The organism is Nocardioides panacisoli (assembly GCF_039537325.1).
GTDB classification, from domain to species: domain Bacteria; phylum Actinomycetota; class Actinomycetes; order Propionibacteriales; family Nocardioidaceae; genus Nocardioides; species Nocardioides panacisoli.
Genome location: NZ_BAABAH010000002.1, coordinates 1 through 56,385, shown reverse-complemented (window position 1 = coordinate 56,385; position 56,385 = coordinate 1). Strand labels below are relative to the sequence as shown.

Below are 56,385 nucleotides of genomic sequence, written 5' to 3'. Positions count from 1 at the left end.
CTCACCAGCGTGCTCACGAACCTGCTGGGCGTGATCCTCCCCAACAAGATCGACATCGACGTCGGCGTCCACTTCAGGTTCGGGACCACCGCTCAGCCCACGACCAGCACCGCCAACCTGCAGCTCCCGCCCAACGACGTGACACCGGTGTCCACCGGCACGTCGGTCTACCTCGATCCCAACTCCCTCGTCCCCTCGGTGACCTCGGCGACGATCGGCGGCAAGACGGCGGTGCTGTCGAGCGTGACCGCGCTGACCAGCCCGATCCTCAGCGCGCTCACCACCGGCAACAACAACTTCGTGGACAAGACCCTCCTGCCACTGCTGGACAACCTCAACAACGGCTACATCGGCCCGGTCGCGCGGATGGTCGGCCTGCGTTTCGGCGGTGCCGATGTGTACGCCGTGGGCGCGACCTGCGCGTCGCCGTCACTGCGCGAATGAGCTCGTCCACCGTGTCCGGCGCCGGTAGTCCCTAGTGACTAGACCAGCGGCACGAACGACCGTAATCGGCCGCTTTCCGTTCCGTGGCGCCGATGCTGCGTTCTACAGTGATCGGGCGTCGCTCGGGGGCGACATGGGAGTTCTGAGCCAGGGGAGGGCCGGCCGATGAGGCGCATGCTGCTGCGCGCACGAGCGCGCCGCCGCACCGATCGCGGTGCCGCCGCGGTCGAGTTCGCGCTGGTCCTGCTGCCGCTGATCGTCATCGTCTTCGGGATCATCGACTACGGGTTCATGCTGAGCTTCCGGCAGCAGGTGAGCCAGGCCGCCGACGAGGGCGCGCGCGCCGGCGCCGTCGAGATCGACTCCACCAAGCAGCTCACGGATGCCTCCGCCGCAGTGAACTCCGCGATGTCGGCGCTCAAGGTGAGCGGCTCGACCGTGCAGTGCGGTGACGGCCGGCTCACGTGCACGGTGACCAAGGGGGCCTGCGCCAACGACAGCTCCCACCAGTGCATCACCGTCAAGCTCGACTACGCCTACTCCGCGAACCCGGTGATCCCGACGATGCCGCTCGTGCCCATGCCCGGCCACCTGATCTACACGGCAGTCGCGAGGGTGAACTGATGCACCGGCCTCGACGAGGCCGGCGGCAGCGCGTCGAGGACGAGCGGGGCGCGTCGGTCGTCATCGTCGCCGTCGTGATGTCGGTCCTGCTGGTCGCCGCGGCGTTCGCCGTCGACATCGGCATGCAGCGGGTCGGCCGCTCCGACATGCAGGCACTGGCCGACGTCGTCGCGCTCGACCTCGCCCGCCACCTCGACGGCCGCAGCACCAGCGCGCTGACCACCGAGCTGAACACCGAGCGCGACCGCAGCGTCGCCCGCCACGACGCCGACTACGGCAGCACCACGCCGAACGTCACCTACCAGCTCGGGTCACTGAGCCCGGGTGGGACCTTCGTGCCCGGGACCGACCCGCCGTCCGCGGTGCAGGTGACCGCGAGCACGACGGTCGGATTCGTCTTCGGTGGCCTGACCGGGACCCACGGCGGCGGTGCCCAGCGGCAAGCGACGGCGATCGCGAACGGCGGTGCCTGCTTCGCGATCGGCTCCTACGCCGCGCGCCTCGACACCGGTGCGTCACCGCTCCTCGGTCCGCTGCTCGGCGCGCTCGGCAGCAACGTCACGCTCAGCGCGATCGACTACAACGGCCTCGCCAACACCAACGTCGAGCTGCTCGACCTGCTCGGCGCCAGCATCGGCGCCGGGACGATCGAGAGCGTCCTGAACAGCTCGGTGTCCCTCGGCTCGTTCTACGTCGCGATCGCGCACGCGCTGGACGGACAGAGCACCGCCCAGGCTCAGCTGCTGCAGACGATCGCCGCGTCCGTCGGCGCCGCCCAGGTCAACCTCGGCGACATCCTCGGCGTGACCACGGGCGCCGGTAGCGGGCTCACCTCGGACCTCAATGTGCTCGACCTGGTGACGGCCGCCGCGGCCGCTGCCAACGGCACCAACGCGATCTCGGTGCCGAACCTCGGGCTGTCGCTCCCCCCGCTGGCGAACCTCCAGGCGAGCCTGTCCGCCATCGAGGCGCCGAGGATCGGCTGCGGGCGCAAGAACGACGCCGCCGCCACGGCGAAGTCGACGCAGGTGACGCTGAACGTCAGCACCACCGCGGCCGACGTCTCCGTCCCGAACCTGCTGAAGACCAACGTGTCCCTGAGCGGCACGGTGAACGTGGCCCAGGCGATCGGCCGGCTGACCGACGTGCGGTGCAACCCCGCCGGCATCACCGTCGCCGTCAGCGACGGTCTGCTCGGGATCGACCTCACCCTCAACGTGACGGTCTCGGCGAAGGTCCTCGGCATCACCATCCCCGTCGTGACCGGGCCGATCCACATCAGCGGCACCTCGCACTCGGCGGGCGACGCGGTCGTCAACATCACCCAGGACTCCGACTACGACCACCCGGTCACCGTCGGCTACGACAACCCGGGGCTGCCCAACCTCACCGTCGACACGAGCGGACTGCACCTGATCGGCCTGCCCGTCGGCATCGTGCTCGGGCCGATCGTCAACGCGCTGACCACCGGGCTCGTGAACCCACTGATCGACAACCTGTCGTCCTCGCTGGTGGAGCCGTTGCTGCACACGCTGGGCGCGGACCTCAGCGGCGCGGACGTCTACGCGCGGCGTACGCCGCAGTGCGCGGTGCCCCGGCTCGTGCAGTAGCGGCCCACCTTCCGTCCACAGCCACCTGTTGCACGCACCTTCTCCACAGGCCCCGGGCCGGAGCCTCCGCCGTGTCGCCCCTCGCCGCCACGCTGCTGGCGAGGAGGTCGGACATGACGGAGACGACGGAGACGACGGCGACGGCGCACCAGCCCGCGACGGCTGAGGCGCGGATCGCGCTGGGCCGCTACGGCGAGGACGTGGCGGCCCGCTACCTGACGGGACAGGGGCTGGTGCTCCTCGAGCGCAACTGGCGCTGTGCCGAGGGCGAGCTCGACCTGGTGCTGCGCGAGGGCGAGGTGCTGGTCGCGTGCGAGGTGAAGACCCGGACCAGCCTGGTGGCCGGGACGCCGCACGAGGCGATCACCGACGCCAAGCTCGACCGCCTCAAGCGGCTGGCCGAGCGCTGGGCCCAGGAGAGGGGGCTGCGGCCGCCGGAGACCCGGATCGACCTGGTCGCCGTGCTCCGGCCGAGGCGTGGCGCGGCGGTCGTCGACCACGTGCGGGGGCTGGCCTGATGCCGTTCGCGACGGCGCACACGGTGGCGCTCAACGGGGCGCTCGGCCACCTGATCGACGTCCAAGCCGACGTGTCACCCGGGCAGGCGGGCGTGACGATGGTCGGTCGTGCCGACACGGCGCTGCGGGAGGGACAGGAGCGGATCCGGATGGCGGTCCACAACAGCGGCCTGCACTGGCCGGTGACCAAGCGCAGCACGATCCTGCTCGCGCCCGCCGACCTGCGGAAGTCGGGCACCCACTTCGACGTGGCCATGGCGGTCGCGGTCCTCGGCGCCGACGCCCAGCTGCCCGCGAGCGCGCTCCACGGCGCCGCCTTCATCGGCGAGCTCACGCTCTCCGGAGGGCTCCGGCCCGCGGTCGGCGTGCTGCCGATGGTCCTGGCCGTCGCCGAGCGCGGCGTCCGACGGGTGTTCGTGCCCGAGCCCCAGTCGGAGGAGGCGGCGATGGTCCCCGGCGTCGAGGTGCTCGGTGTCCGCTCGCTCGCGCAGGTCGTGGCACTGCTCAGGGGCGAGGAGGTGCCCACGGCGCCGCCGGTCGCGGCATCGTCCGGCACCCAGCTGCTCACCTGGCGTGGCGAGGAGCGGCTCGACGAGCTCGACATGGCCGACCTGCACGGGCTGCTCGACGTGAAGTACGCCGTCGAGGTCGCCGCCGCCGGTGGCCACGCGGTCCTGCTGAGCGGCCCCAAGGGAGCCGGGAAGACCAGCATCGCGGAGCGGATCCCGACGATCCTCCCCGACCTGATTCCGGAGGAGTCGCTCGAGCTGACCGCCGTCCATTCGCTCGCCGGGATCCTCGACCCCGCCGACGGGATGCTCGTGCGGCCGCCCTTCTCGGCGCCGCACCACGACGCCAGCAAGGCCAGCGTGATCGGAGGCGGTCATGGGCAGGTGCGACCCGGCGAGCTCAGCAGAGCCCACTGCGGCGTGCTGTTCCTGGACGAGTTCCCCCTGTTCCGCTCCGACGTCATCGACGCGCTCCGGCAACCGCTCGAGAACGGCGACATCACCATCGCCCGGCAGGAGGAGTCGGTGCGGCTGCCGGCGCGCGGCCTCCTGGTGCTCGCAGCCAACCCGTGCCCCTGCGGCAACTACAGCAACGACCCGCAGCTCGACCGGTGCAAGTGCCTCGAGGCCGTGCGCCGGGCCTACCGGGCGCGGGTATCGGGACCGGTCATCGACCGGATCGACATCACCCGGCACCTCCGGCCGGCCAAGGGGTCGAGCCGCGACATGTTCCGCCCGCCGGAGTCGTCGGCCGAGATCCGGGCGCGGGTCACCGCGGCCCGTGAGCGCCAGCACGAGCGCTTCGCGGGCTGCAGCTGGCGGTTGAACAGCCAGATCCCCAGCCCGCGGCTCAAGGACGCCTGGCCGCTGCGGCAGGACGCCCAGGCCCTGGTCGACCTGGAGACCTACCGGGGGCGGCTCAGCGCGCGGGGCGCCGTGCGCGTGATGCGGATGGCGTGGACCGTCGCCGATCTCGCGTCGGTACGGCTCGGTGTCGACGTCCACCCCGGCGTCGACGAGGTCGGCGTCGCGCTGCGACTGCGGGCGGGGCAGCCGCTGGACCTGCGGGTCGCGTTCGAGGAGGCCGCGGGATGACGGCCGTCACCGAGATCGAGGACGAGCGGCTGGCGCTGAAGGTGCTCAGCCTGGTCGTCGAGCCGGGGGACTGGCGCTACCTGGCGCTGGCCCGCCAGCTCGGGGGCGTCGGGCTGCTGCGCGCCCTGCACGAGGACCCGAGCCGGCACGAGCTGCTCGAGGCGGTCGCCGTACGGCTCGACGCGCTCGACGTGGACGCGGAGCTCCGCCGGGCCGAGCACACGGGACAGCGGTTCGTCACCCCGCTCGACGAGGAGTGGCCCACCCAGCTCGACGCCCTCGAGGGTCAGCGCGACCCGCTCATCGACCGTGGGGGTGTGCCGCTGGGGCTGTGGGTCCGCGGTCCCGGCCGTCTCGACCGGCTCGCCGACTCGGTCGCCGTCGTCGGGTCCCGCTCGTCGACGACCTACGGCGAGGAGCTCGCGGGGGACATCGCCGCCGAGCTCGGGCACGCCGCGGTGCCGGTGGTGTCCGGCGCCGCCGTGGGCATCGACTACGCCGCGCACCGCGGCGCGGTCAGTGCGCCCGGCGGGGTCACGGTGGCGGTGCTGGCCGGTGGCGCCGACCGGCCCTACCCGCCGGCGCACCGCCGGATGATCGAGCACCTCGCCGCCGAGCACCTCGTGGTGTCCGAGGCGCCGCCGGGCGCGGCGCACACCAGGATCCGGTTCCTCGTGCGCAACCGGTTGATCGCCGCGCTCGCCCGGGGGACGGTGATCGTGGAGGCCGCGGCGCGCAGCGGTGCGCTCTGCACCGTGAGCTGGGCGACCCGCCTCAACCGGGTGGTGATGGCGGTTCCCGGCCCGGTCACCATGGCCACCTCGATCGGCACCCATCAGGCGATCCGTAACGGGGTCGCGACACTGGTGACCTGCGGTCGTGACGTGCTCGAGCTGGTCGGCCCGGCTGGCGAGCATCTCACCGTCGAGCCGCGCGGACCGGAGAACCCCCGCGACGCGCTCACCCCGAACCAGCGCCGGGTGCTCGACGGCGTACCCGTCGCGGAGGGGGCCGGTGCCGACTCGATCGCCTACGCCACCGGTCTCGCGATCGGTTCCGTGCAGCGCGCCCTCACGCACCTGGAGAGCGTCGGGCTCGCGGTCCGGGAGGGGAGGGGCTGGCACCTCACGGACGCGGCGCGGGCCTGAGTCCGCGCCGCCGGCAGACGTGGCGCGCGGCGTCCGCCGGACGGCGTCGGATCCTCCCTACGATCGGGTCGTGACCGACGCCGAGCCCACGGACCGGACAGCCGAGCTGCCCGAGCCGATGGCGCGCGTCCTGGGCGACTACGAGCGGCACCTGCGGTCCGAGCGGGACGTGGCCCCGCTGACCGTCAAGGCCTACCTCGGCGACGTGACGGGGTTGCTCGACCACGCCCACCGGCTCGGGTTGACCGAGGTGGCCGGGCTCGACCTGCGCACGCTCCGCAGCTGGCTCGCCCGTCAGCAGAGCATGGGACGGTCGCGCACCACCCTGTCCCGCAGGGCGACGTCCGCACGGGTGTTCACCGCATGGCTCGCCCGCACGGGGCGGGTCGCCGCCGATCCCGGCTCCGCCCTGGGATCCCCGAAGCCGCACCAGACGCTGCCCGACGTGCTCCGCGCCGACGAGGCCCGCGCCCTGATCGAGGCCGCGATCGAGCAGGCGGCGGACGGGGGCCCGATCGGACTCCGCGACGTCGCGATGCTGGAGCTGCTCTATGCGACCGGCATGCGGGTCGGGGAGCTGGTCGGGATCGACGTCGACGACGTCGACCGCGACCGCAACGTGGTCCGGGTCTTCGGCAAGGGCCGGAAGGAGCGCACGGTCCCGTTCGGGCACCCTGCCGCTGCCGCGCTCGACCGGTGGCGGTCGACCGGCCGGCCGCTGCTGGCGGTGGAAGGATCCGGCGCGGCGCTGTTCCTGGGCGCGCGCGGCAAGCGGGTCGACCAGCGCACCGTGCGCACCGTCGTGCACCGGTTGCTCGCGGCGGTGCCGGGCGCGCCCGACCTCGGTCCGCACGGGCTGCGGCACACGGCGGCGACGCACCTGCTCGAGGGTGGCGCCGACCTGCGCTCGGTGCAGGAGCTCCTCGGTCACGCCTCCCTGGCGACGACCCAGCGCTACACCCACGTCACCACCGACCGGCTGCGCCGGGCCTACCAGCAGGCCCACCCGCGGGCCTGAGCGCGGAGCCGGGCTGCGTCACCAGTCGGCGAGCAGCGGTTGCCAGCCGGCGTACGGCGACCGGGACCGGTCGGTCGACAGCCCGAACGGGTCGTCCCGCCACAGCGGCAGCAGGCGCACCGGTCCGGCGCCCACCAGCAGCAGCGGGTCGAGGTAGACGTCGTCGCTGTTCCGGATCCAGCCCCAGTGCAGGCACGCGCGCGGGAAGCAGTGCGAGCCCACGAGCTCCAGCGACCCGATCGGTGCGCCCATCGGCACCCGCTCGCCGACGTGCACCGACGGCGCCACCGGCTCGTAGGTCGTCCGGGTCGCGCCGTGGTCGACGACCACGACGCCGCGGCCCGCCAGCATCCCGGCCCAGGTCACGGTGCCGGCCATCGACGCGAACACCCGCTGGCCGACGGATCCCAGCAGGTCGACCCCCCGGTGCCCGGCGCCGTAGGTCGAGTCCGGGGGGTCGAAGCCCGCCACCACCTCCGGCTGCGGCCGGAGCGGCCAGACGCCGGCGGGGTCGTCCTCGGCGTACGCGCTCGGCACCGCCGCGCAGAGCAGGACCGGAGCCAGCAGCAGGACCAGGGTGACGGGCGCTCGGAGGTTCATGCCTCCAGGCTGCGTCCGGGCGGCGACCCCGCCGACCCGGTGCGACGGGGCCTGTGGAGGAACCGCGCCCGGCGCCACCCCTGTGCACGGTTCCTGGCCCGCCCGGTGAATTAACGGGGGAGGACGGTCAGGCACTACTCTGGAGGACAACCGGTCGTGGGCGTGCCCGCGACCGGAAATTCGCTCGCTTGCAGACCGCGACGGATCCCGTGGGAACTCCTGGGGATCCGGCCACCCGTGGGCGACGGCTCTCAGTCCGGAACGAGGCGCAGACCTCGGCCCGGTCGGGCCGCGCGCAGGCGACAGGACCAACTGAGAACACAACAACAGGAGACCCATCATGGCTGTCGTGACCATGCGCCAGCTCCTCGAGAGCGGCGTCCACTTCGGACACCAGACCCGACGCTGGAACCCGAAGATGAAGCGCTTCATCATGACCGAGCGCAACGGCATCTACATCATCGACCTGCAGCAGTCGCTGGCCTACATCGACCGCAGCTACGCCTTCATCAAGGAGACCGTGGCCAAGGGCGGGACGATCATGTTCGTCGGCACCAAGAAGCAGGCCCAGGAGGCGATCGCCGAGCAGGCGACCCGCGTCGGCATGCCCTACGTCAACCAGCGCTGGCTGGGCGGCATGCTCACCAACTTCTCGACCGTGCACCAGCGGATCAACCGCCTCAAGGAGCTCGACGACGTCGACTTCGAGGACGTGGCCGCCAGCGGCCGCACCAAGAAGGAGCTGCTCCAGATGCGCCGCGAGCGCGACAAGCTGGACAAGTCGCTCGGCGGTATCCGCGAGATGGGCCGTACGCCGTCCGCGGTCTGGATCGTCGACACCAACAAGGAGCACCTGGCGGTCGAGGAGGCTCGCAAGCTGCGGATCCCGATCATCGCGATCCTCGACTCCAACTGCGACCCGGACCTGGTCGACTTCCCGATCCCGGGCAACGACGACGCGATCCGCGCCGTCGGCCTGCTGACCCGCGTCGTCGCCGACGCGGTCGCCGAGGGCCTGATCGCCCGCTCGGGCGGCAAGGGCGCCGGCGAGGCGCCGACGGCCGAGGAGCCGCTGGCCGAGTGGGAGCGCGAGCTGCTGAGCGGCGACGCCGAGGCCGCAGCCACCGAGGCCACCGGCGGCGACCCCGCCGTCGACGAGCCGGCGTCCGAGGCCACCGGTGCCTCGAGCGAGGGTGAGGAGGCCGCTGCGGTGGCCGCCGAGGTCGCCGAGACCGAGCAGCCCGCCGAGACCGAGGCTCCGGCCGAGGCCCCCGCCGAGGCCCCCGCCGACGACGCCGAGGCGCCCGCCGCCGACGCCGACGCCACCGCCGACGCCGAGGCCCCCGCCGAGGCCTGAGCCGCGGCGACGTACTCACGACCCACCTAGATCGAGGGAGATCCATGGCTTTCACCGCGGCCGACGTCAAGAAGCTCCGTGAGCTGACCGGCGCCGGGATGATGGACTGCAAGAAGGCGCTCGACGAGACCGACGGCGACTTCGACAAGGCCGTCGAGCTGCTCCGTGTGAAGGGCGCCGCCAAGGCGGCCAAGCGCGGTGCGGAGCGCGAGACCTCGGCCGGTCTGGTCGCGCACGCCCCCGGCGTGCTCGTCGAGCTGAAGTCCGAGACCGACTTCGTCGCCAAGAACGACGACTTCATCGCGACCGCCCAGAAGATCGCCGACGCGGCGGCGGAGGCCAAGCCGGCCGACGTCGAGGCACTCAAGTCCGTTGCGGTCGGCGACGAGACCGTCGCCGACATCGTCGAGGGACTAGCGGTGTCGATCGGCGAGAAGATCGAGCTCGGCCAGTACGTCTACTTCGACGGCCCGGTCGTCGCCTACCTGCACAAGCGGGCGGCCGACCTGCCGCCGGCCGTGGGTGTGCTCGTCGAGTACGACGGTGACGCCGACGCCGCGCGCAGCGCCGCGATGCAGGTCGCCGCGATGCGCCCGCAGTACCTCACCCGCGAGGAGGTGCCCGCCGACGTCGTGGCCAAGGAGCGCGAGATCGGCGCCGCCACCGCGCGCGAGGAGGGCAAGCCGGAGCAGATCGTCGACAAGATCGCCGAGGGTCGCCTCAACGGCTTCTTCAAGGAGGTCGTCCTCCTCGAGCAGGCCTCGGTGACCGAGAACAAGAAGACGGTGAAGGCCGTCCTCGACGAGTCCGGTACGACGCTCAAGCGGTTCGCCCGCTTCGAGGTCGGCGCCTGACGGCAGCGTGACACCGGCGGTGGCCGGGGCGGTGATCGATCACCGCCCCGGCCGCCGTCTTTTTCGCTCCGAAGGACGACGCGCGGCCCCCTCCGGCGAGGTAGGTTTGGGCGTCCGGCCGTCACCTGAAGGAGATCGTCACCGTGGGACTCATCCAAGCCGCGATCGGCTCGATCGGCGGAACCCTCGCCGACCAGTGGGTCGACTTCTACACCGTCCCCGACGGGCTGTCCCCGACGGCCGCGATCTTCCCGGCCGTGCGCAGGGGCGAGAACAGGGGGCGCGGCAGCAACGACAAGGGCTCCGACGGCGTCATCACGAACGGGTCGAAGTTCGTGGTGCCCGAGGGCTACGGCCTCGTGCTGCTCGAGGACGGCGCCTTCACCGGCTTCGCCGCCGAGCCAGGTGCCTACGAGTGGAAGTCCGAGGAGCCGGCCTCGCAGTCGGTGTTCACCGGCGGCGGCCTGGTCGACGCCGTGATCAAGCAGAGCTGGGAGCGCTTCAAGTTCGGCGGCCGTCCCTCCGCTCAGCAGAACGCGGTGTTCGTGGCGCTCAAGGAGCTGCCCAACAACAAGTTCGGCACCCAGTCGGAGATCTACTGGGACGACGCCTTCCTCAACACCCAGGTCGGCGCGATCACGCGCGGCACCTACACCCTGAAGATCACCGATCCGCTGACCTTCATCCGGAACTTCGTCCCGGCCGGCGTGATCGGCGGCAAGGGTGTCTTCGACTTCACCGACATCGACAACCCCGCCGGCGAGCAGCTCTTCAACGAGGTGGTGGGCTCGCTGGCCCCCGCGTTCTCGATGTACACCAACGACCCCGCCAAGGGGAACCGGATCGCCCGCCTGCAGCAGGACTCGATCGGCTTCGCCCAGTCGCTGTCGGCCGCCGTCGAGCAGAACTACCAGTGGAAGACCGGCCGCGGGATCGAGATCGTCAAGACCGCGATCATCTCCATCGAGTACGACGCGAACACCCGCGAGCTGCTGAAGAACGTCCAGCGCGCCGACGCGCTGTCGGGCGCCCGTGGCAACGCCAACCTGCAGGCCTCCGTCGCTGCCGGCTTCGAGTCGGCCGGCGAGAACGCCGGTCCCGGCGGGCTGATCGGAATGGGGATGGCCGCAGGCGGTGCCGGGCTGGGCGGTCTCCAGCAGCCGGTCCAGCAGGCGCCGGCCGCTCCCGCTGCGCCGGCCGCGCCCGCGGCCCCCGCTGCGCCCGCGGCCCCGGCGGCCGACGACCCGATGGCGGTGCTGACCAAGGCGAAGCAGATGCTCGACGCGGGTCTGATCACCCAGGAGGACTACGACGCGGCCAAGGCGAAGGCGCTCGGTCTCTGAGATGACCCAGGAACCTCCCGCCGCCGCGCCCCCGCCGCCCCCGCCGCCTCCTCCTCCGACCGCCGGCCAGCAGCAGCCGCCGCAGCAGCCCACGTTCGACGGACCGCCCCTCTCCCTGGAGGAGGAGCTCGCCGCCGCCAAGGCAGAGCCGGAACCCGGCCCGAGCATCGAGACGATCAACGAGTCGCTCAAGGACGGGCTGAACAAGTGCCCGAAGTGCGGCTCGACCGACGTGAGCCTGCGCGGCTCCACCGGGATGCTCGTGTGCCACTTCTGCCGCAACGAGTGGCAGGAGGCCCGGGTCGAGGAGGAGTTCGGCCTCGGCGTCGGCATCGACCAGCTCGAGGGCACCATCGTTGCCAGCGGCGCGAAGGACATCCAGGCCGACGCGGCCGACATGCTCACCTTCAAGTGCGAGGCCTGCGGCGCCGAGGTGGTCGTCGACACGGCCCACTCGCTCAACGCCCGGTGCCACTGGTGCCGGCACACGCTCAACGTCAACCAGCAGATCCCCAACGGGGCCGTCCCCGACGCGGTGCTGCCCTTCAAGCTCACCAAGGACGAGGCGGTCGAGAGGATCCGCGAGTTCGCGGGCAAGAGGCGGCTCTTCGCCCACCGCCGGTTCAAGGCGGAGTTCGTGCCGGAGAACGTGCTCGGCGTCTACCTGCCCTACCTGGTGATCGACGCCCGCGCGGAGGGGCAGTACTGGGGCAAGGGCGAGGTGCAGACCCGGCGCTGGACGGAGAAGTCGGGCGACAACACGGTCACCTACTACGCCGCCGACGTCTACCAGGTCGCGCGGCAGGTGGACTTCACCGTCGACGACCTCACCGTCGAGGGCTCGGCGGAGCGGGCGCAGTTCGGTCCCACCAACACCAACAACATCATCAACACGATCCTGCCGTTCGACACCAAGAACGCGGTCCAGTGGAACGCCAGCTACCTGGTCGGCTTCACCAGCGAGAAGCGCGACGTCAACGTGGAGGGGATGAAGCCCGTCCTCGAGGACCAGCTCCTCTCGATCGGCAGGTCGCAGGTGCGTGGGTCGCTCGGGCGCTTCGACCGGGGTGTGCGCTGGGAGCAGGAGAAGATCGACGTCGGCGGGTCCCGCTGGGTGTCGATGTACCTCCCGGTGTGGCTCTACTCCTACCAGCAGCAGAGCAACGGCCTGCTCCACTACATCGCGGTCAACGCCCGGACGGGGGAGACGATGGGCAGCATCCCGGTCTCGCAGCCCAAGCTGCTCCTCGCGGCGTTCACCATCGGCACCCTCCTCGAGGGTGTCGCAGGCGCGTTCCTGGTGGCGACGTCGTGATCGGCGAGGTGGTCCTCGGCCTGGCGCACGTCGTGCCGGCGCTGGTGCAGTCCTCGAGCGGCGACAGCAACCCGGTGTGGCTGCTCGCCGCGGGGCCCGCCGGCGGCGCGGCGACGTACTGGCTGATCTACCGCTACTACCGCAACACCGACAAGTCGCACCAGTTCGAGCGGGACACGATCATCGACGCCCAGCCGGTCCGGGGGAGCGAGGAGAAGGTCGACCACATCTCCAAGACGCGCGACTCCGACATCGACAAGGACAACAAGGACAAGCACCGGCAGCGGGTCCAGCGGATCCCGTGACCGCGGCCGCGCGGGTGCGACAGCCGCGGAGGCGGCCCGGTAGGGTCGCAGCGTGACGGGTTACAGGCGGGTGCTGCTGAAGCTCTCGGGCGAGGTGTTCGGCGGCGGCAACCTCGGGGTGGACCCCGATGTCGTCCAAGGAGTCGCCAAGGAGATCGCCTCGGTCGTCGAAGCGGGCACCCAGATCGCGGTGGTCATCGGCGGCGGCAACTTCTTCCGTGGCGCGGAGCTCCAGCAGCGCGGCATGGACCGCGCCCGCGCCGACTACATGGGCATGCTCGGCATCGTCATGAACTGCCTCGCACTGCAGGACTTCCTCGAGAAGCTCGACATCGACACCCGCGTGCAGACGGCGATCACGATGGGCCAGGTCGCCGAGCCCTACATCCCACGCCGGGCGATCCGCCACATGGAGAAGGGCCGGGTCGTCATCTTCGGCGCCGGCATGGGCATGCCGTACTTCTCGACCGACACCGTCGCGGTGCAGCGGGCGCTCGAGAGCAAGTGCGACGTGGTCCTGGTCGCCAAGAGCGGCGTCGACGGCGTCTACAGCGCCGACCCGCACCTGGACCCCACCGCGACGAAGTACGACGAGCTGACCTACGCGCAGGCCATCGCAGAGGGCCTTCGGATCATGGACCAGACCGCGTTCGCCCTGTGCGGGGAGAACAAGCTGCCGATGGTCGTGTTCGGGATGGAGCCCGAGGGCAACATCCTGCGGGTGGTCAAGGGTGAGAAGATCGGCACGCTGGTCAGCGCCGGCTGACGCCTGCTCGCCAGGCCGACCAGTGGAACAGGAGAAGGAGAACCGGTGATCAACGACATCCTCAACGAGGCCGACCAGAAGATGGCGAAGTCGGTCGAGGCGACCCGCGAGGAGTTCGCGACCATCCGGGCCGGCCGAGCGCACCCGAGCATGTTCAGCAAGATCATGGTCGACTACTACGGCAGCCCGACTCCGATCCAGCAGCTCGCCTCGTTCACGGCGCCGGAGCCCCGGATCATCCTGGTGCAGCCGTTCGACGTCGGCGCCAAGGCCAACATCGAGAAGGCGATCCGCGAGTCCGACCTCGGCGTGAACCCGTCCGACGACGGCCAGGTCCTGCGCTGCGTGTTCCCCGAGCTCACCGAGGAGCGCCGCAAGGAGTTCATCAAGCTCGCCAAGGAGAAGGCCGAGGGCGGCCGGATCGCGGTGCGCCAGGTGCGCCAGAAGGCCAAGCAGCAGCTCGAGAGGCTCGAGAAGGACGGGGATGTCGGCAAGGACGACGTCACCGGCGCGGAGAAGCGGCTCGACGGCATGACCAAGAAGCAGACCGACGCCATCGACGACCTGCTCAAGCACAAGGAAGCCGAGCTGCTCGAGGTCTGAGCACAACTCGGTGGACGACATCTCGATGAGCGGCGCGACGCCCGCGGACGCCGTACCCGCACCCGAGCCCGCCAAGAAGGACCACGGCCGCGCCGGTCGCGACCTCAAGGCCGCCGTCGGCTCTGCCGTCGTGCTGCTCGGCGCCATCGCCGCGTCCCTCTTCTTCTGGAAGCCGGCGTTCATGCTCATCGTCGCGGCCGCCGTCGTCGTCGCGGTGTGGGAGATGCGCAAGGGGCTGCTCGCCAAGGACATCGACCTGCCCGAGCAGCCGCTGATGGTCGGCGGCGTCGTGATGGTCGTCGTCGCGTACGTCTCCGGCGCCGCCGCGCTCGTCACCGCGACCGCGGTCAGCGCCCTGGTGATCATGTTGTGGCTGCTGCGCCGCGGCGTCGACGGCTACGTCAAGAACGCCACGGCCGCGGTCTTCACCCTCGTCTACGTGCCGTTCGTCGGCTCGTTCGTCGCGCTGCTCCTCGCCGAGGGCGGCAAGACCTGGACCGGAGGCGGGCTCGACGACGACGGCGTCGCCGGCATCATCACCTTCATCCTGGTGACGATCGCCTCGGACATCGGCGGCTACGTCGCCGGTGTGCTGTTCGGCAAGCACCCGATGGCGCCGGTGATCTCCCCCAAGAAGTCGTGGGAGGGCTTCGCGGGCTCGGCGATCTCGTGCGTGGCGGCCGGGTGGGCGCTCGTCGTGTTCCTGCTCGACGGTCCGTGGTGGGCCGGCATCTGCCTCGGCCTGATCGCGGTGGTGATGGCGACGCTGGGCGACCTGTGCGAGTCGGTCATCAAGCGCGACCTCGGCATCAAGGACATGAGCCAGATCATCCCGGGCCACGGCGGGCTGATGGACCGGCTCGACTCACTCCTCGCGACGATCGCGCCGGTCTGGCTCCTCCTCCACTACGCCGTCTTCAGCTGAGCTGGCCGATCGCGTCGCAGGTCGAAGGGGTCAAGCCGCGAGGACCTCGCCGAGGATCGCGACGGCGTCGACGAGCTGGTCGTCGGTGAGGTACGGCGCCGGCCCGAGCCGCAGGTGCTCGCCGCGGCTGTCCGTGCGGACGCCGCGCGCGGCGAGCGCCGCCTGCAGCTCCGCGGCGCGGGGGCTGGTCAGCGAGACGAAGCCGGCGAAGGCCTCGGGCGGCGTCTCGCGGTCGCGGGTGATCAGGCCGTCGGCGACCGCGAGCTCGTCGAAGGCGGCGGTCAGCACGCCGCGCTGGTGCTGGGACACCGCGCGCAGCAGCCGCGGCGTCAGACCCTGCTCCGCGAAGAAGTCGAGCACCCGGGCGGCGCGGTAGTGGCTCGTGCTGTCGTACGTCGACCCCGCGAACCGGTCCCCGCCCCCGGCGTAGGCGACCCGGTCCGGGTCCGCGGGCGTCGCCAGGGCGCCGAACTCGGCGTACCAGCCGGTCAGCACGGGCCGCAGCTCCTGGGCGTGGGCGGGCAGCCGCAGGAAGCAGCTGCCCTCGCCGAGCTGGAGGTACTTGTAGCCGCCGCCGACCACCCACGCGTCGCCGAGCCCGTCGGCGGCGAGGTCGCAGGGCACGACCCCGAGCTGGTGGTAGGCGTCGACGAGAAGCTGGGCGTCCCGGTCCCGGCACGCCTCCGCCACCTGCGCGAGTCCGGGCACGATCCGGGCCGTCTCGAAGAGCACCGACGACACGAGCACCGCGGCGGTGCGGCCGTCGACGGTCTCGGCCAGCCGCTCCGCGAGCGTGCCGACCGGGTCCGCCGGCACCCGCACCACCTCGAGGCCCGCTTCGACGAGCCGGGTGAGCTGGCGGCGGACCGTGTGGAACTCGCCGTCGGTCGTGACCAGCCGCGGCCGGGCGCGCAGGTCCAGGGCGGACAGGAACCGCACGACGAGCTCGTGGGTGTTGGACCCGAGCGCGATGTCGGCGTCGGCGTCGCCCAGCAACGCGCGGAAGCCGGCGCGGACCCGGTCGGCCTGCTCGAAGGCACGGTCCCACTTGTCGTCCACCAGCTCCGCGGCCGCGTCGTAGGCCGCCAGCTGTGCCTCGCGGGCGACGTCGGGCCAGGCCTGGTGGGAGTGCCCGGTCAGCAACAGCCTCTCGGCGACGCGGAACCGGGAGTAGTGCGGGGCGAGCGCGTTGTCCGTCCCGGTGAGGTCGGCGAGCGTCAGCGGCCCGGTCACATCCGGCTCCGGATGGCCCACAGGTCGGGGAAGACAGGGCGCGCGACCGTGGTCCACAGGTAGGCCGCGCCGTCGGAGCCCCCGGTGCCCGGCTTCGCCCCGATGGTCCGCTCGACCATCTTCACGTGCCGGTAGCGCCACTCCTGGAGTCCCTCGTCGAGGTCGACCAGGCGCTCGGCGACCTGGGCCGCGCCGCCGTCGTCGCCGTAGACGGCCAGCAGGACCTCCTGCACCTCGGGGGAGGCCTCCCACGGCGACCGCACGTCGCGGTCCAGCGCGGCCGGCGGGACGGCGTACCCCTCGTGCGCGAGGTAGTGCAGGTAGGAGTCGAACAGGGCGGGCCGGGCCATCGCCTCCTCGATCCGGCGTCGCGCAGGGGTGTCCTCGGGGTAGTGCTCGAAGACCTTCGGCTCGCGTCGCCCGAGGACGGCCTCGAGCTCGCGGAACTGCTCGGACTGGAACCCGCTGGAGGCGTCGAGGCGCCCGCGGAACGTCGTGAACTCGCGGGGCGTCATCGTCTCCAGGATGTCGACCTGGGCGACGATCACCTTGAGGATGGTCAGCGCCCGGCGCAGGGTGTGCAGGGCGTGGGGTGTGCCGCCTGCCACCAGGTGCGCCTGGAGCGCCGCGAGCTCGTGCAGCAGCTGCTTGAACCACAGCTCGTAGACCTGGTGGATGACGATGAACAGCATCTCGTCGTGCTCGTCGGAGCGGGGCCGCTGCGCCGCCAGCACCTCGTCGAGGGCGAGGTAGCTGCGGTAGGTGAGCGAGGGATGGGGGTCGGTCACGTCCACATCCTGGCGCAGCGTCCCAGGGGGTGTCGCCAGGTCGGAATTCCCGGCGAGTTCGACCTACGCTCTACCCTGGAGGGGTGGGCCAGACTGTAGAGGTGCATCCGGAGGACGTCGGGGACGACCCGACGGCAGCCGACGCCTCCCGGTCTCCGGAGGAGGCCGCGGCCGAGTCGCGGATCCGGCCGGACTGGTTCCACCGTGAGCACCCGGTGTTCCTCCCGCTCGCGGGGTTCTTCACCGGGATGCTCTACATCATCCTGATCCCGGGCAGCTACGCCGCGGTGCTCAAGGCCCTGGTGGGCTACCAGCGTGCCGAGCAGCTCTTCCCCTTCGTCCTGCTGACCCTCATCGTGCCGATCGGGCTGGTCGTGCCGCACCGCACGCGGAAGTTCGGCAAGTTCATGCTGCTGGGTGTCGTCTCGACCGTCGTGGTCGTCGCGGGCGTCGGCCTCGGCGTCCTGTGGTTCCTGCTCAACCGCGATGGCTGAGCCCGACGGTCGCTCGCCGCTGCCGCTCGTCTTCGACGAGCCGCGCGGCCGCAAGAAGCCGCCCCGGCACCTGGCCGACCTCACCCCGGCCGAGCGCAAGGACCTCGCGGTCGAGCTCGGCCTGCCGGGCTTCCGGGCCAAGCAGCTGTCGACGCACTACTTCGGCCGCCTGGTCGACGACCCGGCGCAGATGACCGACCTCCCCGCCGCCCAGCGCGACGAGCTGGTCGCGAACCTGCTGCCCGAGCTGATGACGCCCCTGCGCACGCTCGAGGCGGACAAGGGCACCACCCGCAAGACGCTGTGGAAGCTGTTCGACGGGGCCCTGGTCGAGTCGGTGCTGATGCGCTACCCCGGCCGGGCGACGATGTGCGTCTCGAGCCAGGCCGGCTGCGGCATGGCATGTCCGTTCTGCGCGACCGGCCAGGGTGGGTTGCAGCGCAACATGTCGACCGCCGAGATCGTCGAGCAGGTCCTCGCCGGCGCTCGCGCCCTCGCGCGCGGCGAGGTGCCGGGCGGGCCGGGCCGCGTCTCCAACGTCGTGTTCATGGGCATGGGGGAGCCGCTGGCGAACTACAAGGCCGTCCTGGGCGCCGTACGCCGGCTCACCGACTCCTCGCCCGACGGGCTGGGGATGTCCGCGCGTGGCGTGACCGTCTCGACCGTCGGCCTGGTGCCCCGGATCAAGCAGCTGGCCGAGGAGGGCCTCCCGGTGACGCTCGCGCTGAGCCTGCACGCGCCGGACGACGAGCTGCGCAACGAGCTGGTCCCGATCAACACCCGCTTCTCCGTGGCGGAGACCGTCGAGGCCGCCTGGCAGTACGCCGAGAAGACCAAGCGCCGGGTCTCGATCGAGTACGCCATGATGCGCGGCATCAACGACCAGGCGCAGCGGGCGGACCTGCTCGCCGACGTGCTGACGTCGTACGGCGACTGGGGCTGGGTGCACGTGAACCTGATCCCGCTCAACCCGACGCCCGGGTCGAAGTGGACGGCGTCCGACCCCGCCGACGAGCGCGAGTTCGTCCGCCGGCTCGAGGCGCGCGGCATCCCCACGACGGTCCGCGACACCCGGGGGCGCGAGATCGACGGTGCCTGCGGGCAGCTCGCGGCGGCTCCCTAGGACCGTGCTCGACCTCTCTCGGGAGCGCGTCCACACGGCCAGCGCCGCGTGGCTCTGGATCCCGCCGACGGCGGGCCGGATCGACACCGAGGAGTACCTCGCACTCCGCTTCCCGGCCTGGTACGAGCACCCGCTGCAGCTGGTCGGCATCCGCCCCCGGCGGCCGCTGGCGGAGGTCCTGGACGAGGTGATCGACCGCTGCCGCGCCGCCGTCGGCACCGCGGCCCCGCAGCTGCTCGCGTGGGTCCGCCTGGACGCTCCGGAGGGCCTCGCGGAAGCGCTGGTCGAGCGCGGCGGCGTGCTCGACGAGACCCTCGACGTGCTGGCGCGGCCGCTCGGCGAGCTGCCCGGCCTCGATCTTCGGGTCGACGTCGAGGTGCGCTGGGCCGCGGACTTCGACACCTTCGTCGACGCGGTGCACCTCAACTCCGACGTGTTCGGGGGCTCGAAGCCGGACCGGGCCGGCCTCGAGCCGGTCTGGCCGGAGGAGCTCACCAAGCTGCGCACCGGCGGCGGCGGCGCCGTCGTCGCCTACCTCGACGGCCGGCCGGTCGGCACGGCCGGTCTCACCGTCGCGGGCCCGGACGCCCGCCTCTGGGGCGGCGGTGTGCTGCCCGACGCGCGCGGCCGCGGGGTCTACCGCGCCCTGCTCGCCGCGCGGCTCGCGTACGCCGTCGAGCGGCGCTGCGAGCTCGCGATCGTCAAGGGCAGGGTCGAGACCTCGGCCCCGATCCTGCGCCGGGCCGGCTTCTCGGCGTACGGCCAGGAGCGGTCCTACCTGCTGGACCTCTCGACGCGGCCTGCCTAGAAGTCGGCCGGCGTCCCGACCAGCAGCTCGGTGTTCCTGGCGCTGAGCGTCCCGGACGCGGCGGCGAGGTTGGCCTGCGGGTCGTTGACCGACAGCTCCCGCGACAGGCTGGCCAGGGCCAGCGTGTTGCTGAGGTCGCCGGCGTAGTCGGCGGGGCCTGCGTGGTTGAGGATCGTGGTGAAGATCGAGAGCGTCCCGTCGTGGTTGTCGGTGATCTCGATGATCCGCGCCTGCTGGGGGTAGTCGCAGTGCGACGCGGTGTTGATCTCCCAGAAGCCGCCGCTCCCGTCACCGCGGCTGTGCACGAAGATCTGGTTCTTGTGGGTGTGGCCGTTGACCCACGCGATCACCCGCGGCTGGGTGAGGAGGTACGACGCCACGTCGCCGCCGAGCACCCGCGGCGAGAGGTCGCCGCCCGTGCCGACGAGCGGGTTGGTCATCGTGTCGACCGTGTGGTGGCTGTACACGATCACGGCCTTGCCCGTGGCCGCCTCGACCGTCTTCTTGAGCCAGGTGAACTGCCCGGAGTCGAGCGAGCCGTCGTCGTACCCGTTGGGGTTGACGGTGTCCATCACGACGTGGCGGAACTTGCCCTGGTCGAAGTAGTAGTAAGCGGTGCCCTTCTTGCGGTTCTCGCTGGTGAAGCCGTGCCCGACGGGTGCGCCGGTCGTGTGGAAGTGCTCGTCGACGATCTGCTTGCGGGTGACCGTGCGGCGCTTGTAGTCGGCGCGGACCAGCCGGACGCTCGGCGAGACGGTCAGGTGCCCGATCAGCTTGTTGACGTCCTGGCTCGCCAGGGCGTCCTTGATGTCGGTGTCGCTCAGCCCGGTCGGCGGCGAGATCACCTTGAGCGAGCCGACGCCGAGCAGTGACGTCGGCACGGTGTGGGGGAAGTTGCCCTGCATCAGGCCGTCGTGGTTGCCGAAGCAGGTGTACCAGGGCACGTCGAGGCCCGGAGCCGTGAACGGGCGCCGGGCGGCGTCGAGCAGTCCCGGGACGGTCGGGAAGCCGTGGTCGGCCTTGTAGATGTCGGGCTGCTTGCCGGCCGGGACCGCATCGGGGTGCCAGTAGTGGACGTCGTAGTAGGTCTTGTTGTTGTCGGCGACGCCCTCGTACTTCGCGAGCGCGCCGCTGTCGGAGCGGATCGTGCCGCCGTCGAGGATGCCGATGTTCCAGCGGATCTCGTTGTATTGGCAGTTGTCGGAGTTGTCGCCGGTCTCGATCACGAACGTGAACGGAAGCCCGGTCACCGGTCCCGACGCCTGGGCGTTGACCGCCTGCACCATCGCGTCGGCCACCTGCGCGGTGAGCATCTCCTGGGGCCGGTAGGACGAGGAGAACAGGCCGGTCGTCTCGATCCGGTCGACCCACTCCAGGCGGCCGGGGGACTGGTGGTCCACGACGTGCACGTCGGAGAGCTGCACGAACGAGAGCAGCGCCTCGCGGGTGCTCGCCCGGCCCGCGCCGGCGGCGACGCCGAGGTCGGTCCGCACGATGCGGGGCTCGCCCGGAAGTCCCACGATCTTGCGGTAGCCCTGGGGGTTGGCCGGGCCCGGGCCGTAGGTCGTCGTCAGCGTGGTGCTGGCGCTGACGGCCGCCTGGGCGAGGCTGGGAGCGACGATGCGGGAGACGGCTGCTGCGGCGGCCAGGGCGGCGCCGGCGCGGATGGTGTCACGACGGGAGAGGTCCACGCGGCCCCAACGAACGAGACGTGATCTGGGTCACGCGACCTGGGGACCCCGGTTGCCGTTCACCCTCCGGTCACGTGCCACACCAGCCGAGGTGACCGGCCGTTCCGCCGAGCTCCCTAGCTTTCGGGTCATGGTCGAGACGATGGTCGACTACCGCACGGCCCCGGCGGCGCCCCCACGGCTGCGCGTCCTCGTGGTCGCCGAGTCGTTCCTGCCGCAGATCAACGGGGTGACCAACTCGGTCCGCCGGGTGCTCGAGCACCTCGCCGCCGAGGGGCACCGCGCGGAGCTGGTCGCGCCCACCGGGCCCGACTCCTACGCCGGGTTCCCGATCACCCGCGCCCGCGGCGCGAACCTGCCGTTCTACCCCGACTTCCGACTCGGCCTGGAGACCCGTCGCCGGCTCCGCGCGGTGATCCGCCGGTTCCGGCCCGACGTCGTCCACATCGCCTCGCCCGCCACCCTCGGCTACCAGGCGGCGCGGGCCGCCGAGGAGCTCGGGATCCCGACGGTGGCGATCTACCAGACCGACCTCGTCGGCTTCGCCGACCGGTACGACGTCCCCGGCGGCGCCCGCGCCGCGGCGGCGCTGACCCGCAAGATCCACAGCCGCGTCGACCGGACGCTCGCGCCGTCGACGGCCAGCCTCGCGCAGCTGGGCGGGCTCGGCGTACCGGGCCTGCACCGGTGGCCGCGCGGGGTCGACCTGGCGTCGTTCCATCCGCGGTTCCGCGACGAGGAGCTGCGCCGCCGGATCGCACCGGACGGCCGTACCGTCGTGGGCTACGTCGGCCGGCTCGCTGCGGAGAAGGAGCTCGACCTCCTCGCGCACGTCGCCGCCGACCCGCGCCACGCGCTGGTGCTGGTCGGCGGCGGCCCCGAGGAGCAGCGGCTCCGCGCGCTCCTCCCGAACGCCCACTTCCTCGGCCTCCTGCACGGCGAGGAGCTGAGCCGCGCCTACGCCTCGCTCGACGTCTTCGTGCACACCGGGCGGTTCGAGACGTTCTGCCAGTCCGCGCAGGAGGCGCTCGCCTCCGGCGTACCCGTCGTCGCCCCCCGTGCCGGCGGACCGATCGACGTCGTCGCCGACGGTGTGACCGGGTTCCTCTACGACCCCGGCGACGGCCCGGCTCTCAAGTGGTACGTCGACCGGCTCGGCGCCGACCCCGCCCTCCGCCGCGCGATGGGCACCGCCGCCCTGCGTTGCGTCCAGGAGCGCTCCTGGGCCGCCGTCAACGAGCGCCTCGTCCAGCACTACCGCGACGCCATCTCGGCCCGGGTCCTCCCGATCGCCGCCTGACCCCGAGGTCGAACCCTCACTTGGAGCACGTCGAACCGTCACTTCGGGCCGCTCGAACTGACGGTTCGACGTGCTCCAAGTGAGGGTTCGCCGGAGGTCAGAAGAGGGTGGCGGCCTCGTCGACGGTGTCCACGAGGTGGATGCGGGACTCCATGGGGCGACCGCGGGCCAGCGACTCCAGGAGCGGCCAGGCGGGAAGCTGCTCGGTCCAGTAGCGCCGGCCGACGAGCACCATCCGGGCCACGTCCGCCTCGTCGGCGTAGTAGTTCTCGCAGGCGTCCTGGAAGATCTCCTGGACCGTGCCGCCGGCGCCCGGCAGGAAGACGATGCCCGCGTCGCAGACGAGCAGCAGGATCGCCTCGCGGAGCGCGTTGCGGAAGTACTTCGCGATCGCGGTCGCGAACGGGTTGGGCGGCTCGTGGCCGTAGTGCCAGGTCGGCACGCCGAGCGACTCGACCGCACCCGGGTACGACGACAGCACGTCCCGCGCCGCCGCGAGCCAGGCGTCGATCGACGGACGGAACGACGGGGCGGCCGCCAACCGGGCCAGGGCCTCCTCGAGCGTCTCGTCCGGGTCACCGCTCAGCCGGGCCCCGAGGTTCGTCGCCTCCATCGCACCGGGCCCGCCGCCGGTCGCCACGGTCGCGCGCCCGGCCAGCAGCCGGCCGAGCCGCGCGGCGTCGGTGTACGCCGGCTGGCCCCGCTCCACGGCGTGACCACCCATCACCCCGACCATGCTGCGTCCCTTGATCCAGGCGCCGAGGGCGTCGTCGACACCCTCGTCGTGCAGCGCGCGCGCCAGCATCGCGTCGGACGTCTGGGTCTCGCGCGACCAGACGTAGGCGCGGTGGTCGAGGGAGTCGGCGTACGACGCGGTGTCGTAGAGGTCCGCGGCCGTGTAGAGGCTGTCGCGGCGCGGGTCGACCGGTGCGTCCGCCGCGGCGAGCCGGTCGTCGAGCTCGTCGGGTCCGTGGACGACGACGAACCGCTGGCGATGGATCCTCACGCGACCAGACGGTAGCCGCAGCGGGTCAGAAGGCGTGGGCCATCAGCTCCCCGAACAGGTCCTGCGGGTCGACGTCGAGGCCGCGCCGCTGGAACCACGAGCACACGTTCGTGCAGTCGCGGAGCAGGAAGTCGAAGCCCTGCGCGTTGCCGACCAGGTCGACGATCTGTGGCAGGTCGATGATCACCAGGCGCTCGCCCGCAGCCAGGATGTTGTACGGCGACAGGTCGCCGTGCACCACCCCGGCCTGCACCATCGTCGCAAGCACGTCGCGGAGCTGGTCGAGGTAGCTGCGGAGCAGGGCCGGCTCCGGCCGCGTCTGCGCGAGCCGCGGCGCCGTCTCCGGCCCCTCCTCGGTGTCGACGGTGATCCACTCCATCAGGATCTCCGTCCCCTCGATCTGCACGGGGTAGGGGACCGGCAGGCCGAGCTCCCAGCACCGGACCAGCGCGCCCCACTCGGAGACCGCCCACTCGCCGGCGGCGACGAGTCGCCCGAACGTGCTCTTCCGCTTGAGCGCGCGCTCGTCGCGGGACCGCTTCATGCTGCGGCCCTCGGTGTAGGTCGACGCCCGGTGGAAGGTGCGGTGGTCGGCGGACCGGTAGCGCTTCGCGGCCATCACCACGGACTGCGTCGGGTCGTGCGGGTCGGCGCGCTCCAGCAGGAAGACGTCGGCCTCCTTGCCGGTCTTGAGGATGCCGAGGTCGGTGTCGATCGCGCCCTGGGAGGTCACGAGCCAGTCGGGCCGGGGCTCCGGGCCGCGGCTGAGCGGCTCGACGTCGAGCCAGGTGGACCAGCGCTGGCCCTCGCCGAGGTCGTCGTACGCGACGAAGTCGAAGACGAACCGCGGGTCGGGGGAGTCGTCGGCGCCGCGAGGGGTGCTGGGGGTGCTGCTAAGGGCGGAGGTGTGCTCCATCGGTGGTGGTGCTCCAGTTCGAGAGGGGACGGTCTGCGGGCAGGCCGGGAACAGTGATCGTCACGACACGCCTCCTCTCGTCGGGCACCCGCACCGCGCGGGTCGCTCGCGGAACATCCTCCGGCCCTTCCCGGGCCGCCGCAAACGATTTTCCGGCGTACGTCGGCTACGGTGGCGCGGTGCCGGTCAGCCGCCCTCTTGCCTCGATCGCCCTCGTCACCGCCGTCGCCCTCACCGGCACTCTTCCCGGCGCACCGGCGGAGGCCGGCGCCGCGCAACCCGGCGCGCCCGGCATCGGCGACCCGTACTACCCCGAGGACGGCAACGGCGGCATCGACGTCCGCCACTACGCCATCGACCTGACCTACGCGTTCGACCCGGCCGAGCTGTCCGGCTCGACGACGCTGGAGATCGAGGCGACGAGCGACCTGTCGAGCTTCGACCTCGACTTCCTGCTGCCCGTCGATGCGGTGACGGTCGACGGCGTCGACGCCGCGTTCTCCAAGCCGAGCGAGCACGAGCTGCAGATCACGCCCGCCACGGCCCTGGCGAAGGGCGACGTGGCCTCGGTCAGGGTGGAGTACGACGCCGACCCGTCCGCGGTCTCCTGGGAGAACCCCGGCGACCCCGGCGGGGAGCGGAGCTGGATGGCCGACGAGCAGGAAGTCGTCACCGCGAACGAGCCGCACATGGCGCCGTGGTGGTTCCCGAGCAACGACCACCCGCGCGACAAGGCGACCTTCGACATCTCGATCACCACCGACGCCGGCAAGAACGTGATCGCCAACGGCGAGCAGGTGGGCGACCCCGTCGTCGTCGGCGACCAGGCCACCACGCACTGGCGGATGAAGGAGCCGATGGCGACCTACCTCGCGTTCTTCGCCGCCGGCCACTTCGCGGTCCGGCAGGGCACCACCGACGGCATCCCGTGGGTCGCGGCGGTCTCGAAGCAGTTCGGGACCGCGACGCGACGCGGCTACCTGAGGCTGGTGCGCCGCAGCGGCCCGATCACCGCCTGGCTGAGGAGCGAGCTGGGCCCGTACCCGTTCGACAGCACGGGCGGCCTCGTCACGCCCCTGAACGCGATCCCCTACGCGTTCGCTCTCGAGAACCAGTCGCGGCCCACCTACCAGGGCGGTATCGACGAGATCACCGAGGTGCACGAGCTGGCGCACCAGTGGTTCGGCGACGCCGTGTCGGTGCGCCGGTGGAAGGACATCTGGCTCAACGAGGGGTTCGCGAGCTACATGGAGCACCGTTGGACCGAGGACCACGGCGGTGAGACGACGCGGCAGTGGCTCGATCACGACTTCAGGGACCTGGCCGGCTCCGCAGGCTTCTGGCGGGTGAACGTCACCGACCCGGGGGCCAACGTCAACACCGAGCTGTTCGACACCCCGGTCTACGAGCGCGGCGCGCTGGCCCTGGCCGCGCTGCGGAACCGGATCGGGAAGCACGCGTTCGACGGGCTGCTGCGCGACTGGGCGGCCCAGCACCGCGACGGGAGCGCGACGGTCGGCATGTTCGAGCACGCCGCCGCACAGGCCGCGGGGCACCCCATGGACCGGTTCTTCCACGCCTGGCTCGTGGCCGACCGCCCGCCACGGCGTACGGCGGCCAACGGCTTCTGAGCCTGGATCCACGCCGAGCCGCCGGGGGCACGAGCGCGCCTCCCCCGGTGGGCCCGCGCCGGCTGGTACCAATGGCGGGTGGACACCAAGAAGCTCTTCGGTCTTGTGGTCGTCGTCTTCCTCGGGTTCTGGATGTTCACCGACCCCAACGGCCTCGCCGCGACCGCGAAGACCGCCGGCGGCAACGGCTGGGACCTGGCCACCCAGGCCTTCACCGGGTTGATCGACTTCATCGGCGCGCTCGACAAGAAGTAGCCCCGCCGGATGAGTCTCGTCGCCTGGATCAGCGACCCGCAGATCGGCAAGCACCTCCTCCGCGAGGAGGGCGAGGTCGTCGTCGACGAGGTCAAGCACCACTGGTTCGCCTACGTCCGGCCGGCCGTCGAGGCGACCGTGGCGCTCCTGCTGCTGGTCTGGAGCCCCTTCGTCCTGGTCCAGCTCGCCTGGATCCTGCTGCTGGTGGCCTTCGCCCTGCTGCTGCACGCCGGCTGGTGCACGGTCCGCGAGCACCGCGACCGGTTCGTGATCACGAACATGCGGGTGTTCCGGGTCAACGGCGTGCTGTCCCAGAGCCTGGCCACCATGCCGCTCAGCAGGATCCTGGACATCTCGGTCAAGAAGCCGCTGCACGGCCGGCTGCTGGGCTTCGGGCACTTCTGCTTCGAGTCCGCGGCGCAGGAGCAGGGGCTGCGCGACATCCGGTACGTCGGTCGCCCCGACGAGCGCGACCTCGCGATCCAGCGGGTCGTGCAGCGAGCCGGTCTGCGCGGGCCGCGGGTGCCGAATTGAGGCCGATCCGTCCTCTCTAGGATGGCGGCATGACGCAGCAGCCTCCTCTGCGCGGCGGGGCGATCGACCTCTCCGCACTGAAGCGCCCCGCGACCCAGCAGCCCGCTCCCGGCGGCTCCGCCCCCGGGGGGCCGAGCGGGCCGGCGGCCGGCGGATCGGCGTACGCCGTCGACGTCACCGAGCAGAACTTCGAGTCGGTGCTCCAGGCGTCGATGACCGCGCCGGTGGTGCTGGTCTTCCACTCGCCGTCGCAGTCGCCGGAGAGCACGCAGATGGCCGACGACGTCGCGACCGTGGCGGGGGAGTACGAGGGCCGGTTCCTCGCCGCGGCGGTGGACGTCGACGCGATGCCGCAGATCGCGCAGGCCATGCAGATCCCGCAGGTCCCGCTGATGCTCGTGATCCTCGACGGCCGCCCGGCGACGCAGCCGATCCCCGGGCCGCTGCGCCTCGACGACCTCCGGGCGATGTTCAACCAGCTCGCCCAGCAGCTGACGACCCAGGGCATCACCGGGCGCCACCAGCCGCTGTCGGGTGCTGCGCCCGACGAAGCGGGCGGCGAGGACGAGCCGGCGGTGGACCCGCGCTACGCCCCGGCCCAGGACGCGCTCGAGGCCGGTGACATCGACGGCGCCGTCGCGGAGTACCAGAAGCTCGTCGACGCCAACCCCGCCGACGCCGAGGCGGCCGCCGGGCTCGCGATGGCGAAGGTGCTCCAGCGCACCCAAGGGGTCGACCTCAACGCGGCCCGTGCGGCCGCCGCGGCGAGCCCCGACGACGTCGACGCCCAGATCATGGTGGCCGACCTCGACCTGCTCGGCGGACACGTCGAGGACGCGTTCGCGCGACTGGTGGAGCTGGTCCGCCGTACGTCCGACAAGGAGCGGGACCGCGCCCGCGAGCACCTGGTCGGCCTGTTCGCGGCCGTCGGCAACGACGACCCGCGGGTGCTCAAGGGACGCCAGGCACTCGCGTCGGCCCTGTTCTAGGTGATGCTCACCGGCGTCGCCCACGGGGCGGGGTACCTCTTCGCCGGCATGAGGATGTGGCGCCGGCGCCCGGGACTGATGGTGCTGGGACTGATCCCGGCGATCATCACCCTCGTCCTGCTGGCGGCCGCGGTGGTCCTGCTCGTGCTGTTCGCCGACGACCTGATCGCGTGGGCGACGCCGTTCGCTGACCACTGGCCGGCGGTCTGGCGCGGCGTCCTGCGGATCGGGCTCTACCTCGCGGTGGTCCTCGGGTCGCTGTTCCTCTCGGTGGTCACCTTCACCGCCCTCACCCTCGCCATCGGCGACCCCTTCTACGAGCGGATCTGGAAGGAGACCGAGCTCATGCTCGGCGGCGTCGTGCCGGACCGCGGCGTGAGCTGGTGGCGCAGCGCGGCCGACGCCGGCGGACTGGCGGTCCTCGGGCTGCTCGCCGCCGTCGTCGTCTTCGTGATCGGGCTGGTGCCCGTCGTCGGGGCGATCGCGGGCCCGGTGCTGGGCATCGTCGTCTCCGGCCGGCTGCTGGCCGGAGAGCTGGTGTCACGCGCCCTCGAGGCCCGCGGCATGGACCGCGCCGCCCGCAAGCGGGTGCTGGCACCGCACGGCCCGGCGCTGCTCGGCTTCGGCCTCGCCGTCCAGGTGTGCTTCCTCGTCCCGTTCGGCGCCGTCCTGATGATGCCCGCCGCCGTCGTGGGATCCACCATGCTCGCCCGCGAGGCCCTGGACGCCGAGTCGTCTCCTCTGCACGCGTGATCCGCGCCGAGTCGGCGGGCGCGCACCAGCCGACCCGGGGATCACCCGGTGGAGCGGAGGGCTTCGAGGACGGCAGCGACGGCGGGGGAGTCCGTCATCGTCCGGCGGTGGAGGGCGTCGACGATGCGCACCGGCTCGGGGTCGCGGACGGCGACCGCGGCCAGGTCCGGGCCGAGCGGGGCGCGGCCCAGGCGCGGGACCAGGGCCACGCCGAGACCGGAGGCCACGAGCGCGAGGTGCGACTCGAACTCCATCGACACGTGCGCGATCCGGGGCGGACGGCCGGTGCCGTCGAACATCCGGTGCAGCCACTGCCGGCAGATCGTGTTCTCGGGCGTGGCGATCCAGTCGACGTCGACCAGGTCGTGCGGCGTGACCGACCGGCGCTGCGCCAGCGGGTGGTCGTGCGGGACGATCAGGTCCGCGACGTCCTCGGCGACCCGGGTGGTCACCACGTGCTCCGGTACGGCGAACGCGACCCCGCCCCACCGGTGGACGATGCCGACGTCGCAGTGACCGCCGGCGACCATGTCGACGGTGTCCCACGGCTCCCGCTCCTGCAGCGCGAGCCGCAGGTCGGCGTACTTGTCCAGCAGCTCGCGCGCCACCGGCGCCACCAGGCCGCGCATCGCCGTGGAGAACGCCACCAGCCGGACCTCGCCGGCCACCACGCCGGACCGGTGGCGGATGCCGGCCTCCAGCTCCTCGAGGTCCGCGAGGACCTGCGTGCCGCCGTCGACGAGGTGCCGGCCCTGGCCGGTCAGCATCACGCCGCGGCCGACCCGCTCGAGCAGCGGCACGCCGAGCTGGCGCTCGAGGCGCTTGACCTGCTGGGAGACGGCGCTCGGCGTGAAGCCCGTGGCCTCGGCGGCGGCACCGACCGAGCCGTGCTCGGCGACCGCCCGAAGCCCGGCGAGGGCGGCGAGATCGATCATGAAGCGATGCTACACGGATCAGGGCAGACATATTCGCTGGTGCTTCATGATCAACAAGGGGATCATCGGGAGCGTGTCCCGTCGTGACTGCCTCCTCGCCGCGCTCGTCGCCTGCGTCTGGGGCTTCAACTTCGTCGCCATCGACTGGGGCATGGGCGAGGTACCGCCGCTGCTGTTCCTCGCCGTCCGGTTCGTCGTCGTGCTGCTGCCTGCGATCTTCCTGGTGCCGCGGCCGCCGGTGGGCTGGCGGGTGGTGGTCGCCGTCGGGGCGTTCATGTCACTGGGGCAGTTCGCGTTCCTCTACACCTCGATGGCTGCCGGGATGCCGGCCGGGCTCGCCGGCCTGGTGCTGCAGGCCCAGGTGGTGCTGACGATCCTGCTCGCCTCGGTGGCGCTGCGGGAGCGGCCGACGCCGGCGCAGGTCGCGGGCGTCGCGCTCGGCACGGCCGGCCTGGTGGTGGTCGGCCTCGGACGCGGCGGCCACGTGCCGCTGCTGGCGCTCGCCCTCTGCCTGCTGGCCGCGCTGTCTTGGGCGGTCGGCAACGTCGTGTCCCGGGCGTCGGGTGCGACGGGCGGGCTCTCCCTGACGGTCTGGTCCGCCCTCGTCGTACCCCTGCCGCTGGCGGGCCTCTCCGTCCTCGTCGACGGCCCGGACACCTTCGCCCGCGCGGCGGACGCATTCGGGTGGCACGCGGTGCTGTCGACGCTCTACACGGCCGGGCTCGCCTCGCTGCTGGGCTACGGCATCTTCAACGGGCTGCTGTCGCGCAACCCGTCGGCGGCCGTCGTCCCGTGGATCCTGCTGGTGCCGCCGGTCGCGATCGGCTCGGCCTGGCTGCTCCTCGACGAGCAGCCGACCGGCTGGGAGCTCGTCGGCGGAGCGGTGCTCGTGCTCGGCGTGCTGGTGACGCTGCGGCGCTCAGCGCCCCGACTCGGTGTACGCCGGTCCGCCGCCCAGGTTCGCGAGCGCGGCGCGGACCCGGCGGAAGGTGAAGTCGGCGGCCCGGGCCTCGACCTCGTCGATGCTGCAGAACTCGGCTGACCTGATCTCGCGCGCCTGCGGGACGATCTTGTCCACCAGCGCCGGCGGATGCACGCCGCCGTCGAAGACCAGGCACAGCGCGTCGTCCCAGCCTCCCCACGGCGGCAGCCAGTCGGTCAGCAGCAGCGGCCCGGGCTCGATCTCCAGCCCGAGCTCCTCCTCGACCTCGCGCGCGACCGCGAGCCGGGGCGACTCGCCCACCTCGACCACGCCGCCGGGCAGGTCCCAGTCGGCCTTGTAGGTCAGCTGGCACAGCAGCACCCGCGGCCCCGCGTCGTCCGCGCTGTCGTCGCGGATGAGCATCTGGCCGATCCCGCGCTTGCGGGGCAGGAACGAGTTGAGCAGCGCCCGGAAGCCGCCGGGCTCGTGCACCGGCGTGTCGTGGGCGAGGCGTGCGTAGACGACCAGGTCGCCGTCGACGCCGCGCTGCACGCCCTCGCGGCGGAGACCGGACCACGTGGCGATCCGCTGCGCGTCCGCGTCGTCGGCCGGCACCTTGGCCTCGACCCGCTCGTGCTCGAGCAGGGCCGCGGCCACCTCGCGGCGTACGACGTCCACCGCGGCCTGCCAGCCACGCTCGGTGAGGTCGGGTGTCCACACGATGCGGGCGACGCCGTTCTCCACGGTGGAGTGGCGGATGTCCGGCTCGGGCACAGGATCAGCCTAGTGGGGGCCCCGCCTTCGAGCGCTTCGCGGCCCGTGGCGCCGGCGCCTCGACCTCCGGCTCCGTCGCGGGAGCGCGCAGCCACAGCGTGCCCAGCGGCGGCAGCGAGAGTACGCCGACCGCCGGCCTGCCACCGGGGGCCCGGGCCTCCAGGTCCGGCGCGGTCTCTGCGACGACCGCGCCGAGGTTGCCGACGCCGCTGCCGCCGTAGTCGCCGGCGTCGGTGTTGAGCACCTCGGTCCACGTCCCGGCGGTGGGCAGCCCGAGCCGGTAGTCGTGGTGGGGGACGGCGGCGAAGTTGGCGACGCAGACGAGGTCCGGCTCACCGGGCGCGCGCCGGACGAAGGAGAGGACGTTGTTCCCGGCGTCGTTGGCGTCGATCCACTCGAACCCGTCAGGCGTGTTGTCCTGCTTCCAGAGCGCCGGCGTCTCCCGGTAGCGCCGGTTCATGTCCCGCACGAGGGACTGCATGCCGCGGTGCTCCTCGTGCTGCAGGAGCCACCAGTCGAGCTCACGGCTCTCGGCCCACTCGTTGTCCTGCGCGAACTCGCTGCCCATGAACAGCAGCTGCTTGCCGGGGTGGGCCCACATGTAGGCGAGGTAGGCCCGCAGGTTCGCCATCTGCTGCCACCGGTCGCCGGGCATCTTCCGCAGCAGCGAGCCCTTGCCGTGCACGACCTCGTCGTGGCTGATCGGGAGCACGTAGTTCTCGGCGAACGCATAGACCAGCGAGAACGTGAGCTCCTGGTGGTGGTAGGCGCGGTGCACGGGCTCGTGCTTGAGGTAGCTGAGCGTGTCGTGCATCCAGCCCATGTTCCACTTGAAGCCGAAGCCCAGCCCGCCCCCGCTGGTGGCGCCGGTGACGCCCGGCCACGCGGTGGACTCCTCGGCGATCGTGATCACGCCGGGCACCCGCTTGTAGACGGTGGCGTTCATCTCCTGGAGGAACTGCACCGCCTCGAGGTTCTCGTGGCCGCCGTACTTGTTCGGCGTCCACTCGCCCGGGTTGCGGGCGTAGTCGAGGTAGAGCATCGACGCCACGCCGTCCACCCGCAGGCCGTCGGCGTGGAACTCGTCGAGCCAGTAGACGGCGTTGGCGTAGAGGAAGTTGCGCACCTCGGGCCGGCCGAAGTCGAAGATGTGCGAGCCCCACTCCGGGTGCCAGCCGCGCCGCGGGTCGGGGTGCTCGTAGAGCGGGGTGCCGTCGAAGCGCACGAGGGCCCACTCGTCGGTCGCGAAGTGGCCGGGGACCCAGTCGAGGATGACGCCGATCCCGGCGCGGTGCAGCGCATCGACCAGCCGCCGGAACCCGTCGGGGTCCCCGAACCGCGAGTCCGGCGCGAAGTAGGAGGTCACGTGGTAGCCCCACGAGCCCCCGAACGGGTGCTGCATCACCGGCATCAGCTCGACGTGGGTGAAGCCGAGGTCCGCGAGGTAGCCGGGAAGCTCGGCTGCCAGCTCGTCGTAGGTCCAGAAGCTCCCGTCGGGGTGCCGCTTCCAGGAGCCGAGGTGCATCTCGTAGGCCGACATCGGCTCGAAGACCGCGGTGCTGCGGGCGCGCTGCGCGATCCACTCGTCGTCGGTCCACTCGTGGGTGGAGTGGAAGACGCGCGAACCGGTTGCCGGCGGCACCTCGGCGTACGACGCCATCGGGTCGGCCTTCTGCCGCCAGACGCCGTCGGCGCCGTGGATCAGGTACTTGTACGTCGTCCCGCCGTCCAAGCCGGGCACGAAGCACTCCCACACGCCGGACCCGTCCACGCGCCGCATCGGCGTGCTGTTGCCGTCCCAGCCGTTGAAGTCGCCGATCACGCTGACCGAGTGGGCGTTGGGCGCCCAGACGGCGAACGCGCAGCCGCGGACGGGCTTGCCGGTCCGGGGGTCGTCGACCTCGAGCACGTGGGAGCCGAGGACCTGCCACAGCTGCTCGTGGCGGCCTTCGCCCAGCAGGTGCAGGTCGATCTCCCCGAGGGTCGGGGAGAAGTCGTTCGGGTCGAGCGTCGTCATCAGGGGACTCCCATCCGTGCGATCGCGGCGAGGGGGATCGGCAACCAGTTCGGCCGGTTCCGGGCCTCGTACACGCACTCATAGATCGCCTTCTCGGCGACGTAGGCGGCGACCAGGACACCCTGGTCGTGGCTCAGGCCGTCGGTACCCGTGTAGGCGTGGAGGAATGCCTGCTTGTTCCGCGCGGCCCACTCCTCCGCGCGGTGCCGGCGCTGCTCGACGACGTCGGGGTCGTCCTCGGGCGAGGACTCCGCCACGGCGTAGGGGGCGTAGTCGAAGGAGCGGAGCATGCCCGCGACGTCGCGCCAGGGGGAGTCGGGGTGCAGCCGCTCGGCGAGCGGCTTGGCCGGCTCGCCCTCGAAGTCCACCAGCTTCCAGCCGGCGACGGTGCGCAGGGTCTGGCCCAGGTGCAGGTCGCCGTGCACCCGCTGCACCGGGAGCTCGCCCAGCTCGGCGAGCTGCCCGAACGTGCGCCGCAGGCGGTCGGCGTGGTCCGCGAGCTCGGGTACGACGTCCACGGCCGCGGTGAGCCGCGCGGTCATGGTCTCCGCGACCTCGGCCGCCGGCGCGGTGCCGGAGGGGAACGACTCGCGCAGCTGCTCGTGGACCTCGCACAGCGCCTCGCCCAGCCGGGCGGCCTCGCCGGCGAAGTCGCCGCCGACCTCCTCGGCGTGCAGGTCGGCCTCGGCGAACAGGTCGCGCACGCTCGCCACCGCGATGTCCCACCCGTCGCTCGCCGTGCGGAGGAACTGCTGCAGCATCGCGAGGTGGAGGACCTCGTCGTCGGTGGTGGACTCGACCCACCCGTAGAGCTGGGCGACGTGGGTGGACTCCGCCTCGGTGAGGACCTTGTGCGTCGTGATGTCGGGGTTCTCGCCCGGCGTGATCTTGCGGAACACCTTGAGCACGGCGTCCTCGCCGAACGCGACCGAGGAGTTGGACTGCTCGCCGCTGAACAGCGTCGACTGCGCATCGGGCTCGAGCTCGTGCCCGCCGACGCTGACGAAGTGCAGGTCTCCCTCCGCGGTGGCCTTGCCCAGGAACGTCTGGAGGTACTTCGCCATCGCAGCGCGGTCGTGCACGGCGTCGTAGGCGTGCACCCACGTGCCGTCCTCGTCCCACCAGCCGACGAACGCGTGGTCGAGCCGACCCTCCGGCTCGGAGTAGAGGGCCAGCGGCACCTGGTAGAGGTCGGATCCGCCCTCGGCATCGGTGTAGGTGACCTCGACGAGGGCGACCGCGACCCGGGGCTCGGTCTCCGGGGAGCCGACCTCCCCGAGCCTGCGGAAGCCGGTGACCTCGACGCCGCGGCCCTTGCCGCCGAACCAGCGCGCGCCGACCAGGTAGTTCTGCAGCGACTCCAGCTGGGTGGCCATCAGAGCACCGGCCTTCCGGTGGCGTCGGGGTTCGTCAGCCGGAACCAGTAGAAGCCGTGCCCGCTGAGGGTCAGCAGGTAGGGGAGCTCGCCGATCGCCGGGAACGGCACGCCGCCGAGCAGCTCGACCGGAACCTGGCCCTCGAACCGCCGCAGGTCCAACTCGACCGGTTGCGGGAACCGGGACAGGTTGTTGACGCACACGATCGTGTCCCGCTCGCCGTCCGGCCCCACGTGCTCGCGGGCGTAGGACAGGACGCTCGGGTTGGACCCGCCCAGGTCGGCGAAGGTGCCGAGGCCGAACGCGTGGTGCTTCCTGCGGGCATGGATCATCCGTCGCGTCCAGTGCAGGAGCGATGAGGCGTTCTCGAGCTGGGCTTCCACGTTGACGCTCTGGTACCCGTAGACCGGGTCCTGGATAACGGGTAGGTGCAGCTTGCCCGGAGTGGCCGCGGAGAACCCGGCGTTGCGGTCGGGCGTCCACTGCATCGGGGTGCGTACGCCGTCCCGGTCGCCGAGCCAGATGTTGTCGCCCATGCCGATCTCGTCGCCGTAGTAGAGGACCGGAGATCCGGGCAGCGACAGCAGCAGGGCGGTGAACAGCTCGATCTGGTTGGTGTCGTTCTCCAGGAGCGGCGCGAGCCGGCGGCGGATCCCGATGTTCGCCTTCATGCGGGGGTCCTTGGCGTACTCGCCCCACATGTAGTCCCGGTCCTCGTCGGTGACCATCTCCAGGGTCAGCTCGTCGTGGTTGCGCAGGAAGATGCCCCACTGGCAGCCGCTCGGGATCGGCGGTGTCTGCTCCATGATCTCGGAGATCGGGAAGCGCGACTCGCGCCGCACCGCCATGAAGATGCGCGGCATGACCGGGAAGTGGAAGCACATGTGGCACTCGTCGCCACCGGCCTCGAAGTCCCCGAAGTAGTCGACCACGTCGGAAGGCCACTGGTTCGCCTCGGCGAGCAGCACGCGACCGGGGTAGTGGTCGTCGACGTACCTCCGGATCTTCTTGAGGAACTCGTGGGTCTCCTTGAGGTTCTCGCCGTTCGTGCCCGGCCGCTCGTAGAGGTAGGGCACGGCGTCGAGACGGAAGCCGTCCAGGCCCATGTCGAGCCAGAAGGAGAGCGCCTCGATGATGGCGTCGTGGACCTTCGGGTTGTCGAAGTTGAGGTCCGGCTGGTGGTGGAAGAACCGGTGCCAGTAGTACTGGCCGCGGACCGGGTCGAAGGTCCAGTTGGACGGCTCGGTGTCGACGAAGATGATCCGTGCCTCTTCGTAGAGCTCGTCGGTGTCGGACCACACGTAGAAGTCCCCGAACGGGCCCTCCGGGTCGCTGCGCGAGGCCTGGAACCACGGGTGCTGGTCGCTGGTGTGGTTCATGACGAAGTCGATGATCACGCGGATGCCGCGCTTGTGCGCCTCGTCGAGGAAGACCTGGAAGTCGTCGACGGTGCCGGCCTCGGGAAGGATCGAGATGTAGTCGGAGACGTCGTAGCCGCCGTCGCGCAGCGGCGAGGTGAAGAACGGGGGCACCCAGAGGCAGTCGACGCCCAGCCAGGCGAGGTAGTCGAGCTTCTCGATCAGGCCGCGGAAGTCACCCGTGCCGTCGGCGTTGCTGTCGCGGAACGACCGGACCAGGACCTCGTAGAAGACAGCGGTGCGGAACCAGTCGGGGGTGTCGTCGGCCGCGGCGCCCGCGGGGTCCACGGGGCTCATCGGGCGTCCATCACGGTGAGGATGTGCGCCGGCTCGTCCTGCGGGTCGAGGCGCACGTAGTTGTGCTCGCCCCAGCCCCACTCGGCGCCGGTGAGCTCGTCGCGGACGGTGAGGCCGGCGTCGGGACCCCGACCCGAAGGGTCGGCGGGCGGGGACTGGCAGAGCCCGAGCGCGGCGAGGTCGAGGTGGACCATGGTCTCCCTGGTGGCATGCGGGTCGAGGTTCACGACGACGATCACGATGTCGCGGTCTCCGGTGGTCGAGGAGGTCGCGAAGCGACCGTCACGAGACCCGGCGACCTTGCTGAAGCACAGGATCTGGTCGTCGTCGGTCGGGTGGACGGTGAGGTTGCGCAGCAGCTGCAGCGCCGGGTGGGCGCGGCGGATCTCGTTGAGCCGGGTGAGGTACGGCGCGAGCGAGTGCCCCTCCTTCTCGGCGGCAGCCCAGTCGCGGATCCGGATCTGGTACTTCTCCGAGTCGAGGTACTCCTCGCTGCCCGGGCGCACGGCCACGTGCTCGTAGAGCTCGTAGCCGGCGTACACGCCCCAGCTCGGCGAGCCCATGGACGCGAGCACCGCGCGGATCTTGAAGGCCGGCGGGCCGCCGTACTGGAGGAATGCGGGCAGGATGTCGGGGGTGTTGACGAAGAAGTTCGGCCGCATGAGGTGGTCGGACTCCGAGGACACCTCGGTGAGGTACTCGGCGAGCTCGTCCTTCTCGTTCCGCCACGTGAAGTAGGTGTAGGACTGGTGGAACCCGACCGCCCCGAGCGTGTGCATCATCGGCGGCTTGGTGAAAGCCTCGGAGAGGAAGAGCACGTCGGGGTCGGTGCTGCGCACCTGGGCGAGCAGCCACTCCCAGAACGCCACCGGCTTGGTGTGCGGGTTGTCGACCCGGAAGATCCGCACCCCGTGGTCCATCCAGTGCCGGACGATCCGCAGCACCTCACCGGCGATGCCGCTGGGATCGTTGTCGAAGTTGATCGGGTAGATGTCCTGGTACTTCTTCGGCGGGTTCTCGGCGTAGGCGATGGTCCCGTCGGCTCGGGTCGTGAACCACTCCGGGTGGCTGCTGACCCAGGGGTGGTCGGGCGCCGCCTGCAGCGCGAGGTCGATCGCCACCTCCAGGCCGAGCGACCGGGCGCGGCCGACGAACGCGTCGAAGTCCTCGAGCGTCCCGAGGTCGGGGTGCACGGCGTCGTGGCCGCCGAACCGGCTCCCGATCGCCCACGGGCTGCCCGGGTCGTCGGGTCCGGGCGTCAGGGTGTTGTTCGGTCCCTTGCGGTTGACCTCGCCGATCGGGTGGATCGGCGGGAGGTAGACCACGTCGAAGCCCATCGCCGCGACCGACTCGAGCCGCTCGGCGGCGGTGGCGAACGTGCCGCTGACGACCTTGCGCGTCTCGCCGTCGTAGCGGGCACCCTCGGAGCGGGGGAAGAACTCGTACCAGCTGCCGTAGAGAGCGCGGCTCCGGTCGACCTGCAGCGGGAACGGTCCCTCGACCGAGAGCAGGTCGCGCAGCGGGTGGGCGCGCAGCACGGCGTCGAGCTCGGGCGACTCGAGCTGGGCGAGCCGCGCCTCGACCGGGCGGCTCGTGTCGCCGGCGGCGGTGATAGCGGCCCGCAGCACCTCGCGCTCGGCGGCCGCCTGGCCCGCCCCGCCGGCTCGGGCGTCGAGGCGCGCGAGCACCCGCTCGAAGAGCAGCCGGCCCTCGGTGAACATCAGCTCCACGTCGACGCCGGCGCGGATCTTGATGCCCGCGTCGTGCTGCCAGGTCGCGAGCGGATCGGACCAGGCGCGGACCTCGAAGGACCACGGCCCCGGGGCGTCCGGCGTCACCCACGCGCGGTAGCGGTCCACGGTGTGCCGGTCCACCGTCGGCAACGGCTCCATCCGCACCGGCGGCCGGCGTAGGCCGTCGGGTCCGATCAGCACGGCCTCCGCGCCGAGCTGGTCGTGCCCCTCACGGAACACCGTCGCCGTCACAGGCAGCGGTTCACCCTCGGTCGCCTTCGCGGGCAGCGGTCCTGCCGCGCCCGAGGCGGCGATCCGGGGCATCACGTCGATCACCGGGATGCGTCCCACCATGCCCTCCACCCAACCGGGGCGATCAAGTCCGGCGCAACCCTGCCCCTTCTCCGGTGTCCTAACCGGTGCTCAGGTCCCACACGTCGACGACCTCCCCGGCGCCCACGGCCGTCACGTCGGAGGCGATGTCGATCAGGCAGTCGGCGCCGGCGAACCAGCCGAGGAAGCCCGAGCCCGGCGGGCCCCACGGCTCCACCGTTCCGTGGACGGGGTCGAGCCGGCCGCGACGCAGCTGGCGCTTGCCGGGCATGGAGGAGAGCTCCGTGCCGAGCGTGGCGCGGACGACGGGTCGCCGCGGCCGCGGGTGGCCGTACGCCGCCCGCAGCGCGGGCCGCGCGAACACCTCGAAGGACGTCAGCGCGCTGACCGGGTTGCCCGGGAGGCAGACCACCGCGACGTCGCGGTAGCGGCCCGCGCCCTGCGGCATGCCCGGCTGCATCGCGACCTTCACGAACTCGACCCCGCGGGTCCCGAGCGCCTCCTTGACGACCTCGTAGGCGCCCATGCTGACCCCGCCCGTCGTGATCACCAGGTCGGGCGGCGTCGGACCGTCGATCTCCCGGTCGAGGGCCGCGAGGAACGCAGGCACGTCGTCCGCGACCCAGAGCCGGCTGACCGCCTCGCCGCCGGCCTGCTCGACGGCGGTGGCGAGCAGGGCCCCGTTGGAGTCGCGGATCTGGCCCGCGGCCGGGTCGGGGTGCTCGGCCAGCTCGGAGCCGGTCGAGCAGACCAGCACGCGGGGGCGACGGCGTACGACGACCTCGTCCACGCCGAGCGCGGCCAGCACGCCGACCTGCGCCGGTCCCAGGACGGTGCCGGGTTCCAGCACGGTGCTGCCGGTGGCGACGTCGCCGCCCGCGGGACGCACGAAGGAGCCGGCGGCGCGCTCGGACCTGACGGCGACGGTCGTGGTCCCGCCGTCGGTGACCTCGACCTCGACCACGGCGTCGGCGCCGGCGGGCAGGGGAGCGCCCGTCATGATCCGCACCGCCGTCCCCGGCTCCAGCCGCCCGACCGGCGCGCCGGCCGGGATGTCGCCGGCGACGGGCAGCACGACGGGGGACGCGTCGGAGGCGCCGGCGACGTCCGCAGCGCGGACGGCGTACCCGTCCATCGCGGAGTTGTCGAAGGCCGGCAGCGGCTCGGCAGCCACGACGGGCTCGGCCAGCACGCGACCGGCGGCCTCGGCGGCGGACACCCGCTCCGACCCCGTCGGGCCGATCAGCTCGGCAACCCGCCGCTGGTGGTCGGACACATCGAGCAAGGGCACGCTCACGGACCCACCCTAGGGCGCGCAGGAGCGGCGCCGGCGACCCGGCGGACGACGGACGGACGAGGCAGCCCCCATGTATCTGCCCCGCCCGTCCTCACCCGTCAACGGCCGGCCTACCAGCCGGTTACGTGCGACACCGTGTCAGGGTCCCGGTTGTCTGGACCGGCGGCCTTTTCCGGGCTTCCTCCGCGGATTCTTGGAACGTTCAAGTCGGTCGCGTTACCGTCGTCGGGTGCGAGCGATCAGGCGATTCACGGTGCGGCCCGTCCTACCCCCGGCCCTGGCGGCGCTCGGCGAGCTCGCCGCGAACCTGCGGTGGTCGTGGCACGCCGAGACCCAGCGGCTGTTCTCCCACGTGGACCCCGAGATCTGGGAGCGCGTGGGGCACGACCCGGTGCGGCTGCTCGGCGAGGTGTCGGCCGCCCGCTGGGAGGAGCTGGCGGGCGACGACGGCTTCGTCGGCTGGGTGGCGCTGGTGCGGGCCGACCTCGAGACCTACCTGACCGAGCCGCGCTGGTTCCAGCACGAGGCCGACGCGACGCCGGAGACCATCGCCTACTTCTCGCCGGAGTTCGGCATCACCGCCGTGCTGCCGCAGTACTCCGGCGGCCTGGGGATCCTCGCCGGCGACCACCTCAAGGCCGCCAGCGACCTCGGCGTGCCGATCGTCGGCGTCGGCCTGCTCTACCGGCACGGCTACTTCAAGCAGTCGCTGTCCCGGGAGGGCTGGCAGCAGGAGACCTACCCGGTCCTGGACCCCGACGGCCTGCCGATCTCGCCGCTGCGCGAGCCCGACGGCAGCCGCGCGACGATCTCGATCCGGCTCCCCGACGGTCCCGACCTGCTGGCGCGGATCTGGGTCGCGGCTGTCGGCCGGGTCCCGCTGCTCATGCTCGACACCGACGTCGAGGGCAACCCCGACCACTACGTCCAGATCACCGACCGGCTCTACGGCGGCAACAGCGAGCACCGGTTGCGGCAGGAGCTCCTGCTCGGCGTCGGCGGCGTGCGCGCCCTCCGCGCCTACTCCCGGATCACCGGCGCACCCGCGCCCGAGGTCTTCCACACCAACGAGGGCCACGCCGGCTTCCTCGGCATCGAGCGGATCCGCGAGCTGACCGCCGAGCCGGACGGGCCGGGACTCGACCTCGACACCGCGATCGAGGTCGGCCGGGCGTCGACCGTCTTCACGACGCACACCCCGGTTCCGGCGGGCATCGACCGGTTCCCGTGCGAGCTGATCGAGCAGTACTTCGGCGACGCCGGCGCGACGCCCGGCGTGCCGGTCGACCGCGTCCTCGCGCTCGGCGCGGAGGACTACCAGGGCGGCGACCCGGGCGTGTTCAACATGGCGGTGATGGGCTTCCGGCTGGCCCAGCGCGCCAACGGGGTCTCCCAGCTGCACGGCAAGGTCAGCCGCGGCATGTTCAGCGGGCTCTGGCCGGCGTTCGACGAGGCCGAGGTGCCGATCACGTCGATCACCAACGGCGTGCACGCTCCGACCTGGGTCGCGAGCGAGATCACGGGCCTGGCCCAGGAGTACGGCGCCGACCCCGACTCCAGCGACTACGACGCCTTCGCGGCCGGTGTCGACCGGGTTCCCTCGGTCGACATGTGGCGCACCAAGCGCGCCCTGCGCGAGCGGTTGGTCGCCGACGCCCGCCGCCGGATGCTCCGGTCCTGGGAGAAGCGGGGCGCCGCCAAGGCCGAGCTCGGCTGGATCGACACGGCCCTCGACCCCGACGTCCTCACCATCGGGTTCGCGCGCCGCGCCGCGTCCTACAAGCGGCTCACGCTGATGCTCCGCGACCCCGAGCGGCTCCGGAAGCTGCTGCTCGACCCGGAGCGCCCCGTCCAGCTGGTCATCGCCGGAAAGGCGCACCCGGCCGACGACGGCGGCAAGCGGCTGATCCAGCAGATCGTCCAGTTCGCCGACGAGGAGGACGTGCGGCACCGGATCGCGTTCCTGCCGAACTACGACATCGCGATGGCGCAGCCCCTCTACCCGGGCTGCGACGTCTGGCTCAACAACCCGCTGCGCCCCTACGAGGCGTGCGGCACGTCGGGGATGAAGGCCGCGCTGAACGGCGGGCTGAACCTGTCGATCCTCGACGGCTGGTGGGACGAGTGGTACGACGGCGAGAACGGCTGGGCGCTCCCGTCGGTCGACGGGATCGACGACGTCGACAAGCGCGACGACCTGGAGGCCGCCGCGCTCTACGACCTGATCGCCAACGAGGTCGCGCCCCGGTTCTACGACGTCGACCAGGACGGCGTACCGGCCCGGTGGGTCGAGATGCTTCGCCACACCCTGAAGTCGCTCGGGCCGAAGGTGCTCGCGACCCGGATGGTCCGCGACTACGTCCGCCAGCTCTACGCGCCCGCCGCCGTGAACGCCCGCGCGCTCAACAGCGACTTCGAGGGCGCCCGGGAGCTCGCCGTCTGGAAGGCGCGCGTGCGGGCCGCCTGGCCGTCGGTGCGGGTCGAGCACGTCGAGGCCGAGGGCCTCGCCGACGCGGTCGAGGTCGGCTCGACCCTCAGCGTGCAGGCGTACGTCGCCCTGGGCGACCTCTCGCCGGCCGACGTCGAGGTCCAGCTGGTGCACGGCCGCGTCAACGCCGACGACCTGCTGGTCGACTCGACGGTCGCGCCGCTCACGCTCACCGAGTCCTACGACGGCGGCCGGTCGCGGTTCGACGGCACCGTCGGCCTCGGCCGCAGCGGACCGTTCGGCTACACCGTGCGCGTCGTCCCCGCCAACGAGCGGCTCGCCGCCGTCGCGGAGATGGGCATCGTGACCCTGGCCTGAGGCCGCGGCTCAGTCGGTCTCCTTCAGCACGACCACGCTGCGGCCGCCGACCTTCAGGGTGCTGCCGACCTCGCAGGTCTCGCCGACGGGGAGGTCCGGGTCCGTCGAGAGGACGATCTCGCCGCGGCTGACCCAGTCGTTCTCCGGGAGGAGCACGTCGACCGGCGCCTCGCCGGCGTGGAACCACATGAGGAACGACGCGTCGAGCTGCTGCTCGCCGCGCGGCCCGGGGGAGCGGAGCGGCTTGCCGGTCACGAACATGCCGATGGTGTGCAGGCCGTGGTCGTGCCAGTCCGCGTCGGTCATCTCGCGGCCGGAGGGGTGCAGCCAGGCGAGGTCCTTCGGGCCGCCGACGATCGTCGGCTGCCCCTCGAACCAGTGCCGCTGCCGCAGCGCCGGGTGCTCGCGCCGCAGGCGCAGCGCGGTCTTGACGACGTCGTAGACGCCGAGCCACGCGTCGTCCGGTCGCCAGTCGACCCAGGAGATGTCGTTGTCCTGGCAGTAGGGGTTGTTGTTGCCACGCTGGGTGCGCCCGCGCTCGTCACCCGCGGTCAGCATCGGCACCCCGTTGGAGAGGCACAGCGTGGCCATCAGGTTGGCGGCCTGGCGGCGCCGGAGCGCGCCGATGCCGGGATCGTCGGTCTCGCCCTCGACGCCGTGGTTCCAGGAGCGGTTGTTGTCGGTGCCGTCGCGGTTGCCCTCGCCGTTGGCCTCGTTGTGCTTGTGGTCGTAGGAGACCAGGTCCCGCACGGTGAAGCCGTCGTGGGCGGTGATGAAGTTGACCGACGCGAACGCCGAGCGACCGTCGTCGGCGTAGAGGTCCGAGGAGCCGGCCAGCCGGGTCGCCACGGTCTGGATCGGCCCCTGGCCGCGCCAGAAGTCGCGCACGGTGTCGCGGAACTGGTCGTTCCACTCCACCCACGGCGGCGGCATCCGACCGACGAGGTAGCCGTCCATCGACACGTCCCACGGCTCCGCGACCAGCTTCACGTGGCGCAGGATCGGGTCCTGGCCGATCGCGACCAGCAGCTTGCAGGCCATGTCGATCGGGATGCCGTCACCGATCTTGGTCCGCGTCAGCGCCGACGTCAGGTCGAACCGGAAGCCGTCGACGTGCATCTCGGTGACCCAGTAGCGGAGCGAGTCGAGGATCAGGCGCAGCGCGAGCGGGTCCTCGCTGTCCACCGTGTTGCCGCAGCCCGTCACGTCCCAGTAGGTGTCGTCGAACTCGCGCGGCGGTCCCTCGGGCACCGCGCCCGTCGGGACCCGCCGGTAGAACCCGCGGTCGTCGAGGCCGCGGAACGACAGCGTGCGCCCGTCCCGGTCGGCCTCGGCGGTGTGGTTGTAGACGACGTCGAGGATCACCTCGATCCCCGCCTGGTGCAGCGACTTCACCATCTGCTTGAACTCGGTGACCTGCTGGCCCCGGTCGCCGGAGGAGGAGTACGCCGCGTGCGGCGCGAAGTAGCCGATGGGGTTGTAGCCCCAGTAGTTGCTGAGGCCGCGCTCGACGAGCTCGGGCTCGTCGAAGAACTGGTGCACCGGCAGCAGCTCGACGGCGGTGACGCCGAGGTCGTTCAGGTACTCCGTCACGACCGGGTGACCGAGGCCGGCGTACGTCCCGCGCAGCTCCGCGGGGACGCGGTCGTGGCACGCGGTGAAGCCCTTGACGTGCAGCTCGTAGACGACGGAGTCGCGCCACTTGCGCAGCGGCCGGCTGTCGCCCTCCCAGTCGAAGGACGGGTCGACGACCACGCTGCGCGCGGTGTGCGTGGCCGAGTCGAGCGTGCTGCGGACGGTCGGGTCGTCGACGTCGTACGCCAGCAGCTCGGGCCCCTCGGTCACCCGGCCCGACGTCGCGAGGCCGTAGGGGTCGAGCAGCAGCTTCGCGGAGTTGAAGCGGAGCCCTTGCTCGGGATCCCACGGCCCGTCGACGCGGTAGCCGTAGCGCGTGCCCGGCGCGATCCCCGGCAGCTCGCCGTGCCAGATGCCGAGGGAGAACTCCGAGAGCGGGTAGCGCTGCTCGCCGCCCTCGTCGTCGAACAGGCAGAGCCAGACGTCCGTGGCCTGCGGCGCCCAGACGGCGAAGTTGGTCGACTCCGCGGTCCACGTCGCGCCCAGCGGCCAGTTCCGGCCGGGCCACACGGGGGACTGCTCTCCGATACTTCGCCACACGGTCGGGCTCACCCGCTCCATTGTGCCAACCGGCGAGTGCCGTGTCGGGCGAGCACCCCGACCGGCACAATGGCAGGTCCAGCGAGTGCGAACGAGGAGAGGACAGAGATGACGAGCGAGTTCGTCCGGCTCGAGGTGGCCGACGGCGTGGGCACGATCCGGCTCGACCGGCCGAAGATGAACGCCATCAGCCTCCAGGTCCAGGACGAGCTGGCGCTCGCCGCGGCCGAGGCCACCGAGCGCAAGGACGTGCGGGCTGTCGTCGTGTGGGGCGGCGAGCGGGTGTTCGCCGCCGGCAACGACGTCAAGGAGATGGCCGACATGTCCTACGTCGACATGGTCGACCGGGTCGACGCGCTGCAGGGCGCCGTGTCGGCCGTCGCGCGGATCCCCAAGCCGGTGGTGGCGGCGGTCAACGGCTACGCGCTGGGAGGTGGCTGCGAGCTCGCGCTCGCGGCGGACGTGCGGTTCGCGGCCGAGAACGCGGTGCTCGGACAGCCCGAGGTGCTGCTCGGCATCATCCCAGGGGCCGGGGGCACCCAGCGGCTGAGCCGCCTGGTCGGCCCCTCGCGCGCCAAGGAGCTGATGTTCACCGGCCGGTTCGTGAAGGCCGACGAGGCGCTCGCGATCGGCCTGGTGGACCGCGTGCTCCCTGCCGAGCAGGTGTACGACGAGGCCGTGGCGTGGGCGCGACAGTTCGCCGCCGCGGCGCCGTACGCCCTGCGTGCGATCAAGGACTGCGTCGACCGCGGCCTGGAGAGCGACCTCGAGACCGGCCTCGCCATCGAGCGGCAGCACTTCGCATCCGTGTTCGCTACCGACGACCGAACCACAGGCATGGCATCCTTCATCGAGAACGGCCCCGGAAAGGCAGAATTCCGAGGACGATGATCCGGTGGCGACTGACGGCGAGGTGCAGCGGCAGGTGACCGGCGTGGAGGGATCGAAGTCATCCGAGCGGGTGCTCACGGTCGCCCGGGTCCGTGGCGTGGTCGCCCGAGTGCTGTGGACCGTCTGCCTGGTGCTGGCCCTGGTTCTCGCGATCGCGGCGTTCAGCTACGCCCTCGACGCCAACCAGAACAACGGCCTCGTCAAGTTCTTCCAGGAGCTCGCCGACCGGATCGACATGGGCTGGTTCGACCTCGACAACCCGGTCAAGGACTTCCGCAGCAAGGGCGATCCCAACGGCGAGGTGAAGAACGCGCTGTTCAACTACGGCATCGCCGCGGTCCTCTACCTCATCGTCGGCCGCGTGCTGGAGCGGATCATCCGGCCCTGAGGCCGCGGCCCGGGTTGTTGTGACCCGTGTGTAACCCGGTGTGACACAGTCCACGCCGAGACCGGTTAGCAGCGGCTGTGACCGGGCGGTAACCTGCCCAACGCCGTCCTATCGGACACCAGCTGAGCCCCGAGAGGGGACTCACCCGTGCACAGGAAGGGGCCGTTCCGGCCACAACCATGAACATTGTCGTATGTGTGAAGTACGTCCCTGACGCCACCGCCGAGCAGCGGTTCGAGTCGGACAACACGGTGGACCGCGGCGCTGTCGACGGCCTCCTGTCGGAGCTCGACGAGTACGCCGTCGAGCAGGCGCTGCAGCTGAAGGAGGCCGCGGGCGACGACTCCACCGTCACCGCGCTGACCGTCGGCCCCGAGAAGGCCGTCGACGCCGTGCGCAAGGCGCTGCAGATGGGTGCCGACCAGGGCGTCCACGTGCAGGACGACGAGATCGCCGGCTCGGACGCGGTCGCCACCTCGCTGGTGCTCGCCAAGGCGGTCGAGAAGATCGGTCAGCCCGACATCGTGATGTGCGGCATGGCGTCGACCGACGGCGCGATGAGCGTCGTCCCGGCGATGCTCGCCGAGCGGCTCGGCCTCCCGCAGGTCACCCTGGGCTCGCGGATCGAGCGCAAGGAGAACCAGCTCGCGGTCCAGCGCGACGGCGACACCGCGACCGAGGTCGTCATCGGCACGATGCCGCTCGTGGCGTCGGTGACCGACCAGTCGGGCGAGGCCCGCTACCCGTCCTTCAAGGGCATCATGGCCGCGAAGAAGAAGCCGCTGGAGACCTACTCGCTGGGTGACCTCGGTGTCGACGCAGGCGAGGTCGGCCTGTCGGCGGCGTGGACCGCCGTCGAGGAGACCGCTGCCCGCCCGCCCCGCACCGCGGGCGAGATCGTCAAGGACGAGGACGGCTCGGGTGCCACGGCGCTGGCCGAGTTCCTCGCCTCGAAGAAATTCATCTGAGGAGACATCGAAATGTCTGAAGTTCTCGTACTCGTCGACCACGTCGACGGCGCGGTCCGCAAGCCGACCCTCGAGCTGCTCGCGATCGCCAAGCGGATCGGCTCGCCGTCCGCGGTGTTCATCGGCGGCGCCGACAAGGCCGACGCCGTCGCAGAGTCCGTGAAGGGCTACGGCGCGGAGAAGGTCTACGTCGTCGACGACGCGGAGATCAAGGGCTACCTGGTGGCCCCGAAGGCCGAGGCGCTGCAGCAGATCGCCGACCAGGCCTCCCCGGCCGCGATCCTGATCCCCTCCAGCGCGGAGGGCAAGGAGATCGCCGGCCGGCTCGCGATCAAGCTCGAGTCGGGCCTGATCACCGACGCGGTCGACGTCCAGGTCGAGGACGGCGCGCCGGTGACGACGCAGTCGATCTTCGCGGGCTCCTACACCGCGAAGGCCAAGGTCACCAAGGGCACCCCGATCATCACGGTCAAGCCGAACAGCGCCGCCCCCGAGGAGGGCGCCGGCGCCGGCACCGTCGAGAAGGTCTCGGTGACCATCTCCGACGCCGCGAAGACCGCGAAGATCGCCGCCTCCAACCCGCGGGCCGCCACCGGCCGCCCTGAGCTCACCGAGGCCGCCATCGTGGTCTCCGGTGGTCGTGGCACCGGCGGTGACTTCTCCGAGGTCGAGGGCCTGGCCGACGCGCTGGGTGCCGCGGTCGGTGCCTCGCGTGCCGCCGTCGACTCCGGCTGGAAGCCGCATGCCTTCCAGATCGGCCAGACCGGCAAGGTCGTCTCGCCGCAGCTCTACGTCGCGGCCGGCATCTCCGGTGCGATCCAGCACCGCGCCGGCATGCAGACCTCCAAGACGATCGTGGCCGTGAACAAGGACGAGGAGGCCCCGATCTTCGAGCTCGTCGACTTCGGTGTCGTCGGCGACCTGCACACGGTCCTGCCCGCCGTCACCGCGGAGGTCGAGAAGCGCAAGGGCTGACCTGTCGAGTGGGGGTCTTAGCACCCTCGAAATGTGACAAGCGCACGCGATATCGCGTGCGCTTGCCACATTTCGAGGGTGCAAAGACCCCCACTCGACTCAGTAGTTGAAGTAGCCCTCGTCGTCGACGATGCCCACCTGGTAGACCTTCAGCTTCCGCACGCCCTGGGCGTTGGTGGAGAGCTTGATCTCGCGGAGCGAGGAGTTGTTGGTCGTGTCGCTCTCGATCAGGTTGCCGTTGGGGTTGGCCTGCACCTTGACGTAGTAGGTGCCGTCGGGCACGTTCTTGATCGGCAGCGACTGGCCCGCCCGGTACTGGACGTAGGTGTCACCCCACCCGGCGGCGAGCGACTCCCGGATGGACAGGGCGCCGTGGCCGCCGCAGCTGCTGCCGAGGTCGTCGTAGTTGATGGTCATCTTGGCGCCCGCGCCGGTCATGTCGACGGCGTCGGTGTTCGCCAGGCAGAACGACTCCTTGCCCGAGACCGCGACGGTGCTCTCATCGGCACCGACCAGGCTGTAGGTCGCGAAGTCCTTGAAGTGCCAGTGGTGGTGGGTCGGGTCGGGATCCCACTCCATGGTCCCGACCTGGGCGTAGTCCACGACGTTGCCGTCGCTGTCCAGGAAGTACTGGTAGGCGTCCATGACGTCCTCGCCCTCACGCCGGAAGCCGTCGACGACCATGTCGGAGGTGCCGCCGTCCCAGACGGTCGCGCCGAACCGCAGCTGGGTGCCCGCGTTGTTCAGCGAGATGCCGAATGCCGGCAGGGCCCGCATGTCGGGGACGGGCGTGCCCTCCGGCAGCTCGGCGGCCGAGGTGATGCCCTCGCCGGTCGGCCGCTTGGGCTCGGGCTGGTCGCCCCGCTGGGCGCGCGCGGTGCCCGGAGCGGGCGTCCGGCAGCCGCGCCGGCAGTCGTCGACGCCGCCCTTCTTGACCACGACGGTCGTGGTCACGGTGCGGTTGTCCTCGCTCAGGCCGATCGTCTCGGCGTACTCCGGCGAGACGACGAAGGTCGCGGTGTAGGTGCCGGGCTTGATGTGGAACGGCTTGTCGTAGTTGTTGGCGAGCACGTGGCCGCTCCAGCCCGCAGGGATGCCCTGGACGGCGCCGAGGGCGTAGGGGTTGTAGAAGCAGCCCTCGGGGTACGGCGAGCGCAGCACCGCGGACGGGACCAGGCGCGAGGCGGCGGTCAGGCAGCCGTCCATCTTGCGAGCGAACTGCTTGCCGGCCGTCTTGCCAGTCGGCACGAACGACGCGGTGACGAACCCGTCGAGGTCGCCGATGTGGTCGGTGACGCCCTCCGGGAAGGTCCGGTCGCCGCTCGCGAGCTTCTGGGTCACGACGACCTGGTCGTCGTAGGACGGTCGCTGGGACCAGATCTCCAAGGGGGCGTTGTCGACGTGGAGCTGCAGGCCGAAGTTCGTGTAGGCCTGACCGCGGTAGGTGGTCAGGTGCAGCGTGTCCTTGCCGAGCAGCGTGACGACGGGGTCGCCGTCGGCGGCGTGCGCGGGGGACTGAGCGGTGCCGATCGCGGCGGCGCCGGAGGCAGTGAGCGCCAGAGCCGCCAGTGCGGATCGGAGCATGGGCCGCCGGCCAGGGCGGGCGAGTCTTGCCACGGAGGTTCCTCTCGGGGACGGGGCCGCGGGTGGCGGCCACTCTGACCGTCAGGACGGCTGAGACGGCGCGGTGGTTGCCATCGCCCGCCACTAATCTTCGAGGCGTGAGCATCTCCGCAGACCTGGCCGACGTCGCCGGCCGCGCGCGGATCGCGAGCCGTGCCCTTGCGATCGCGACCCGCGCCGAGAAGGACGCCGCGCTGCAAGCGATGGCCGACGCCCTCCTCGCCAGGGCGGACGAGGTCCTGGCGGCCAACGCCGAGGACGTGGCACGCGCCGAGGCCGACGGGACGCCCGCGAACATCATCGATCGGCTCCGGCTCACCCCCGAGCGGCTCGAGGGCATGGCACAGGGCCTCCGCGACGTCGCCGGCCTCGCCGACCCGGTCGGCGAGGTGGTCCGCGGCGGGCTCCTCACGAACGGGCTGGAGCTGCGCCAGGTCCGGGTGCCGTTCGGCGTGATCGGGATGATCTACGAGGCGCGGCCCAACGTCACCGCCGACGCTGCCGGCATCTGCCTGAAGTCCGGCAACGCCGTGCTCCTGCGCGGGAGCTCGAGTGCCCGCGCCAGCAACGCCGCGATCGTCGCCGTGCTGCGCGACGCCGTCGCGGACGCCGGGCTCGCCCCCGATGTCCTGCAGCTGGTGCCGGGGGACACCCACGACAGCGTCAAGGAGCTGATGCGAGCCCGCGGGATGGTCGACGTGCTCATCCCGCGCGGCGGCGCGGGTCTGATCCGGTCGGTGGTCGAGGAGTCGACGGTGCCGGTGATCGAGACCGGCGTCGGCAACTGCCACGTGTACGTCGACGCCGCCGCCGACCTCGACAAGGCGCTCGCCATCGTGCTCAACGCGAAGACCCAGCGCACCAGCGTGTGCAACGCCGCCGAGTCGCTCCTCGTGCACGAGGCGGTCGCCGAGGCGTTCCTGCCTCGGGTCGTCACGGCTCTCCAGGAGGCCGGGGTCACCGTCCACGGCGACGAGGCGTTCGCGGCGTACGAGGACGTGGTGCCCGCGACCGACCACGACTACGCCGAGGAGTACCTCTCCCTCGACATCTCTGCGCGGGTCGTGCCCGATCTGGACGCGGCGATCGACCACATCCGACGCTTCTCCAGCGCCCACAGCGACGCGATCGTCACCGACGACCAGCGCGCCGCGCGGCGCTTCGTCGCCGAGGTCGACTCTGCGGCCGTCCTGGTCAACGCGTCGACCAGGTTCACCGACGGCGGTGAGTTCGGTTTCGGCGCCGAGATCGGCATCAGCACCCAGAAGCTGCACGCCCGCGGGCCCATGGGCCTGCCGGAGATGACGTCCACCAAGTACGTCGTCGTCGGGGACGGCCACGTCCGCTGAGGCCTTGCCCGCAAGATAGGTTGCGCACCATGGCAGGGAGCCCCGACCGGATCTACGCGGACCCTGCGTCCGAGCGCCTCTTCACCGGCGCCACCACGATCACCTTCATCCGTACGGCGATCACGCTCGCGATCGCGATCTGGGGCGCCTACGAGGGCAGCCTGACCCTGCTCGTCGTCGGCCTCGTGAGCTACTGGGTCGGCGACTCGATCGACGGCGAGTGGGCCCGCTGGTTCGACTGCGAGACCCGGATGGGCGCCGTCGTCGACATGATGTGCGACCGGCTCAGCTGCGGCGCTCTCTACGTCGGCATCGCGTGGCTGCAGCCGACCGGCTGGTGGAGCGACGAGCCGATGACGCTGGTCGGCATCCCGATCGCCATCTACCTCTTCGAGTTCATGGTCATCGACATGTACCTGTCGCTGGCGTTCCTCGCGTGGCCGATCCGCAGCCCCAACTACTTCTGGGTGATCGACCGCCGGATCTACCTCTGGAACTGGTCCCGGATCGGCAAGGCGGCCAACTCGGGCGCCTTCGCAGTGATCCTGCTCGTCACCGGCTGGTGGTGGCTGGGGCTGGTCATCGCGATCGCGCTGCTCGCCCTCAAGTGCGTGTCGCTGCGCTGGCTCCTCGAGCTCGGGGTGCCGGTGCCGGAGCGGACCGCCGTCGCATGATCCTGTGGCTGAGCACGTTCGCGTTCAGCATCGCGTCCGCGCTCCTGCCATTCCTCCCGATGGAGGCCTACATCCTCGGTGCCGGTGCCACCGAGGCGGGCACGGCCACCGCGATCTCGCTCGGCATCGCGGCCGGCGCCGGCGCGACCGTCGGCAAGATCGTCTGGTACGAGGTCGCCCGGCGCGGGTCCACGTCGAAGTGGGCCCAGAAGCAGCTGTCGAAGCCGAAGATCAAGAACGGATACGAGCGCTGGGTCGAGCGGATGCAGGGCCGCCCGTGGTACGCCGCCGCCGTCATCTTCGTCGCCGCCTCGGTCGGCATCCCGCCGCTCCTGGCGATGGCTGCGGTCGCCGGGCTGCTCAAGATGCCGATGTGGGTCTTCATCCCCACCGTCTTCGTCGGCCGCTCGATCCGGTTCAGTCTGCTCTTCCTCGGGGTCGACTTCGCGATCCACTGACCCGCCCCGATAGCATGCGGCCCATGCTGATCAGCCAGACCGCCCTCGCCGTCATCCAGGCTGCGGAGACGACGAGCCCCGAGCCCGTCAATCACTGGATCATCGGCGGCGGCATCCTGCTCTTCCTGCTGTGCGTCCTAGGCGCCCTCGTCCTCTTCGGCGGCGGACGGGACCACACCTGACCGGCGACGTGACCCTCCCTGCCGGTGACGCCGAGCGTCGCCGGGTCGGCGTCATGGGCGGCACCTTCGACCCGATCCACCACGGTCACCTGGTCGCCGCGTCGGAGGTGCAGGGCTGGTTCGGGCTCGACGAGGTGATCTTCGTGCCGACCGGGCAGCCGTGGCAGAAGGCCGAGCGGGCCGTCTCGCCGGCCGAGCACCGCTACCTGATGACGGTCATCGCGACTGCGGCCAACCCGAGGTTCCGGGTCAGCCGGGTCGACATCGACCGGGCCGGGCCGACGTACACCGTCGACACCCTGCGGGACCTGAAGGCCGAGCTGCCCGACACCGACCTCTACTTCATCACCGGCGCCGACGCGCTGACCGACATCTTCAGCTGGCGCGACGCCGACGACGTGTTCGCGCTGGCTCACTTCGTCGGCTGCACACGCCCAGGGGCGGAGATGGACGCCGAGACGCTGGACAAGATCCCCCACGAGCGGGTGACCATGCTCGAGGTCCCCGCGCTGGCCATCTCCTCCACGGAGTGCCGCCAGCGCGAGACCGACGGCCAGCCGATCTGGTACCTGGTGCCGGACGGCGTCGTGCAGTACATCCACAAGCACCGCCTGTACCGAGCCACCGGAGATTCATGACCGCCACCGACCACGCCGTCGAGCTCGTCCACACCGCCGCCCGCGCAGCGGCCGACAAGCTCGCCACCGATATCATCGCCTTCGACGTCAGCGAGCAGCTGGCGATCACCGACGCCTTCGTCATCGCCTCCGGCAGCAACGACCGGCAGGTGAAGGCGATCGTCGACGAGGTCGAGGACAAGCTCCGCGAGATCGGGGCCAAGCCGGTGCGCCGCGAAGGCGAGCGCGACGGCCGCTGGGTGCTGATCGACTACGGCGAGATCGTGGTGCACGTCCAGCACGAGGAGGAGCGTCAGTTCTACGCCCTCGAGCGGCTCTGGCGCGACTGTCCCAGCATCAAGCTCCCGGAGCTCTGAGCGGTGGTTGAGGTGCGAGCGGAGCGAGCCTCGAAACCGACGCGGAGGATCGTGCTGCTGCGGCACGGCCGCACCGAGTGGAACGCCTCGCTCCGGATCCAGGGCCAGCTCCAGGTCGAGCTCGACGCTGTCGGTCGCGCCCAGGCCGAGGCCGTCGCCCCGGCCGTCGCGAGGCTCGACCCGGCGCTGCTGTGGTCCTCGGACCTCCTACGTGCCCGCGCGACCGCCGACTACGTCGCGGCCGCCACGGGGCTCACGTTGGTCGAGGACGCGCGGCTGCGCGAGTTCCACCTCGGCGAGCGGCAGGGCCTCACCCACGCGGAGTACGCCGAGCTCGCGCCGGAGGAGTTCGAGAGCTTCCGCGCGGGGGAGTGGCAGCAGGTCCCGGGTGCGGAGAAGGTCCAGGAGGTCGCGGACCGCTTCGTCGCCTGCCTGCGAGACCTGGCGACCGCTCTGGGTGCCGGCGAGACCGGAGTCGCCGTCTCCCACGGTGCCGCGATCCGCGTCGGCCTGGTCGGCTTCCTCGGCTGGCCGCTGGAGATCGTCCGCGACTTCCGCGCCCTGGGCAACTGCAACCGCGTCGAGCTCGTCGAGCGCGAGAGTGGCCGATGGGCGTTGGCCACCTACAACGTCTCGGCGGTCGAGTAGCCCGAGCGCCCTGGCGCGAGGGCGTATCGAGACCCCGATTTCGCTCGCCGGTCACCGGTTGGCTAATATCTGGCGAGTTGCCTCCGGGCAGCGGACGGGGCTGTGGCGCAGCTGGTAGCGCATCTGCATGGCATGCAGAGGGTCAGGGGTTCGAGTCCCCTCAGCTCCACCAAAACCGCAGGTCAGGGCATTGTTCTGGATCCTCAGTAGAGGAGCGAGCAGTGCCCTGGTCACATAAATGGACCACAAACGGTCCCGTTTCGGTTCGTCTCGGTCCACCGCGGTGGCGGTCGTGACTGCCTCGGCGGCGCTCGCCCACCTCAGCGGTATGAGCAACGTCGTGAGCCCCATCGCCCCTGCAGCCCACTCGGCCGAGGCCGCGATCCTCGAGCCGGCCCTGTCGATCAGCGAGCTCGCCGCCGAGCTGCAGGTGAGCCCGCAGACGCTGTATGACCTGCGCAGCCAAGGGCGTGGTCCGACCGGCTTCCGGGTCGGGCGGCACCTGCGCTTTAGGCGCTCGGAGATCGAGGCGTGGCTGGCTCGGCTCGAGGACGAGGACGCCGGACGTCATCCAGCGGGTCTGCGATGAGCGGTCGGCCTCGCACCCCGATCGGTACCTACGGTGCCGTCCACGTCGCGCACCATGGGCGGCGCCGCTACACCGCCAAGACCCGGTTTCGAGATCTCGACGGCGTACTTCGCCAGGTCAAGGCCACCGGCGCCTCGCGCGGTGGTGCCGTCACGCTGCTGAAGATCCGGTTGGCGGACCGTCCGGGCTACGGACGCGATGGACAGCTCGGCCTCTCCAGCCCGTTCGCGGACCTGTGCGAGCTCTGGCTCAGTGACCTGGCTGCGCGGGAGGTCACCGAGGGGACCAAGGACAACTACCGCGATGATCTTCGGCTCCATGTGCGGCCGTTCTTCGAGAGTTACACCCTGGGCGAGATCACCACCGGCCGGGTCGAGGTCTTCCTCAAGCAGCAGGCCGCGGTCTCCTACTCCCGTGCCAAGCACACGCGTACCCTGCTCAACCAGCTGTTCGGCTACGCGCTGCGACACGACGCCATCAGCCGGAATCCGGTCGAGGGAACCTCGCCGCTCAACCGGACGAAGGGTGCCCCGCAGGCGCTCACCATGGATCAGATCGCCGCGATTCGCCTGGCCGCCCAGCGGTGGCGCACCGGCCCCGGAGTGATGGGGCCCAAACCCGACGGGCAGGTTCGCGACGCGATCGAGGTACTGCTCGGCACCGGGATGCGGCCGGGCGAGGTGCTCGCTCTGCGGCCAGTCGACATCACCCACACCAGGACCGGCATGGTCGCCAATGTCACTGGGACGGTGGTCGCCCAGAAGGGCAGAGGGACCTTCCGGCAGCCGCGGCCGAAGACCGACGCCTCCGCGCGATCCATCCCGGTCCCGGAGTTCGCCGCGGTGGTGATCCGCCGTCGGTTGAAGCTGATGGGGGCGGAGCAACGCGAGGTGACGATCTTCCACAACCGTGCTGGCGGACCGCTGACGCTGCACAACCTGCGTCGGACGTTCCGCGAATTCCTGGTCCTCGCCGGCCTGGAGGACTCCGGGATCACCCCCCGCTGGTTCCGCCGCACCGGCGCCACCGTGCTCGCCCGCGGGCTCGGGGCTGACGTGGCGGCGAGCTACCTGGGCCACACCTCAACCGCGATCACCGAGGGCCACTACATCGAGCCGGACCGAAGGATCGACTTCGAGCCGGCCAGCGTGATCGAGCGGACCCTACGCCCGATCGATCCGGACGGCTCGCTGCTGTCCCGACCCATTGATGAGCAGGAGGAAGACCTCCTCGATCTCCTCGACGCCGCCCAGGACGACGACGCCGCGTGACGGCTGATGCCTAAGCCTTTACGGGGCCAACCCGTGACGGTCTGTGTCGGCAGGTCGGTGAATTAGGGCCGCGTGCAGCCCTGCGCGGCTCGGACCGGGATGAGATGGCTGAGGCTCAAGCTGCGGCCGCAGGGCGGAGCGCACGGTCGCGATGACGGGCAACTCGGCACTCGGCGCGACCGGGACGAAGCGCTCCCGCACCGGGTGGACGAGCTGACCACTGTCCTCGACCAGCCGGGGCACCTGCACGCGCTGGACGAACGCGCCGCGTTCGACGCCCTCCTCGACGATGTAGGCGATCCGGACATCGATCCGGTCGAACAGCGTTTGGAAACCAGCGAGCACCCGGGGTTCCACGATCAGGTCGCGGGGGAGTGCCTTGAGGCGCGCGACCGCGTTGGCGCCCTCGCCGGCGGCCAGCTCACCGCGGCCGATGTGGCCGCCGATGTCACGCAGCTGCTGTTGCACACGCGCGTACGTCTCGGCGCGGATCTGCCACCGCCGCGACCGGTCCTCATCGATGCGGGCGGCGTATGGCGCCAGGCCCGCAGACAGCAGACGCTGGGAGTCGACGACAAGCCGCAGGTTCAACGCGGTGGGGAAAGCCTTTTGTGATGTCTCAGGACATCTGCAAGATCCGAACCCACGGAGTGGGTTCGGATCTTGGTCATTTGCGGGGTTGGTAGTCGGTGTTGGTGTCGATGGTGAGGTCTCGGAGGAGCTCGCCGGTGATGGCG

General features: G+C 71.5%; 54 protein-coding genes, 1 tRNA gene and 1 pseudogene (1 of these 56 only partly in view). 41 read left to right on the top strand and 15 right to left on the bottom strand.

The window, feature by feature from the left end; genetic code table 11:
- The 7 genes from ABD709_RS03230 to ABD709_RS03200 form a co-directional block, all read left to right on the top strand.
- On the top strand, nt 1-444 hold the 3' end of the coding sequence (locus tag ABD709_RS03230; protein WP_344772362.1) for a pilus assembly protein TadG-related protein. It extends 1,356 nt beyond the left edge of the window; 444 of the gene's 1,800 nt are visible here — the last part of the coding sequence; its start codon lies off the left edge, out of view; it ends in the stop codon at nt 442-444.
- Between the two features lie 165 nt (nt 445-609).
- Entirely contained in the window at nt 610-1,068 is a 459-nt protein-coding gene (locus ABD709_RS03225) for a TadE/TadG family type IV pilus assembly protein (protein WP_344772361.1), read from the top strand.
- Entirely contained in the window at nt 1,068-2,678 is a 1,611-nt protein-coding gene (locus ABD709_RS03220) for a TadG family pilus assembly protein (protein WP_344772360.1), read from the top strand. Before ABD709_RS03225 ends, ABD709_RS03220 begins: the two co-directional genes overlap by 1 nt.
- Before the next feature lie 113 nt (nt 2,679-2,791).
- Nucleotides 2,792-3,196, top strand: a complete 405-nt coding sequence (locus ABD709_RS03215) for a YraN family protein (RefSeq protein WP_344772359.1) — start codon at nt 2,792-2,794, stop codon at nt 3,194-3,196.
- Nucleotides 3,196-4,800 carry a YifB family Mg chelatase-like AAA ATPase gene (locus tag ABD709_RS03210; protein ID WP_344772358.1) on the top strand — a complete coding sequence of 535 codons (1,605 nt, stop codon included), beginning with the start codon at nt 3,196-3,198 and terminating at the stop codon, nt 4,798-4,800. The genes ABD709_RS03215 and ABD709_RS03210 overlap by 1 nt, the downstream gene beginning before the upstream one ends.
- Nucleotides 4,797-5,948: a DNA-processing protein DprA gene (locus tag ABD709_RS03205; protein ID WP_344772357.1), complete on the top strand. Its 1,152-nt coding sequence runs from the start codon at nt 4,797-4,799 to the stop codon at nt 5,946-5,948. Before ABD709_RS03210 ends, ABD709_RS03205 begins: the two co-directional genes overlap by 4 nt.
- 118 nt (nt 5,949-6,066) lie before the next feature.
- Nucleotides 6,067-6,966, top strand: coding sequence for a tyrosine recombinase XerC (locus ABD709_RS03200; RefSeq protein WP_344773019.1), 900 nt, complete (start codon nt 6,067-6,069; stop codon nt 6,964-6,966).
- An 18-nt stretch (nt 6,967-6,984) separates the two neighbouring features.
- Here the strand turns inward: ABD709_RS03200 and ABD709_RS03195 are convergent, their stop codons facing one another.
- On the bottom strand, nt 6,985-7,566 hold the full coding sequence (locus ABD709_RS03195; RefSeq protein WP_344772356.1) for a M23 family metallopeptidase: 582 nt from the start codon (nt 7,564-7,566) through the stop codon (nt 6,985-6,987).
- Between the two features lie 340 nt (nt 7,567-7,906).
- Here ABD709_RS03195 and rpsB point away from each other — a divergent pair, with 340 nt between their 5' ends.
- From rpsB to ABD709_RS03155, 8 genes are all read left to right on the top strand, one after another.
- A complete protein-coding gene (gene rpsB / locus ABD709_RS03190; protein WP_344772355.1) occupies nt 7,907-8,923 on the top strand; it encodes a 30S ribosomal protein S2 in 1,017 nt (338 codons plus the stop codon).
- A 44-nt stretch (nt 8,924-8,967) separates the two neighbouring features.
- Entirely contained in the window at nt 8,968-9,777 is an 810-nt protein-coding gene (gene tsf / locus ABD709_RS03185) for a translation elongation factor Ts (RefSeq protein WP_344772354.1), read from the top strand.
- Between the two features lie 143 nt (nt 9,778-9,920).
- The gene (locus tag ABD709_RS03180) at nt 9,921-11,120 is read left to right on the top strand and encodes an SHOCT domain-containing protein (protein WP_344772353.1); all 1,200 of its coding nucleotides are present in this window, start codon (nt 9,921-9,923) and stop codon (nt 11,118-11,120) included.
- 1 nt (nt 11,121) lies between these two features.
- The gene (locus ABD709_RS03175) at nt 11,122-12,435 is read left to right on the top strand and encodes a TFIIB-type zinc ribbon-containing protein (RefSeq protein ID WP_344772352.1); all 1,314 of its coding nucleotides are present in this window, start codon (nt 11,122-11,124) and stop codon (nt 12,433-12,435) included.
- Nucleotides 12,432-12,740 carry a hypothetical protein gene (locus tag ABD709_RS03170; protein ID WP_344772351.1) on the top strand — a complete coding sequence of 103 codons (309 nt, stop codon included), beginning with the start codon at nt 12,432-12,434 and terminating at the stop codon, nt 12,738-12,740. Before ABD709_RS03175 ends, ABD709_RS03170 begins: the two co-directional genes overlap by 4 nt.
- A gap of 52 nt (nt 12,741-12,792) precedes the next feature.
- On the top strand, nt 12,793-13,506 hold the full coding sequence (gene pyrH / locus ABD709_RS03165) for a UMP kinase (RefSeq protein ID WP_344772350.1): 714 nt from the start codon (nt 12,793-12,795) through the stop codon (nt 13,504-13,506).
- A 48-nt stretch (nt 13,507-13,554) separates the two neighbouring features.
- Nucleotides 13,555-14,109, top strand: a complete 555-nt coding sequence (frr, locus tag ABD709_RS03160; RefSeq protein ID WP_344773017.1) for a ribosome recycling factor — start codon at nt 13,555-13,557, stop codon at nt 14,107-14,109.
- Between the two features lie 10 nt (nt 14,110-14,119).
- On the top strand, nt 14,120-15,034 hold the full coding sequence (locus ABD709_RS03155) for a phosphatidate cytidylyltransferase (RefSeq protein ID WP_344772349.1): 915 nt from the start codon (nt 14,120-14,122) through the stop codon (nt 15,032-15,034).
- A gap of 30 nt (nt 15,035-15,064) precedes the next feature.
- Here the strand turns inward: ABD709_RS03155 and ABD709_RS03150 are convergent, their stop codons facing one another.
- Both ABD709_RS03150 and ABD709_RS03145 read right to left on the bottom strand, forming a co-directional pair.
- Nucleotides 15,065-16,267 carry an aminotransferase class V-fold PLP-dependent enzyme gene (locus tag ABD709_RS03150; protein WP_344772348.1) on the bottom strand — a complete coding sequence of 401 codons (1,203 nt, stop codon included), beginning with the start codon at nt 16,265-16,267 and terminating at the stop codon, nt 15,065-15,067.
- The gene (locus tag ABD709_RS03145) at nt 16,264-17,055 is read right to left on the bottom strand and encodes a tryptophan 2,3-dioxygenase (RefSeq protein WP_344772347.1); all 792 of its coding nucleotides are present in this window, start codon (nt 17,053-17,055) and stop codon (nt 16,264-16,266) included. The genes ABD709_RS03150 and ABD709_RS03145 overlap by 4 nt, the downstream gene beginning before the upstream one ends.
- Nucleotides 17,056-17,138: 83 nt before the next feature.
- Here ABD709_RS03145 and ABD709_RS03140 point away from each other — a divergent pair, with 83 nt between their 5' ends.
- Genes ABD709_RS03140 through ABD709_RS03130 form a run of 3 tightly spaced genes read left to right on the top strand, consistent with a single transcriptional unit; the run spans nt 17,139 to nt 19,480 of the window.
- The gene (locus tag ABD709_RS03140) at nt 17,139-17,549 is read left to right on the top strand and encodes a hypothetical protein (protein ID WP_344772346.1); all 411 of its coding nucleotides are present in this window, start codon (nt 17,139-17,141) and stop codon (nt 17,547-17,549) included.
- Nucleotides 17,542-18,672 (top strand): dual-specificity RNA methyltransferase RlmN, encoded by a 1,131-nt coding sequence (gene rlmN / locus ABD709_RS03135; RefSeq protein WP_344772345.1) that lies wholly within the window; start codon nt 17,542-17,544, stop codon nt 18,670-18,672. The genes ABD709_RS03140 and rlmN overlap by 8 nt, the downstream gene beginning before the upstream one ends.
- A gap of 4 nt (nt 18,673-18,676) precedes the next feature.
- Nucleotides 18,677-19,480 carry a GNAT family N-acetyltransferase gene (locus ABD709_RS03130; RefSeq protein ID WP_344772344.1) on the top strand — a complete coding sequence of 268 codons (804 nt, stop codon included), beginning with the start codon at nt 18,677-18,679 and terminating at the stop codon, nt 19,478-19,480.
- Here the strand turns inward: ABD709_RS03130 and ABD709_RS03125 are convergent.
- Nucleotides 19,477-21,171, bottom strand: coding sequence for a TIGR03767 family metallophosphoesterase (locus tag ABD709_RS03125; protein WP_344772343.1), 1,695 nt, complete (start codon nt 21,169-21,171; stop codon nt 19,477-19,479). The two genes, ABD709_RS03130 and ABD709_RS03125, sit on opposite strands and share 4 nt — an antisense overlap.
- A 130-nt stretch (nt 21,172-21,301) precedes the next feature.
- Here ABD709_RS03125 and ABD709_RS03120 point away from each other — a divergent pair, with 130 nt between their 5' ends.
- A complete protein-coding gene (locus ABD709_RS03120; RefSeq protein ID WP_344772342.1) occupies nt 21,302-22,471 on the top strand; it encodes a glycosyltransferase family 4 protein in 1,170 nt (389 codons plus the stop codon).
- 97 nt (nt 22,472-22,568) lie between these two features.
- Here ABD709_RS03120 and ABD709_RS03115 read toward each other — a convergent pair whose 3' ends face one another.
- Together ABD709_RS03115 and ABD709_RS03110 are read right to left on the bottom strand one after the other, a co-directional pair.
- Nucleotides 22,569-23,477, bottom strand: a complete 909-nt coding sequence (locus ABD709_RS03115; RefSeq protein ID WP_344772341.1) for an LOG family protein — start codon at nt 23,475-23,477, stop codon at nt 22,569-22,571.
- Nucleotides 23,478-23,502: 25 nt separating this feature from the next.
- Nucleotides 23,503-24,393: a serine protein kinase RIO gene (locus ABD709_RS03110; RefSeq protein WP_344772340.1), complete on the bottom strand. Its 891-nt coding sequence runs from the start codon at nt 24,391-24,393 to the stop codon at nt 23,503-23,505.
- 179 nt (nt 24,394-24,572) lie between these two features.
- Between ABD709_RS03110 and ABD709_RS03105 the strand changes: the two genes are divergently transcribed.
- The 5 genes from ABD709_RS03105 to ABD709_RS03085 all read left to right on the top strand — a co-directional run bounded on the left by ABD709_RS03105 (nt 24,573) and on the right by ABD709_RS03085 (nt 28,555).
- The gene (locus ABD709_RS03105; RefSeq protein ID WP_344772339.1) at nt 24,573-26,024 is read left to right on the top strand and encodes a M1 family metallopeptidase; all 1,452 of its coding nucleotides are present in this window, start codon (nt 24,573-24,575) and stop codon (nt 26,022-26,024) included.
- Between the two features lie 78 nt (nt 26,025-26,102).
- Nucleotides 26,103-26,279: a hypothetical protein gene (locus tag ABD709_RS03100; protein WP_344772338.1), complete on the top strand. Its 177-nt coding sequence runs from the start codon at nt 26,103-26,105 to the stop codon at nt 26,277-26,279.
- Between the two features lie 9 nt (nt 26,280-26,288).
- Nucleotides 26,289-26,813 (top strand): PH domain-containing protein, encoded by a 525-nt coding sequence (locus tag ABD709_RS03095; RefSeq protein ID WP_344772337.1) that lies wholly within the window; start codon nt 26,289-26,291, stop codon nt 26,811-26,813.
- 29 nt (nt 26,814-26,842) lie between these two features.
- Entirely contained in the window at nt 26,843-27,802 is a 960-nt protein-coding gene (locus tag ABD709_RS03090) for a co-chaperone YbbN (protein ID WP_344772336.1), read from the top strand.
- Nucleotides 27,803-27,805: 3 nt separating this feature from the next.
- Complete coding sequence (locus ABD709_RS03085; RefSeq protein ID WP_344773015.1) at nt 27,806-28,555, top strand: EI24 domain-containing protein; 750 nt, start codon at nt 27,806-27,808, stop codon at nt 28,553-28,555.
- Nucleotides 28,556-28,596: 41 nt separating this feature from the next.
- On the opposite strand, the gene ABD709_RS03080 is transcribed toward ABD709_RS03085, so the two are convergent.
- Nucleotides 28,597-29,490, bottom strand: coding sequence for a LysR family transcriptional regulator (locus ABD709_RS03080; protein ID WP_344772335.1), 894 nt, complete (start codon nt 29,488-29,490; stop codon nt 28,597-28,599).
- On the opposite strand from ABD709_RS03080, the pseudogene ABD709_RS03075 reads away from it, so the two are divergent.
- Nucleotides 29,489-30,391: pseudogene (locus ABD709_RS03075) on the top strand (EamA family transporter); the annotation flags it as partial. The gene ABD709_RS03080 and the pseudogene ABD709_RS03075 sit on opposite strands and share 2 nt — an antisense overlap.
- Nucleotides 30,392-30,409: 18 nt before the next feature.
- Here the strand turns inward: ABD709_RS03075 and ABD709_RS03070 are convergent.
- The 6 genes from ABD709_RS03070 to ABD709_RS03045 are packed head-to-tail and all read right to left on the bottom strand — an operon-like array spanning nt 30,410 to nt 39,657.
- Entirely contained in the window at nt 30,410-31,186 is a 777-nt protein-coding gene (locus tag ABD709_RS03070) for an NUDIX domain-containing protein (protein WP_344772334.1), read from the bottom strand.
- Between the two features lie 4 nt (nt 31,187-31,190).
- Complete coding sequence (glgB, locus tag ABD709_RS03065; RefSeq protein WP_344772333.1) at nt 31,191-33,203, bottom strand: 1,4-alpha-glucan branching protein GlgB; 2,013 nt, start codon at nt 33,201-33,203, stop codon at nt 31,191-31,193.
- The gene (locus ABD709_RS03060) at nt 33,203-34,579 is read right to left on the bottom strand and encodes a maltokinase N-terminal cap-like domain-containing protein (RefSeq protein WP_344772332.1); all 1,377 of its coding nucleotides are present in this window, start codon (nt 34,577-34,579) and stop codon (nt 33,203-33,205) included. The genes glgB and ABD709_RS03060 overlap by 1 nt, the downstream gene beginning before the upstream one ends.
- Complete coding sequence (gene treS / locus ABD709_RS03055; RefSeq protein ID WP_344772331.1) at nt 34,579-36,294, bottom strand: maltose alpha-D-glucosyltransferase; 1,716 nt, start codon at nt 36,292-36,294, stop codon at nt 34,579-34,581. Before treS ends, ABD709_RS03060 begins: the two co-directional genes overlap by 1 nt.
- Nucleotides 36,291-38,381: an alpha-1,4-glucan--maltose-1-phosphate maltosyltransferase gene (locus tag ABD709_RS03050; protein ID WP_344772330.1), complete on the bottom strand. Its 2,091-nt coding sequence runs from the start codon at nt 38,379-38,381 to the stop codon at nt 36,291-36,293. The genes treS and ABD709_RS03050 overlap by 4 nt, the downstream gene beginning before the upstream one ends.
- A gap of 58 nt (nt 38,382-38,439) precedes the next feature.
- Nucleotides 38,440-39,657 (bottom strand): molybdopterin molybdotransferase MoeA, encoded by a 1,218-nt coding sequence (locus ABD709_RS03045; protein ID WP_344772329.1) that lies wholly within the window; start codon nt 39,655-39,657, stop codon nt 38,440-38,442.
- Nucleotides 39,658-39,886: 229 nt separating this feature from the next.
- Between ABD709_RS03045 and glgP the strand changes: the two genes are divergently transcribed.
- Nucleotides 39,887-42,463 (top strand): alpha-glucan family phosphorylase, encoded by a 2,577-nt coding sequence (glgP, locus tag ABD709_RS03040; RefSeq protein ID WP_344772328.1) that lies wholly within the window; start codon nt 39,887-39,889, stop codon nt 42,461-42,463.
- A 9-nt stretch (nt 42,464-42,472) separates the two neighbouring features.
- On the opposite strand, the gene glgX is transcribed toward glgP, so the two are convergent.
- Complete coding sequence (glgX, locus tag ABD709_RS03035; RefSeq protein ID WP_344772327.1) at nt 42,473-44,650, bottom strand: glycogen debranching protein GlgX; 2,178 nt, start codon at nt 44,648-44,650, stop codon at nt 42,473-42,475.
- A gap of 96 nt (nt 44,651-44,746) precedes the next feature.
- Here glgX and ABD709_RS03030 point away from each other — a divergent pair, with 96 nt between their 5' ends.
- The 4 genes from ABD709_RS03030 to ABD709_RS03015 all read left to right on the top strand — a co-directional run bounded on the left by ABD709_RS03030 (nt 44,747) and on the right by ABD709_RS03015 (nt 47,860).
- The gene (locus ABD709_RS03030; RefSeq protein ID WP_344772326.1) at nt 44,747-45,529 is read left to right on the top strand and encodes an enoyl-CoA hydratase/isomerase family protein; all 783 of its coding nucleotides are present in this window, start codon (nt 44,747-44,749) and stop codon (nt 45,527-45,529) included.
- Nucleotides 45,530-45,533: 4 nt separating this feature from the next.
- Nucleotides 45,534-45,917: a hypothetical protein gene (locus tag ABD709_RS03025; protein WP_344772325.1), complete on the top strand. Its 384-nt coding sequence runs from the start codon at nt 45,534-45,536 to the stop codon at nt 45,915-45,917.
- Between the two features lie 197 nt (nt 45,918-46,114).
- On the top strand, nt 46,115-46,885 hold the full coding sequence (locus ABD709_RS03020) for an electron transfer flavoprotein subunit beta/FixA family protein (protein ID WP_344772324.1): 771 nt from the start codon (nt 46,115-46,117) through the stop codon (nt 46,883-46,885).
- 12 nt (nt 46,886-46,897) lie between these two features.
- Nucleotides 46,898-47,860 (top strand): electron transfer flavoprotein subunit alpha/FixB family protein, encoded by a 963-nt coding sequence (locus ABD709_RS03015; RefSeq protein WP_344772323.1) that lies wholly within the window; start codon nt 46,898-46,900, stop codon nt 47,858-47,860.
- Nucleotides 47,861-47,959: 99 nt separating this feature from the next.
- Here the strand turns inward: ABD709_RS03015 and ABD709_RS03010 are convergent, their stop codons facing one another.
- Nucleotides 47,960-49,444: a lysyl oxidase family protein gene (locus tag ABD709_RS03010; RefSeq protein ID WP_344772322.1), complete on the bottom strand. Its 1,485-nt coding sequence runs from the start codon at nt 49,442-49,444 to the stop codon at nt 47,960-47,962.
- Between the two features lie 137 nt (nt 49,445-49,581).
- On the opposite strand from ABD709_RS03010, the gene ABD709_RS03005 reads away from it, so the two are divergent.
- The 11 genes from ABD709_RS03005 (at nt 49,582) to ABD709_RS02955 (ending at nt 56,263) form a co-directional block, all read left to right on the top strand.
- Nucleotides 49,582-50,832, top strand: coding sequence for a glutamate-5-semialdehyde dehydrogenase (locus ABD709_RS03005; protein ID WP_344772321.1), 1,251 nt, complete (start codon nt 49,582-49,584; stop codon nt 50,830-50,832).
- Nucleotides 50,833-50,861: 29 nt separating this feature from the next.
- Nucleotides 50,862-51,506 carry a CDP-alcohol phosphatidyltransferase family protein gene (locus ABD709_RS03000; protein WP_344772320.1) on the top strand — a complete coding sequence of 215 codons (645 nt, stop codon included), beginning with the start codon at nt 50,862-50,864 and terminating at the stop codon, nt 51,504-51,506.
- Nucleotides 51,503-51,964, top strand: a complete 462-nt coding sequence (locus ABD709_RS02995; RefSeq protein ID WP_344772319.1) for a VTT domain-containing protein — start codon at nt 51,503-51,505, stop codon at nt 51,962-51,964. Before ABD709_RS03000 ends, ABD709_RS02995 begins: the two co-directional genes overlap by 4 nt.
- A gap of 23 nt (nt 51,965-51,987) precedes the next feature.
- Nucleotides 51,988-52,146, top strand: coding sequence for a hypothetical protein (locus tag ABD709_RS02990; RefSeq protein ID WP_344772318.1), 159 nt, complete (start codon nt 51,988-51,990; stop codon nt 52,144-52,146).
- An 8-nt stretch (nt 52,147-52,154) separates the two neighbouring features.
- Complete coding sequence (gene nadD / locus ABD709_RS02985) at nt 52,155-52,784, top strand: nicotinate-nucleotide adenylyltransferase (protein ID WP_344772317.1); 630 nt, start codon at nt 52,155-52,157, stop codon at nt 52,782-52,784.
- On the top strand, nt 52,781-53,140 hold the full coding sequence (gene rsfS, locus ABD709_RS02980; protein ID WP_344772316.1) for a ribosome silencing factor: 360 nt from the start codon (nt 52,781-52,783) through the stop codon (nt 53,138-53,140). The genes nadD and rsfS overlap by 4 nt, the downstream gene beginning before the upstream one ends.
- A gap of 51 nt (nt 53,141-53,191) precedes the next feature.
- Nucleotides 53,192-53,788 carry a histidine phosphatase family protein gene (locus ABD709_RS02975; RefSeq protein ID WP_344772315.1) on the top strand — a complete coding sequence of 199 codons (597 nt, stop codon included), beginning with the start codon at nt 53,192-53,194 and terminating at the stop codon, nt 53,786-53,788.
- Nucleotides 53,789-53,884: 96 nt separating this feature from the next.
- Nucleotides 53,885-53,960: transfer RNA gene (locus ABD709_RS02970), tRNA-Ala, on the top strand.
- Between the two features lie 168 nt (nt 53,961-54,128).
- Nucleotides 54,129-54,377, top strand: a complete 249-nt coding sequence (locus ABD709_RS02965; protein WP_344772314.1) for a helix-turn-helix transcriptional regulator — start codon at nt 54,129-54,131, stop codon at nt 54,375-54,377.
- A complete protein-coding gene (locus ABD709_RS02960; protein WP_344772313.1) occupies nt 54,374-55,648 on the top strand; it encodes a tyrosine-type recombinase/integrase in 1,275 nt (424 codons plus the stop codon). Before ABD709_RS02965 ends, ABD709_RS02960 begins: the two co-directional genes overlap by 4 nt.
- 204 nt (nt 55,649-55,852) lie before the next feature.
- Nucleotides 55,853-56,263 carry a hypothetical protein gene (locus ABD709_RS02955; protein ID WP_344772312.1) on the top strand — a complete coding sequence of 137 codons (411 nt, stop codon included), beginning with the start codon at nt 55,853-55,855 and terminating at the stop codon, nt 56,261-56,263.
- Nucleotides 56,264-56,385 lie beyond the last annotated feature (122 nt).

Bases quoted from the DNA above. Each gene is read 5' to 3' on its own strand.
- ABD709_RS03015 (WP_344772323.1), top strand. From the start codon at position 46,898: ATGTCTGAAGTTCTCGTACTCGTCGACCACGTCGACGGCGCGGTCCGC.
- ABD709_RS03010 (WP_344772322.1), bottom strand. From the start codon at position 49,444: ATGCTCCGATCCGCACTGGCGGCTCTGGCGCTCACTGCCTCCGGCGCC.
- ABD709_RS03000 (WP_344772320.1), top strand. From the start codon at position 50,862: ATGGCAGGGAGCCCCGACCGGATCTACGCGGACCCTGCGTCCGAGCGC.
- rpsB (WP_344772355.1), top strand. From the start codon at position 7,907: ATGGCTGTCGTGACCATGCGCCAGCTCCTCGAGAGCGGCGTCCACTTC.
- ABD709_RS03195 (WP_344772356.1), bottom strand. From the start codon at position 7,566: ATGAACCTCCGAGCGCCCGTCACCCTGGTCCTGCTGCTGGCTCCGGTC.
- ABD709_RS03205 (WP_344772357.1), top strand. From the start codon at position 4,797: ATGACGGCCGTCACCGAGATCGAGGACGAGCGGCTGGCGCTGAAGGTG.
- ABD709_RS03215 (WP_344772359.1), top strand. From the start codon at position 2,792: ATGACGGAGACGACGGAGACGACGGCGACGGCGCACCAGCCCGCGACG.
- ABD709_RS03220 (WP_344772360.1), top strand. From the start codon at position 1,068: ATGCACCGGCCTCGACGAGGCCGGCGGCAGCGCGTCGAGGACGAGCGG.
- ABD709_RS03095 (WP_344772337.1), top strand. From the start codon at position 26,289: ATGAGTCTCGTCGCCTGGATCAGCGACCCGCAGATCGGCAAGCACCTC.
- glgB (WP_344772333.1), bottom strand. From the start codon at position 33,203: ATGACGACGCTCGACCCGAACGACTTCTCCCCGACCCTCGGGGAGATC.
- ABD709_RS03225 (WP_344772361.1), top strand. From the start codon at position 610: ATGAGGCGCATGCTGCTGCGCGCACGAGCGCGCCGCCGCACCGATCGC.
- ABD709_RS03050 (WP_344772330.1), bottom strand. From the start codon at position 38,381: ATGGTGGGACGCATCCCGGTGATCGACGTGATGCCCCGGATCGCCGCC.
- treS (WP_344772331.1), bottom strand. From the start codon at position 36,294: ATGAGCCCCGTGGACCCCGCGGGCGCCGCGGCCGACGACACCCCCGAC.
- ABD709_RS02990 (WP_344772318.1), top strand. From the start codon at position 51,988: ATGCTGATCAGCCAGACCGCCCTCGCCGTCATCCAGGCTGCGGAGACG.
- ABD709_RS02995 (WP_344772319.1), top strand. From the start codon at position 51,503: ATGATCCTGTGGCTGAGCACGTTCGCGTTCAGCATCGCGTCCGCGCTC.
- ABD709_RS03085 (WP_344773015.1), top strand. From the start codon at position 27,806: ATGCTCACCGGCGTCGCCCACGGGGCGGGGTACCTCTTCGCCGGCATG.
- tsf (WP_344772354.1), top strand. From the start codon at position 8,968: ATGGCTTTCACCGCGGCCGACGTCAAGAAGCTCCGTGAGCTGACCGGC.
- ABD709_RS03080 (WP_344772335.1), bottom strand. From the start codon at position 29,490: ATGATCGATCTCGCCGCCCTCGCCGGGCTTCGGGCGGTCGCCGAGCAC.
- ABD709_RS03120 (WP_344772342.1), top strand. From the start codon at position 21,302: ATGGTCGAGACGATGGTCGACTACCGCACGGCCCCGGCGGCGCCCCCA.
- ABD709_RS03030 (WP_344772326.1), top strand. From the start codon at position 44,747: ATGACGAGCGAGTTCGTCCGGCTCGAGGTGGCCGACGGCGTGGGCACG.
- ABD709_RS03175 (WP_344772352.1), top strand. From the start codon at position 11,122: ATGACCCAGGAACCTCCCGCCGCCGCGCCCCCGCCGCCCCCGCCGCCT.
- rlmN (WP_344772345.1), top strand. From the start codon at position 17,542: ATGGCTGAGCCCGACGGTCGCTCGCCGCTGCCGCTCGTCTTCGACGAG.
- ABD709_RS03210 (WP_344772358.1), top strand. From the start codon at position 3,196: ATGCCGTTCGCGACGGCGCACACGGTGGCGCTCAACGGGGCGCTCGGC.
- ABD709_RS02960 (WP_344772313.1), top strand. From the start codon at position 54,374: ATGAGCGGTCGGCCTCGCACCCCGATCGGTACCTACGGTGCCGTCCAC.
- ABD709_RS03110 (WP_344772340.1), bottom strand. From the start codon at position 24,393: ATGGAGCACACCTCCGCCCTTAGCAGCACCCCCAGCACCCCTCGCGGC.
- ABD709_RS03200 (WP_344773019.1), top strand. From the start codon at position 6,067: ATGGCGCGCGTCCTGGGCGACTACGAGCGGCACCTGCGGTCCGAGCGG.
- rsfS (WP_344772316.1), top strand. From the start codon at position 52,781: ATGACCGCCACCGACCACGCCGTCGAGCTCGTCCACACCGCCGCCCGC.
- ABD709_RS03090 (WP_344772336.1), top strand. From the start codon at position 26,843: ATGACGCAGCAGCCTCCTCTGCGCGGCGGGGCGATCGACCTCTCCGCA.
- ABD709_RS03060 (WP_344772332.1), bottom strand. From the start codon at position 34,579: ATGGCCACCCAGCTGGAGTCGCTGCAGAACTACCTGGTCGGCGCGCGC.